This is a genomic window from Streptomyces sp. NBC_01381 (assembly GCF_026340305.1).
Classification (GTDB): Bacteria; Actinomycetota; Actinomycetes; order Streptomycetales; family Streptomycetaceae; genus Streptomyces.
In genome coordinates this window covers 1,192,464-1,250,134 of the sequence record NZ_JAPEPI010000002.1, presented here as the reverse complement: position 1 = coordinate 1,250,134, position 57,671 = coordinate 1,192,464, and the positions used below count along the sequence as shown (strand labels likewise).

The following is a 57,671-nucleotide window of genomic DNA, read 5'->3' as shown; positions in this document are numbered from 1 at the left end:
CGCGAGGGCGTAGGCCAGGACGGCGGCCATGCCGGGGGCGGCCAGGCCCTTGCCGCGGTACTCGGGGGCGACCCAGACGCCCTGCACCTGGCAGGCGTGCGCCGTGGCGGCGCCGATCTCGGCCTTGAAGACGACCTTGCCGTCGCCGTCGAGGCGGGCGAACGAGCGCCCCGCGCCGACCAGTTCGGCGACCCTCGCCTGGTAGAGCAGGCCGCCGTCGCCGGCGAGCGGCGAGATGCCGACCTCCTCGGTGAACATCGCCACGCACGCCGGCATGATCGTCTCCATCTCGTCCTTGCGTACGCGACGGACGTACGGGTCGGGCGTGATGTTCTGCGGGAGCCGGTCGGTGACCATCAGCGGCTGCTGGGCGCGGACCTCGCGGGCGGGGCCCCAGGACGGTTCGAGCAGGCGCCACAGCTGGGCCGTGGGCTCGGCGGGGCCGACGATGGAGGAGCAGCGGCGGCCGGCCCTGCGGGCGCGGTCGGCGAAGGCGCGTACGGCGCGGGGGGTGGCGCAGATGGGGACGAGGTTGGCGCCCGCGTAGCAGAGCGACTCAAGGATTCCGTCCTCGTACCAGCCCCACATCTCGCCGCCGAGACGCCACGGGTCGAGGCCCGCGACGCGGACCCGCGAGGTCACGAAGGCGTTGGCCACCGGCTCGCGGTCGAGCACGGCGAGCGCGGCGTCCAGGTCGCTCGGTTCGAGGACCCGGGAGGTGGTCTGAGTCAACACGTGCGGGGGCCTCACGGGGGCGGGCTGCTGATCTCCGCACTGTACCTGGCGGGGGCGCCTTGTGCCGGGGCGTCCGCTTGGCCCCCACCGGGGCTGGCTCGTCCTCGCTCCTCACCCCGGGGCGGAGGTGGCTTCTTCGCGCCCTGTTGCCCGGGGCAGGGGTGGCTACTTCGCGCCCTGTTGCCCGGGACGGGGGTGGCTACTTCGGCGCCCGTGGCCCAGCGCGGGGGTGGCCTCTTCACCGCCCGTGGCCCAGCGCGGGGGTGGCCTCTTCACCGCTCCGCGGCGGGTTTCCCACCCGCCCGCCCGATTGCCCGGCGTTGGCCGGTGCGGTGGGTGGGGCTGTCGTCGTTCGGCCGCGGATGGCTCCCTCGCCGCTCCGCGGCGGGCTTTCCCGCCCACCCGCCCGATTGCCCGGCGGGGTGGGTGGGGCAGATCCAGGGTGATCGGGCGGGTGGGTGGGACAGATCCGGCGCGGAGCGGCGGGACAGGACGGAGACGGCCCGCAGACGACAGGACGTCAGGCGCAGCCGCCCCCGCATGCCAGGCCCAGCACCCCGACCCCGTCCGCCCCGCATGCCGGTCCGGAAGAAGCCAGCACCCCCGAACCCCGGGGTGACCGGGCGGGTGGGCGGGACAAGACGGAGACGGCCCGCAGACGGCACGACGGCAGGTGCAGCCGCCCTCGCGGGGGCGAATGCGCGTGGGGCCCCGCCACCCCCCGGTGGCAAGACCCCACGTAACGGGACAAGTGCGCAGCCGCCCTCCGCAGGGGCGAACGCACGTGGGCCCCGCCACCACACCCGGCAGCGGGGCCCACGTCACGGTTCAAGCGCGCGCAGCGGCTAGCCCGCCACCGCCACCGACGGCTCGCCCGACGGGACGCCGTCCTTCTCCATCTGCTCGGCGATCTTCAGCGCTTCCTCGATGAGGGTCTCCACGATCTTCGACTCGGGCACCGTCTTGATGACCTCGCCCTTGACGAAGATCTGCCCCTTGCCGTTGCCGGAGGCGACGCCGAGGTCGGCCTCGCGGGCCTCGCCGGGGCCGTTCACGACGCAGCCCATGACGGCGACGCGGAGGGGGACCTCCATGCCGTCGAGGCCCGCGGTGACCTCCTCGGCCAGCTTGTAGACGTCGACCTGGGCGCGGCCGCAGGAGGGGCAGGAGACGATCTCCAGGCGGCGCTGCTTGAGGTTCAGCGACTCCAGGATCTGCATGCCGACCTTGACCTCCTCCGCCGGGGGGGCGGAGAGGGAGACGCGGATCGTGTCGCCGATGCCCTCGCTCAGCAGCGCGCCGAAGGCGACCGCCGACTTGATCGTGCCCTGGAAGGCCGGACCGGCCTCCGTCACGCCGAGGTGCAGCGGGTAGTCGCACGCCGCGGCGAGCTGGCGGTAGGCGTTGACCATCACGACCGGGTCGTTGTGCTTCACCGAGATCTTGATGTCCCGGAAGCCGTGCTCCTCGAAGAGGGACGCCTCCCAGAGGGCCGACTCGACCAGGGCCTCGGGCGTCGCCTTGCCGTACTTCTTGAGAAGGCGCGCGTCCAGGGAGCCCGCGTTGACCCCGATCCGGATCGGCGTGCCCGCGTCGTTCGCGGCGCGCGCGATCTCCTTGACCTTGTCGTCGAACTGCTTGATGTTGCCCGGGTTTACACGCACCGCCGCGCAGCCCGCGTCGATCGCCGCGAACACATACTTCGGCTGGAAGTGAATGTCGGCGATCACCGGGATCTGCGACTTGCGCGCGATCGTCGACAGCGCGTCCGCGTCATCCTGCGTCGGGCACGCCACGCGGACGATCTGGCAGCCGGACGCCGTCAGCTCGGCGATCTGCTGCAGCGTCGCCCCGATGTCGGACGTACGCGTCGTCGTCATCGACTGCACCGACACCGGTGCGTCCCCGCCGACGGCGACCGTTCCGACCTGGATCTTGCGGCTGACCCTGCGGTCGGCGAGCTTGGTCGGAACGGACGGGATTCCGAGCGATACGGCAGTCATCTGGCGAGCATCCCCAAGAGTGTGGATCACAGTGTGGATCAAGGTCCCGAGATCGGCGGGCTCCAGGCTTCGAGATTACGGCACCCCACAGGGCTCGGGCACATCACGCCCCGGAGTCCACCCAATAGTGGGCGGCCGGACACATACTGTGCCCGGCCGCCGCAAACTTCGCTTAATCAGGCCCTTCTCAGGAAATCCTCACCGGGTTCACCACGTCCGCGATCAGCACCAGGATCGTGAAGCAGATGAAGATTCCCGCGACCACGTAGGCGACCGGCATCAGCTTCGCGACGTCGAAGGGGCCCGGGTCGGGCCGCTTCAGGAGCTTGGCCGCCTTCCGCCGCACCGACTCCCACAGGGCGCCCGCGATGTGCCCGCCGTCCAGCGGCAGCAGCGGGAGCATGTTGAAGAGGAACAGCGACAGGTTGAAGCCCGCCACCAGGAACAGCATCATCGCGATCTGGTTCTCCGGCGGGATGTCCAGGGTGAAGACCTCGCCGCCCACGCGGGCCGCGCCCACGACGCCCATCGGGGAGTCCTGCTTGCGGTCGCCGTCCCCGAAGGCCGCGTCCCACAGGTCGGGGACCTTGGACGGCAGGGCGACGAGCGACTCGACGCCGTTCTCCATCATGTCGCCCATGCGGTCCACGGAGTCGCCGAAGCCCTGCTGGACGATGCCGGTGGCCGGGGTGAAGCCGAGGAAGCCGGCGTAGACGTACTTCCCTTCCACGTAGCCGCCGTCGCCGTCCGTCTTGCTGACCTGGTTCTTGATCAGGGTGGCGTGCAGGTCCACCCGCTTGCCGTCGCGCTCGACCGTGATGGTGGCCGGGCCGATGGTCTCGCGGATCTCCGACTGGAGCGTGGACCAGTCCTCGACGGGCTGCCCCTGGAAGCCGACGATCTTGTCGCCCAGCTTCAGGCCCGCGGCCTTGGCGGGCGAGGGCTTGTCGCCCTTCTCGCAGGTCGAGCGGTTCTCGCTCTGCTGGATGACACAGTCCGAGACCTTGCCGACCTGGTTCGTCTGGGTGCTGATGCCGAACGTCATCATCACGCCGAGGAAGATCGCCACGGCGAGGATCAGGTTCATGAAGGGGCCCGCGAACATCACGATCACGCGCTTCCAGGGCTTGCGCGTGTAGAAGAGGCGGGTTTCGTCGCCGGGCTTGAGCTCCTCGAAGGCGGCCGACCGGGCGTCCTCGATCATGCCGCGCCAGGGGGACGTCGAGCGGGCCTCGATCTTGCCGTCCGGTCCTGGCGGGAACATGCCGATCATGCGGATGTAGCCGCCCAGGGGGATGGCCTTGATGCCGTACTCGGTGTCGCCCTTCTTGCGCGAGAAGATCGTCGGGCCGAAGCCCACCATGTACTGCGGCACGCGGATGCCGAACAGCTTGGCGGTCGACAGGTGGCCCAGCTCGTGCCAGGCGATCGAGAACAGCAGTCCGACCGCGAAGACGACTATGCCGAGGATCATCATCAAGGTCGTCATGCGCGGGCCTCCGCGGTCGCCTTCGCCGTCAGTTCACGGGCCCGGGCACGCGCCCAGGTCTCCGCTTCGAGGACGTCCGCGACGGTCAGGGAAGTTCCCGACGCAGAAATGTCGGGGTCGCCGTGTTCGGCGACGACCTGTGTCACGGTCTCCATGATCCCGTTGAAGGGCAAGGCGCCGTTCAAGAACGCGTCCACGCACTCCTCGTTGGCGGCATTGAACACTGCCGGGGCCGTGCCCGCGAGCTTCCCCACATGCCGGGCGAGCCCGACCGACGGGAAAGCGTCGTTGTCGAGCGGGAAGAACTCCCAGCTCGACGCCTTCGTCCAGTCGAACGCGGGGGCCGCGTCCGGCACCCGCTCCGGCCAGCCGATGCCGATGGCGATGGGGCCGCGCATGTCGGGCGGCGTGGCCTGGGCCAGCGTCGAGCCGTCGGTGAACTCGACCATGGAGTGCACGTAGGACTGCGGGTGGACGACGACCTCGATGCGCTCGAACGGGATGTCGTAGAGGAGGTGCGCCTCGATGACCTCCAGGCCCTTGTTGACGAGCGTCGCCGAGTTGACGGTGATGACCGGGCCCATGGCCCAGGTGGGGTGCGCGAGCGCGTCGTCCGGGGTGACGTTCGCCAGCTCGGCCTTCGTACGTCCCCGGAACGGGCCACCGGAAGCGGTGACGACCAGTTTGCGTACGTCGGCGCGGGTGCCGGCGGCGAGCGACTGGAAGAGGGCGGCGTGCTCGGAGTCGACGGGGATGATCTGGCCCGGCTTGGCGAGGGCCTTCACCAGGGGGCCGCCGACGATCAGCGACTCCTTGTTGGCGAGCGCGAGCGTGCGGCCCGCTTCGAGGGCGGCGAGGGTGGGCGCGAGGCCGATGGAGCCGGTGATGCCGTTCAGGACCGTGTGGCACTCGGACGCGGCGAGCTGGGTGGCCGCGTCGGGCCCGGCGAGGATCTCGGGGAGCGGCTCCCCGTCGCCGTACTGCCCCTTGAGGGCCTCGCGCAGCGCCGGTACGACGTCCTCGCGGGCCACCGCGACGGTCCGCACGCGCAGCTGCCGCGCCTGCTCGGCGAGCAGCCCGACGCGGCCGCCCGCGGCGGAGAGCGCGGTGACGCGGAAGCGGCCGGGGTTGCGCAGGACGAGGTCGATGGCCTGGGTGCCGATCGACCCCGTCGAGCCGAGGATGACGATGTCCCGCGGGCCGTCCGTGACCACGGGGTCGAAGACGAGATGCGGGTCCGCGAGGGGGGCAGGGCTGTCGCTCATGCCCCCATTCTTGCGTGGGCGGCTGTGTGCGGGTGCACTGCGCCCCGATCCGGTCACTCGGTCTCGTGTTCCGGGGCGTGGCTGTCCGGTCGTGCGGCGTAGCGGAGGGGCGGGACTTGGGGGCTGGCGCCGTGCCAAGCGCGTGGGTCCGTGCCCTGGTGGGGATCCGCCAGCGCTTCCCTCAGGAAGGGCACGATGCCGCGTTCCAGGAGTGCGTGACGCCAGGCTTCCCTGGCTCGGGCGATCTCGTCCTCCCGGTCGGTCTGCAGCCCCGCCGCGGTGGAGCGATGGCGCAGTGCGGTGACCACCAGGCCGACCGCGGCGAACAGCAGCCCCGCGGCGGTGACGGCACCGAAGAACCACCCGGCACCGATCATGGCGTCGGCAAAGCCGGGCTCGGGGGTGAGCATCTTCAGGACGTACCCGATGAGCAGGAAGATCACGGCCGCCGTCCCGGCGAGTACGGGTACGAGCACGGCGAGGACCGCCGAGAGACCGCCGCCGGTCTCGTCGCGGACCTCTCCCCTTGCCGCGACACCGGTCGGCGCGGCCGATGCGCGCAACTCGTCGCGCACCTTCACGTAGTGGAGGTACTCCGCCGCGGCGGCAGAGGTGATGAGTGCGGACGCGTTCGTGGCCATGGTGCGCAGCTGCTCGGTGTTGACGCGCTGCCCCACCGAGGCGAGTTCGGGCCACTCATGGGTGGTGCGCAGCACCCCGTCGAGCAGCGACTCGAATGCCGCGCGGTCCTCGGGGAGCAGGTACGGCGCGGTGCGGGACGAAGGGGGACGCGGAGGGCGCTGCGAAGTCGCGGGCTCGGACCGCGGCGGTTCCGGCGCGGGCTGCTCGGGTGCCGGAGAGAGAGCCGGGGTCGGTGCCGGAGAGGGGGCCGGAGTCGGGGCAGCGCCCTGCGGCGCCGCGCTCACGCGGATGCCGAGGAGCGCGGCGAGCACCCGGCGGCCGAGCGGGAGTTCGGCCCTGCGGGGGGCGCCCGCCGGCCGGGCGGAGGTGCGGCCGACGCCGAGCACCGCCGAGCCGATCCTGCGGTTCATGGAGGGGCGGGTCACAGCGCCGTCCCCTCTTCCCCGGCGGAGGATCCATGGATGCGGCGGGGCTGCGGGCGGGGCTCGGCCTGCGGTTCCTGGGCCTGAGCGGGCGGAGGCACCACGGTGGGCCGGACGCGCGGCCCGAGCGGCTCGGTCTGCTGCGCCCCGGCCGCCTCGGGAGCCGGCGCGGGCGCGGGCGCCGTCGGCGCACCGGTGACGGCGTCGCTCACCGCCTGGATGCGCCCGAGCTGGGTCAGGATCACCGGGGCCGACACTCCGACGACGAACGCCGCGTACGCGCCGCTGATCTGGCCGGTGGTGCCGAAGAGCACGGCGGCACCGGCGCCCATCCCGCTGTGGATGACGGCTGCAGCGGTATCGGCCACGGGGTCGAAGTAGTCCCGGAACAGCGGCAGTTGGGACTCCTGCCCGGCGGCAGGCGCCTGCCGGTGTTCGCGTCGCGCCGCCTGCCAGTCGAGTACGCAGTTGTAGGCGTCGAGCACGCCGCGCAGCACACCCCCCGCCGCCCCCAGCAGGATGAGCATCGGCACGTCCACGGCATCCCCCGGCGGTACGACGGCGGGACTCCGGTTCCAGGAGTCCCGCCGCCTGAGCGTAGGGCCGGGGCTGCCGCAGAGGAAGGGCCGCAGAGCGCTCCGCGATCAACGGATGGGGCGATGGACGTTCTCCCGTTTCGTCGGGCCCGGGGTCGCGGCCGCGATCCAGGGTCCTTCGCCGCTGGGGTCGACGACGCCGGACTCCAGCCAGGTGTACGTACCGGAGAGGACGCCCTTGACGACCTTGCGGTCGATGTCGTCGGTGTTGGTCCACAGGCGGTCGAAGAGCTCGTCGACGCGGATGCGGGACTGGCGGCAGAAGGTGTCGGCCAGCTGGTAGGCCTCGCGGCCGTGCTCCTCCGTGGTGCGCAGGAGCTCGGCGCGCACGCAGGCCGCGCTCATCGCGAAGAGCTCGGCGCCGATGTCGACCACGCGGCCCAGGAAGCCCTGCTTGGTCTCCATCTTTCCCTGCCAGCGCGACATCGCGTAGAAGGTCGAGCGGGCCAGCTTGCGGGCATTGCGTTCTACGTAGCGCAGGTGCGGGGAGAGGTCCGCGTGCCCGCTGGGGTGGAACTCGGCGTACGAGCGCGGGAGTTGGCCCGCCCCTGTGACCAGCTTCGGGAGCCAGCGGGCGTAGAAGCCGCCCGCCTTCGCGCCCGCCTTCGCCTTGTCGGACAGGGACTTGTCCGGGTCGATCAGGTCGCCCGCCACCTTCAGGTGCGCGTCCACGGCCTCGCGGGCGATCAGCAGGTGCATGATCTCCGTCGAGCCCTCGAAGATGCGGTTGATGCGCAGGTCGCGCAGGACCTGTTCGGCGGGGACGGCGCGCTCGCCGCGGGCCGCGAGCGACTCGGCGGTCTCGAAGCCGCGGCCGCCGCGGATCTGGACGAGTTCGTCCGCCATCAGACAGCCCATCTCCGAGCCGTACAGCTTGGCGAGGGCGGCCTCGATGCGGATGTCGTTGCGGTCCTCGTCGGCCATCTGCGAGGAGAGGTCGAGTACGGCTTCGAGGGCGAAGGTCGTCGCCGCGATGAAGGAGATCTTCGCGCCGACCGCCTCGTGGAACGCGACCGGCTTGCCCCACTGCTCGCGCGCCCCCGCCCACTCGCGGGCGATCTTCAGACACCACTTGCCGGCGCCCACGCACATCGCGGGCAGTGAGAGGCGTCCGGTGTTGAGGGTGGTGAGAGCGATCTTGAGCCCCGCGCCCTCGGGGCCGATGCGGTGCGTCGCCGGGACGCGGACCTGGTGGAAGCGGGTGACGCCGTTCTCAAGCCCTCGCAGCCCCATGAAGGCGTTGCGGTTCTCGACGGTGATGCCGTCCGACGCGGCCTCGACGACGAAGGCGGTGATGCCGCCCTTGTGGCCCTCGGACTTCGGCACCCGCGCCATGACCACGAGCAGATCGGCGACGACACCGTTGGTGGTCCACAGCTTCACGCCGTCCAGGACGTAGTCGTCACCGTCCGGCACGGCCGTCATCGCCATGCGCGCCGGGTCGGAGCCGACGTCCGGCTCGGTGAGCAGGAACGCGCTGATGTCCGTGCGGGCACAGCGCGGCAGGAACTCGTCCTTCTGCTCCTGGGTGCCGAACTGCTTCAGCGGCTGCGGTACGCCGATCGACTGATGGGCGGAGAGCAGCGCGCCGATCGCCGGGTTCGCGGAGCCGACGAGGGCGAGGGCCTTGTTGTAGTACACCTGGGTGAGGCCGAGCCCGCCGTACTTCGTGTCGATCTTCATGCCGAGGGCGCCGAGCTCCTTGAGCCCGTTGATCACCTCGTCGGGGATCTGCGCCTCGCGCTCGATGCGCGCCGAATCGATCTTCGTCTCGCAGAAGTCGCGGAGCTTGGCCAGGAACTCCTCGCCGCGCTGGGCGTCCTCGTCCGCGGGCAGCGGGTGCGGATGGATCAGGTCGAGCCGGAAGCGGCCCAGGAAGAGTTCCTTGGCGAAGCTGGGCTTGCGCCAGTCCTGCTCACGAGCGGCCTCGGCGACCTGCCGGGCCTCGCGCTCGCTGACGGACGGTTTGGGGGTTGGTGCGGACATGAGGAGCTCACCTCGCCGCGGAGTGGGGCCGGTCGGTGCCGATGGAACCGATTGCGACCCGGTCGGTTACTGACTGGTGCTACTCGATCGTATGGATCGTATGTACCCGATCCACCCGAACCCCACCAGTCCTCGCGCAGCGTTTGGCCGCACCGCGTCCGCCCCGCGGGCCCGGACACGAGAACGGCCGGAGCCCCCGCACAGTGGGCTCCGGCCGTTCGGTTCGTGAAGTGTCTTGCGGGTGCCTCGCAGGTGTCCTACAGGGCGAGGCCCGTCAGGACCATGACCCGCTCGTACGTGTAGTCGTCCATCGCGAACGCCACGCCCTCGCGGCCCACGCCGGACTGCTTGACGCCGCCGTACGGCATCTGGTCGGCGCGGTAGGACGGGGCGTCGCCGATGACCACGCCGCCGACCTCGAGGTCGCGGTGGGCGCGGAAGGCGGTCTGCAGGTCGTGCGTGAAGACGCCCGCCTGGAGGCCGTACTTGGAGTCGTTGACGGCGGCGAACGCCTCCGCCTCGCCGTCCACCTTCTTGAGCGTGAGGACCGGTCCGAAGACCTCCTCGCAGGCGATGGTCACATCGGCCGGTACGTCGGCGAGCACGGTCGGCGCGTACGCGGCGCCGTCCCGCTTGCCGCCGGCGAGGAGCTTCGCGCCCGCGTTGACGGCCTCGTCGACCCAGGACTCCACGCGCTTGGCGGCGTCCTCGTTGACGAGCGGGCCGACCTCGGTGGCAGGGTCGGACGGGTCGCCGGTGACCTGGGCCTCGACGGCCTTGACGACGCGCGGCACGAGGCGGTCGTAGACGGACGCGTCGGCGATGACCCGCTGCACCGAGATGCAGGACTGGCCGCCCTGGTAGTTGGAGAAGGTCGCGATGCGCGAGGCGGCCCAGTCGAGGTCCTCGTCGGAGGAGAAGTCGTCCAGGACGACGGCCGCGCCGTTGCCGCCGAGCTCCAGGGTGCAGTGCTTGCGCGGCACCGAGTCCATGATCGCGTAGCCGACCTTGTCGGAGCCGGTGAAGGAGATGACCGGCATGCGCTCGTCCTGGACCAGGGCGGGCATCTTGTCGTTGGCGACGGGGAGCACGGACCAGGAACCGGCCGGGAGCTCGGTCTCGGCGAGGAGCTCGCCGATGAGGAGGCCGGACAGCGGGGTCGCGGGCGCCGGCTTCAGGATGATCGGCGCGCCGACGGCGATCGCCGGGGCGATCTTGTGGGCGCAGAGGTTCAGCGGGAAGTTGAACGGCGCGATGCCGAGGACGACGCCCTTGGGGAAGCGGCGGGTCAGGGCGAGGCGGCCCTGGCCGCCGGCGTCGGTGTCCAGACGCTGGGCCTCGCCGCCGTTGAAGCGGCGGGCCTCCTCCGCGGCGAACCGGAACACGGAGACCGCGCGGCCGACCTCGCCGCGGGCCCACTTGATCGGCTTGCCGTTCTCCGCGGAGATCAGCTGGGCGATCTCCTCCGTGCGCTCGACCAGGCGGTTCGACACGTGGGAGAGGGCCGCGGCACGGACGTGGGCCGGCGTCGCGGCGAACTCGTCGCGCACGGCGTACGCGGCGGCGACGGCCTCCTCGACCTGGGCGTCGGTCGGGACGGCCGCCTTGCCGACGAGCCGCCCGTCCCAGGGCGAAGTGACGTCGAGAGTGGTCTCACCGGTGGTCTGGCGACCGGCGAGCCAGAAGGCGTGGATGGAAGTCATGTCGATTCCCGGCCCTTCCGCGAAAGGTGTGTCTTGGGGGGTACGTTCCCCACCGTAGGGGCGGTAAGGGTGCGGGGCGTTTGTCCGACGCGGTGCGTTGGACACTGGGTCTGCGCCGCTTTGGCAGGGGCGGGAGGCTTGCGCACCGCCGATGGCCCGCCGATGGCCCGCCGAGGGCCCGCCGATGACCCGGCGGCGCCTACTCCGTGCCGCTCGACGTCGCCTTCAAGGAGAGCCACAGCTCCATGCGGACGTCCGGATCGTCCAGGCTGCGGCCGAGGATCTCCTCGACCCTCCGCATGCGGTAGCGCAGCGTGTGCCGGTGGACGCCGAGGTCCGCCGCCGCCGCGTCCCACTGGCCGTGCCGGGACAGCCAGGCCCGCAGCGAGGCGATCAGATCGCCCCGGCCGGTGGCGTCGTGCTCGTACAGCGCACGCAGGAGCCCGTCGGCGAACGCCCGCACCGCGTCGTCGGCGAGGAGGGGAAGGACGGAGCCCGCCGCCAGCTCCTCGTGCTCGACCAGCGTGCGGCCCCGCCGCCGGGCCACGGACAGGGCCTGGTCGGCCTGCTTGTATGCCGTGGCGGCCGCGATCGGCCCGGCCGGCGCGGAGAGCCCCATCAGGAGCGATGCGTCGTCGCCCGCGCCCTGCTCGCGCACCTCCGAGCGGCCGGACTCCAGCTGTTCCGCGTGGGCGACGCAGGCCGCGGCCCCCGCCCCGCCGTCCACGACGAGCAGCACGAGCCGCTCGCCGTACGGCACGACGAGGAGCGCCTCGCCGGCGCGCGCGGCGGCCGACTCGACGGCGTCGGTGAGCCCGGCGAGCGGGTCGCCGCCCTCGGGGGCGGAGGCCGGCACTTCGGCCACCACGAGGCGGAACGGGGCGTCGAGGAGCCCTCCGTACAGCTCTCCCGCCACGGTCCGCGCGTGATCCGGCTCCCCCGCGAGCAGCATCCGAAGCACCGCGGCCCCGATCCGCGCCTCGGCGGCGTGCAGCGAGCGGTTGCGCTCCGTGGTGAGGGTGAGGAGCGCTATGGCGGAGTGCAGCGCGTACCGCTCGGCCGTGCCGAGGGTGGACGCCGTGCCGACGGCGAGCGCGGCGCGTGGCCGCCGCCCGGTGCCGATCGAGTGCAGCTCCACGCGGTCCTCGGCGCCGGCGACGACCGCGCTCGCGGGGGCCGTCCGGTCCCGCAGCCGCTCGACGTCGGAGGTGAGGCGGGCGGCCCTGCGGGACGCCCACTCGGGTGCCGTGGCGACGACGGCGCCCGAGGCGTCGTACAGCGCCGCCCAGCCGTCCACCTGCCCGGCCAGCGCGGCGAGCAGCCCCTCGGGGCCGTCGCTCAGCGCCTGCTTGGTCAGCTCGCGCTGGGCGGCGAAGCCCGCCGTCACCGCGCGGTACTGGTCGGCGGCGATCGCGGCCGACACGGCCTTGCTGATGGCGAGGAACGGCGTGCGCCGTGGCACCTCCAGGAGCGGGAGCCCCTCGCCCTCGGCGGCCTCGAGCAGCGCCTGCGGAATGTCGTCGTAGTGCACGCCGACCGCGAAGCCGAGCCCGACGACGCCGGCCGCCGCGAGCCGCTTCACATAGCGGCGCATCCCGTCGGGATCCTCCGCGTCCAGCTTGAGCGCGGTGATCAGGAGGAGCTCGCCGCCCTCCATGTAGGGCACGGGGTCGGTGAGCTCACTGGCATGCGCCCAGCGCACAGGCGCGTCCAGATGCTCCTCACCGGCGCGCACCGTCAGCTTGAGCGCGGAGTGGTGGACGAGGGAGGCGAGCGTGGGCGGCATGGGACCTTCAGGTCGGGTCAGTGGCAGGTCTGGGAGTCGACGGCGTCGGGTGAGACGGCACCCGTCCGGCCCGTACATCGAATCGCGGACGAGATGTGGATCTTTTGGCCGCTACGTATGAACGACCTGTGTCGATTCTGCCTCACCGTACGGTACGTACGAGACCGATTACCCCGTACGTACATCCCTACCTATGCCCTGGCGACTAACCCCGGAGATCCACGAGCAGCGGCGGCGCGTGCTCGCCCCTCACATCCGTCAGCGAGAGCACCGCATGCCCCGCGGGCACCGCGTGCGCCAGCTCGGACGCGGACCACCGCTCGCGCTCGACCTGGCGGACGGTTACGGCGTCCCGCGTCACGGCCTTGCCCGTGACGAATTTGCGAAAGGCGTGCAGGGCGCGCGTCATCGGCTGATCGGCGAAGATGGCGTGCTGGGCGACCTCACGGGTCTCGATCCACGACGTTCCCCACGCCTCCGCGAAGCGTCTGCCGTCCCATGTGGTGACCCCGGAGAACGCCATACGGCAGCCTACGGTCGCGTACAACGGCCCCTGCAGTGCCTCGGGTACGTCACTGACGGTACGCAGGGCCAATACCACCCCGGCGTTCACGGATCGGAGGCGCTGGATGCCCTGGACCGTCTCGTCGGTCACCACGCGGGTGGCGTCGTCGAGGACCAGGCAGACGAAGTGCTCACGGTCGCCGCGAGTGTGCACCATGGAGATGAACTGAGCCAGGAGGAGACGCGTGATCAGCCGCGAAGCCTCCCCGTGCCCGCGTTCGGGCAGATCGATGCGCACGCGCATGGGGTGATGCATCACCGCACGCAGGGAGAACGGGCTGTCGCTCCCCGAGTCGAAGAACTCGGCGAAGGCGGGGCGGTCGAGGAGTGCGAGCCTGTCGGCGAGCGCCGGTCCCGGATCGGCTGCACTGCCCTGCTGCCGGACGCGGGCGTCAAGTTCGCGCCGCATCACGGCGTGGTCGTCGGACCGGAGGGCGTCGCGCAGATCCGACAGGGCCGAGGGCACGCCTTCGAGCAGTTCACGCAGGACGGGCACCGAGGGGAAACGGCCGTACGCCGCCCAATAGGGGCCGAGCACCTGGGCCAACGTCGTCGCCGCGCGGCGGCTGTCGACGGCGGCGAGGTCGCCGACAAGCCCCTCGGCCAGGAAGGACGCGGCCTCGTCGGGATCCGATGTGCCCGCGTAGAGGTCGAGGTCGTGCACGGACGTGGGGTCGCCGAGCTTGACGACGACGTCGTATCCGTCGTCACCGCCGAGTGGTGTACCGGCCGCGCAGACCGCGATGACCGCGCACTGGCCGGTGAGCGCCTGTAGGGAGAGGGACTCCACAACCGGGCGAACGAGCCGCTCGGTCTTGCCGGCCCCGGAAGGACCGACCGCCAGGAGCGAGGTGCCGAGGACGGCGGTCTCCAGGGCGATGCCCGCGCCGCGACTGCCGGCGGGGTTGCGGTCCTCGGGCACGCACCGTCCGATGCGGACCTGCCCGACCAGAAGGTCGTGGGTCGCCGTGCGGGAGGGAAGATCGCGCGCTCCGGAGGGGTGCGTCCAGGCTGCCCCGCCCTGCTGCAGCACCGTGTCGTCGAACGCGTCGCGCAGCGCGGGGTCCCCACCCGCCGTGCTCCACATCCGGCGCACCCGCACACAGTCGACGTCGTTCATCTGACCGCTCAGCACCGCGGCGGACAGCACATCCGCCGCCTTGTCCCGGCCCTCTCCCCTGAGCTCCGGCCACTGGGCCCGCGATGCCACGGACGCGGGCCGCTGGGGAGGTGATGGCACCAGGCCGTTCTTGACCGGCCGCGGGCGGGCGAGCCACGTGCGCAGCAAACCCACCCAGTCACCCAGTTTCGCGAACGGCCAGAGCACCGCCGCGGTGATCAGTACATACACCCCGTACGTGATGATCTCGTTCTCGAAGATCTCGAAACCGCCCGAGAACAGCGCGATCAGCGCCATCACGCCGGTGAAGATCGGCAGAGGATCCCAGGCGACCCCGGGAAAGGCCTCAGGCCAGACGAACATCAGCACGATCAGCGCGCCCGCCGCAGCACGAAGCGCCCGGCCGGGCTGATCCCTGCGGCTGATGAGATGCCGGAGCACCTCGCCCCAGTTTCCGATGCGGCCGACTCCGTAGACGAGCAACCCGAGGAACACGCCGCTGGCGGCCACCCTGGCTTCGTAGCCCTGCCACATATTTTCCCTCGGAGCGAGGGTCCCCGGATAGAACCACTCCGCCCGGACGAAAAGCCTGATGACCGCCCCCTGATAGGGAATGGCGGCCTCACGCCACATCGACCAGAGGAACAGCCCGATCACCAGGGAGATCACGACCCCCGCCACGAGGGCGCGATCCATCCGCTGCTTGCCGTCGCCCTCCGGCGGCGGAACATGACGGAACCTCCAGATGCCGAGCCCCGCCTTGGGCCGCGGCGCCGACAGCCAGTCGCTTACCGCCGGCAGAGCACCCGGTGACTGGCGCGGCACTGGCGGCAAGCCGGAGGGCATGGGTGGCAAGGCGCGCGCGGGGCGTGGCACGGGGGTGGCGTGAGTGCCCTGCGCATCCTGCGTGCCGTCGGAATCCATGTCCATTGCCCCCTGACCTGCCGCTCTGCTGTTCCGCGGGTCAATCTAGTGCCCCCACAGGGGGAGTTCACCGGATACGCGGCCGTACGTATCCTTACGCGGCCGTCCCGCTACCGTCTCCCGATGGCCGACCACAAGGATCTCGACACAGCCGCCGTGGGAACGCCGGACCGGGGCCAGCGCCCCGCGCCGCCGCCGTCCGTGGACTCCACCGCCTGGGACGCCCCGTCGACCCGTCGGGCCTGGCGATGGCACACGGTCAGGACCGTCCTCGCCCTCGCCGCCTGGATCGGCGGCTGGTTCGTGCTGCTCGACGTCACGCAGAACACCTTCCACCTGGCCTCGCTGGTGTTCATCCCGTACACCGTCTATGCCCCGTACCGGCTCCTGATGCTTCTGGCGGGAACTCTGCCCGGCGTATTCCGGATGCGGCGCACCCTGCGCGGGCACCCCTGGCGGCTGATCGAGAGCGCCGAGCACGGGATGTCGGCGCATCCGGCGGCGGCGAGCGACAAACCCTGGATCGCCGTGCCGGATCCGGAGGCTCCCGAGGACCCGGCCGCGCGGCTTCCGCTCCTCCTCGTCGCCGAGCCCCGCGCACGCTGGTGGCTCCGGCGCGTCCGTCCCGGCGCCATACCCGAACAGCGCGCGGAGATCGGTGTGTTGTGGTGCTGCGGCGACCCGCGGGGCGATGTGGTCATCGCCGTATCCGCACGCCCGGACGGCAAGGCGGGGGCGCCCCGTCGGCTGCTCCTTCTTCAGCAGCGCGGCGCCCTGGTCGCGAGCCGTCGCCACGCTCCGCCCGCGGCGTCGGCGGATCCCGACACCGCCGACCTCACGCGGCCCGCCCTCTCCCATCCGCCGACGGCCCGCACGATGCGCGGCCGAATGCGCCGCCGCGCTCTCCTCCTGCTCGTCTGGCCCGCACTGCTCGCCGTACAGATCGCCGAGATCACCCTCGACGAGGGCCACGACAAGATCGGCCTTGTCGTGATCATCGCGATGGCTCAGCTGACCGGGCTCCCGCTACACATCGCCGTACTCCTCAGCACCCGTCGGATGACGCGCCTGCTCGCCGCCCATCCGTGGCGCCCCGTCGACTGCACGATCCGCAGCCGGGGCAAGACTCAGCTGATCACCGTTGATGGCCAGGTCCTGACGCCGAGTCCCTGGAGGGTGTACGTCGACGTCAACGTCACGCGCCTGTGGGTTGCGGGCGATCAGGGCTCGCGCTGCATGGTCTCCATGCCCGGCGGCGCCCGCCCCGTGAGCGTCGCGCCCACCCCCTGACCCCGCAGGGCGTACCGCTATGTCCACCACGGACAACCGCCACGCCCAACAACTCCCCCGTGGAGCATGACCACCCCCGGTCCGCGGCCCTAACCTGCGAAGAAAGCAACAGTGCGTCCGTAACGCCCCCACCCCCAGGAGCCCTCCATGACCGAAATTCCGCAGGAGCGCCGCGTCGTCACCGCCATTCCCGGGCCGAAGTCCCAGGAGCTGCAGGCCCGCCGGACCGCCACGGTCGCCGGTGGGGTGGGTTCCGTGCTGCCCGTGTTCGCGGCGCGTGCCGGTGGCGGCATCATCGAGGACGTCGACGGGAACCGCTTCATCGACTTCGGCTCCGGCATCGCCGTGACGTCGGTCGGTGCGAGCGCCGAGGCCGTCGTGCGCCGCGCGACCGCGCAGCTCGCCGACTTCACCCACACCTGTTTCATGGTCACGCCGTACGAGGGGTACGTCGCCGTCGCCGAGCAGCTCGCGGAGCTGACGCCGGGTGACCACGAGAAGAAGTCCGCGCTCTTCAACTCCGGCGCCGAGGCCGTCGAGAACGCCGTCAAGATCGCCCGCTCCTACACCAAGCGCCAGGCCGTCGTCGTCTTCGACCACGGCTACCACGGCCGTACCAACCTGACGATGGCGCTGACCAGCAAGAACATGCCGTACAAGAACGGCTTCGGGCCGTTCGCGCCCGAGGTCTACCGCGTACCGGTGGCCTACGGCTACCGCTGGCCGACGGGCGAGGAGAACGCCGGTCCCGAGGCCGCCAAGCAGGCCATCGACCAGATCAGCAAGCAGGTCGGCGCGGACAACGTCGCCGCGATCATCATCGAGCCGGTGCTCGGCGAGGGCGGCTTCATCGAGCCGGCCAAGGGCTTCCTGCCGGCGATCGTGCAGTTCGCCAACGACAACGGAATTGTGTTCGTCGCGGACGAGATCCAGTCCGGTTTCTGCCGTACCGGTCAGTGGTTCGCGTGTGAGGACGAGGGGATCGTCCCGGACCTGATCACGACCGCCAAGGGCATTGCCGGTGGTCTGCCGCTCGCCGCCGTCACCGGTCGCGCCGAGATCATGGACTCCGCGCACGCCGGCGGCCTCGGCGGCACCTACGGCGGCAACCCGGTGGCCTGCGCCGGTGCGCTCGGCGCCATCGAGACGATGAAGGAGCTCGACCTCAACGGCAAGGCCAAGGCGATCGAGGCGACGATGAAGTCGCGCCTCTCCGCCATCGCGGAGAAGTACGACATCGTCGGCGACATCCGCGGCCGTGGCGCCATGATCGCCATCGAGCTGGTCAAGGACCGCGCCACCAAGGAGCCGAACCCGGAGGCGACCGGCGCCCTGGCCAAGGCCTGCCACGCGGAGGGCCTGCTCGTCCTCACCTGTGGCACGTACGGCAACGTGCTGCGCTTCCTGCCGCCGCTGGTGATCGGCGACGACCTCCTCAACGAGGGCCTGGACATCATCGAGGCGGCCTTCGCCCGCATCTGACGCCGTCGGCGGCGGCCGAACCACGGCGGGCGCCGCCGATAGCGGTCAACGGAGCCGGGATCATCCCATAGCGGGAAGATCCCGGCTCCGTATGTATCCGCACATGCCCTGACGTGTGTGTACCTCACGCGGTGAGAGAGCCGTGACCTGGGGTGACGGGCAGGGCGTGTGAAGAACGTGTGCGGGCCCGATGACGGGTTGCCGTTCCGCCTGTCGGCCCGTCACCACCTGACGTACGGTTTCTGCAGATGAGAGAAACACCCCGCCCACAGGGGACTGTGGGCGACACCGGGACGGAGCCTCCCCAGCCCCGTCTTGGTCGTGCCCTCGCGCACACACCCGGAGCTTCTGGCTCCGGAACTCCTCACCGATCGGATGGCCGCACGCCCCAAACCCCCCGGGGCGCGCGGTTCGCCGATCAGCCCGGCCACTTCGGAACTACCCCCCCTGTTCCGAGGTGGCCGGCCCTTTTTATGTCCCTGTGCGCGCTGCTCTTCGCGATCGTCACCTGGCAGGTGATCGCCGAAGGCCCCCTCCGCGACGCGGACGAGCGGCTCGGCCCCTGGATCACCGGGAGCCGGCTCCCTGACGGCGCCGCCGAGTTCCTCGCCGACCTCGGCGGAGTCGCCGTCGCCGCACCCGTGCTCGCGGCCGTCGCCGCCTGGACCGCCTGGCGGGGCCGGCTCGACGGTGTGTTCCGCTGGTGGCTCGCCCCGGTGACCGCCGTCGTGGCGATGGCGGCGGTCCCGGCTCTGGTGATCCCGCTCAAGGTCCTCGTCGACCGCACAGGACCGGCCGGCATGGACGGCAGCGGCTACTACCCGTCGGGCCACACCGCCACCGCCATGGTCGCCTACGGCGGGGCGGCGCTGCTCCTGCTCCCGCATCTGCGCGGCACGTACGCCCGACGCGAACTGGTCATCGCCTGCGCCCTGTTGAACTTCGGGGTCGGGCTCGGTCTGGTGCGGCGCGGATATCACTGGCCGCTGGACGTGGTGGCCGGCTGGCTGCTGTTCGGGATGGTGCTGCAGGTGATGGTGATCGTGATCGCGCGGTACGGTCGCGGGTCGGCCGAGGAGTGTGGACCGGCCCAGGAATAGGGCGAGACCGCGACCTGCGTGCTCCTTCACCCGGGCGGGGCGGCGGCGCCTCGGGCGAGCGTCGCGGTGCGGCGCTGGGGCGGGGCACCTCGGCGCGGGTGCGGTCGGTGCCGGTCGATCTGCCGTCGCTGCTCGGCCCGTTGGGCGGCCCCGGGTGGCGCGAGGCGCTGGTGCGGCTGTGGGGTCAGGTGCTCGCCTGACCCCGCGCCGGTCCGGCCGGGGTGTCGCGTCAGCCGAAGTACGCGTCGAAGTTCTTCGAGAACTCCCAGTTGTTGAAGCGGTCCCAGTTGATCGACCAGGTCATCAGGCCGCGCAGGTCCGGCCAGGTGCCGTGCGTCTGGTACGAGCCGCAGTCGGTGCCCTTGGTCAGGCAGTCCAGGGCCTTGTTGACCTCGCCCGTCGACACATGGCCGTTGCCCGCGTTGGTGGAGGCGGGCATGCCGATGGCCACCTTCTCCGGGGGCAGGGCGGGGAAGACGTTGTTCGTGTCGCCCGCCACCGGGAAGCCGGTCAGCAGCATGTCCGTCATCGCGATGTGGAAGTCCGCGCCGCCCATGGAGTGGTACTGGTTGTCCAGGCCCATGATCGGCCCCGAGTTGTAGTCGTGGACGTGCAGCAGGGTGAGGTCGTCGCGCAGGGCGTGGATGACCGGCAGGTACGCGCCGGCGCGCGGGTCCTGGCCGCCCCATTTGCCGGTGCCGTAGTACTGGTAGCCGAGCTGGACGAAGAAGGTCTCCGGCGCCATCGTGAGCGTGAAGCCGCTGCCGTACTTGGACTTGAGGGTCTTCACCGCGGAGATCAGGTTCACGATCGACGGGGTCTTGGGGTTCTTGAAGTCCGTGTCATCGGCGTTCAGGGAGAGGGAGTGGCCCTCGAAGTCGATGTCCAGGCCGTCGAGTCCGTACTCGTCGATGATCGCGGAGACGGACGACACGAAGGTGTCGCGGGCCTGTGTGGTGGTGAGCTGTACCTGGCCGTTCTGGCCGCCGATGGAGATCAGGACCTTCTTGCCCGCCGCCTGCTTGGCCTTGATCGCGGCCTTGAAGTCTTCCTTCGACTCGACGTTCGGGCACTCGGTCTGGGGGCAGAGGCTGAAGCGGATGTCGCCCGATGTGGCGGACGTCGGCTCGCCGAAGGCGAGGTCGATGATGTCCCAGCTGTCGGGGGTGTCCGCGAGCCGGGTGTAGCCGGAGCCGTTGGCGAAGCTGGTGTGCAGATAGCCGACGAGGGCGTGGTCGGCGGCGGCCTTCGGTTGTGCGGTGTCCGCCTCGGCGGTCGTGGCCGGAAGGCCGGACGCGGCGAGCGCGCAGGCGGCGGCCGTGGCCACGGAGAGACGTCTGAGAGAGCGCGACAAGGAACGATCCACAACTACCTCCGGGCATGGGGGGATTGGAGGGCGGGTCGCGCTTAATTTGGTCCAGACCAATGCGTCTGTCAAGACCTCAACAACTCCCGTGCCCCCGGGCTCCCATGCCCCGGCTACTCCCCCGACTCCGTCCCCTCCCGCGCGAGTCCCGCCGCCGCCTCGTGCATCGCGAGTTCGAGCAGGGCCGGATCGGTCAGCGTGCCCGAACCGTCGGGCGGGATCAGCCAGCGCGCCGCGCCACTGGCCCGCCCGGGATAGGGCACGACGATCCAGGTGCCGCGCCCCGCACCGCGGATGCCCGTACCGATCCAGCGGGCGACCGTGCCCGCCGGGACGAAGAACCCCATGCGGGCGTCGCCGAAGTCGGCGAGCACGGGCCCTGGGCGGTCGATGCAGCGGGTGAGCACGTCAAGGGTGGGGTAGCCGAGTTCGCCGGGCAGGATGAGTACGTCCCAGAGCCTGCCCGCCGGCAACAGCGCGACCCCGAGGGGATTTCGCTCCCACTCCCAGCGGCAGGCCTCCGGATCCGGAGCCACCGACACCAGCCATTCGACCGCCGACTTCGTCCTTGAGGCATTCATCGAGGGACCTCCTCTTTTCCTGTGCGCCAGCTGTGCCTGTCACAGGTGAGAGGAGGTCGGGGGCGGAGCATTACGCGGGTTTCGGCCACCAGTTGGCAGTGCAAAGGGGCGGGTGTGTCCGACCGGCGTACGCCGGTCGGACACACCCGCCCCGTGGGCGCCTCAGCTGTCGAAGCCGAGGCCCAGCTTGTCCATCGTCTTCAGCCACAGGTTGCGCCTGCCGCCGTTCTCGTCGGCTCGCGCCAGGGACCACTTGGTCAGCGCGACGCCCGTCCACGCGAACGGCTCGGGCGGGAACGGCAGCGGCTTCGTGCGGACCATCTCCAGGGAGGTGCGTTCCGTGCGCTCGCCCGAGAGCAGGTCCAGCATGACGTCGGCACCGAAGCGGGTGGCCCCGACACCGAGCCCGGTGTAGCCCGCCGCGTATGCGACGCGTCCCGCGTGGGCCGTGCCGAAGAACGCCGAGAAGCGCGAGCAGGTGTCGATCGCGCCGCCCCACGCGTGCGTGAAGCGCAGGCCCTCCAGCTGCGGGAAGCAGGTGAAAAAGTGGCCCGCCAGCTTCGCGTACGTCTCGGGGCGGTCGTCGTGCTCGGCGCGCAGCTTGCCGCCGAAGGGGTAGATCGCGTCGTAGCCGCCCCACAGGATGCGGTTGTCGGCGGAGAGCCGGAAGTAGTGGAACTGGTTGGCGCTGTCGCCCAGGCCCTGGCGGTTCTTCCAGCCGATGGCCGCCAGCTGCTCCTCGCTCAGCGGCTCGGTCATCAGCGCGTAGTCGTAGACCGGGACCGTGTACGGCCGCAGGCGCTTGACCAGGGACGGGAAGATGTTCGTGGCGAGCGCGACCTGGCGGGCGCGGACCCGGCCGTAGGGGGTGCGGACGGCCATCCCGGCGCCGGACGAGGCGAGTTGGAGCGCGGGCGTGTGCTCGTAGATGCGTACGCCCTTCTCCAGGCAGGCCCGCTTGAGGCCCCAGGCCAGCTTCGCCGGGTGGAGCATCGCGACGCCCTCGCGGTCCCAGAGGCCGCCGAGGAAGGTGGGTGAGTCGACGTGCTCGCGCACCGCGTCCGCGTCCAGGAGTTCGGACCCGTCCGCGAGGCCGTGCTCCGCCATCTCGCCGTACATCTCATGGAGTTCGGCGAGCTGGTGCGGCTGGGTCGCCACGTCGATCTCACCGGTGCGTTCGAAGTCGCAGTCGATGGAGTAGCGCTTGACGGCCGCCTCGATCTCGTCGAGGTTGCGGGCGCCGAGCTCCTCCAGCTTCGCGATCTCGCCGGGCCAGCGGGACAGGCCGTTGGAGATGCCGTGCGTGAGAGAGGCGGCGCAGAAGCCGCCGTTGCGGCCGGAGGCGGCCCAGCCCGCCTCGCGGCCTTCGACGAGGACCACCTCGCGGTGCGGGTCGCGCTCCTTGGCGATGAGCGCGGTCCACAGTCCGCTGTAGCCACCGCCGACGACGAGCAGGTCGCACTGTTCGTCGGCGGTGAGGGCGGGCTCGGCGTGCGGCTTGCCCGGGTCGTCCAGCCAGTAGGACACCGGCTGGGCGTCGGAGAGAGACTTGGTCCAACGGGTCATGGCGCTTGGGGCCATGATTTCCAACTCCTTCAGGAATTCACTTACTTGGCGGTTCTGTTGCGACGCTTGCCGAGCAGCATTCCGGCGAGCACCAGAAGCACGGCGACGAGGAACATCGCCGTACCGATCACATTGATCTGAACGGGCGTGCCCCGCTGCGCCGATCCCCAGACGAACATGGGGAAAGTCACGGTGGAGCCCGCGTTGAAGTTCGTGATGATGAAGTCGTCGAAGGAGAGCGCGAAGGCGAGCAGCGCGCCGGCCGCGATGCCCGGCGCGGCGATCGGGAGCGTCACCCTCAGAAACGTCTGCACGGGACCCGCGTAAAGGTCCTGCGCGGCCTGTTCCAGGCGCGGGTCCATCGACATGACGCGCGCCTTGACGGCGGTCACCACGAAGCTGAGGCAGAACATGATGTGGGCGATCAGGACCGTCCAGAAGCCCAGCTGCGCGCCCATGTTGAGGAAGAGCGTGAGCAGCGAGGCGGCCATGACGACCTCGGGCATCGCCATCGGCAGGAAGATCAGCGAGTTCACCGCGCCGCGCGCCCGGAAGCGGTAGCGGACGAGAGCGAAGGCGATCATCGTGCCGAGCAGCGTCGCGCCGATCGTCGCCCAGGTGGCGATCTGCAGGCTCAGCGAGAGCGAGCCGCACATGTCGGCGACACCGCACGGGTCTTTCCAGGCGTCGAGCGAGAACTCCTGCCAGGAGTAATTGAAGCGCCCGGTCGGATTGTTGAAGGAGAACACCGTCACGACGACGTTCGGGAGCAGCAGATACGCGAGCGTGAGCAGACCCGCGATGACGACGAATTTGCCGCGGAGCCAGCGGAAGAAGGCAGCCATCAGACGAGATCCTCCGTCCCGGACTTACGGATGTAGACGGTGACCATGACCAGGATCGCCGCCATGAGGATGAAGGAGAGTGCCGCGGCCGTCGGGTAATCCAGGATGCGCAGGAATTGCGTCTGGATGACGTTTCCGACCATGCGGGTGTCGGTGGAGCCGAGCAGATCCGCGTTGACGTAGTCGCCGGCCGCCGGAATGAACGTGAGCAGCGTTCCGGAGACGACACCCGGCATGGAGAGCGGGAAGGTCACCTTGCGGAAGGTGGTGGACGGCTTGGCGTAGAGGTCGCCCGCCGCCTCGTGCAGGCGCCCGTCGATGCGTTCGAGGGACGTATAGAGCGGCAGGATCATGAACGGCAGGAAGTTGTACGTGAGTCCGCAGATCACCGCGAGGGGTGTGGCGAGGACCCGGTCGCCCTCCGTGACGCCCAGCCAGCTGGTGACGTCCAGGACGTGCAGCGAGTTGAGGGCGCCCACCACGGGCCCGCCGTCCGCGAGGATCGTCTTCCAGGCCAGCGTACGGATGAGGAAGCTGGTGAAGAACGGCGCGATGACGAGTACGAGGATGAGGTTGCGCCAGCGGCCCGCGCGGAACGCGATCAGATACGCGAGCGGATAGCCGAGCAGCAGGCACAGGATCGTGGCGGCGCCCGCGTACATCACCGAGCGCAGGAACTGCGGCCAGTAGTCGTTCAGGGCGTCCCAGTAGGTGGCGAAGTGCCAGGTGACCTTGAAGCCGTCTTCGAGGGAGCCGGTCTGGACCGAGGTCGATGCCTGGTAGACCAGCGGCAGCGCGAAGAAGACGACGAGCCAGAGGATGCCGGGGAGCAGCAGCCAGTAGGGGACGAGGCGGCCGCGTTTGCGGATCTTGCGGGGCGCCGCCTCGGGCTCTTGCTCCGGGGGCGCTTCGGTGAGGGTCGTCGTCATGCGGAGGCGTCCTCCTCGACCTTCTCGACGCCCGCCTCGACGTCCTGCGCGGCGTCCAGGCCGAAGGTGTGCGCCGGGTTCCAGTGCAGGACGACGTCGGTGCCGGGCACCAGGCGGGTGTCGCGCTCGATGTTCTGCGCGTACACCTCGAAGGAGTCGCAGAGCGGGCTGTCGACGACGTACTGCGTGGAGACGCCGATGAAGCTGCTGTCGGCGATGCGGCCCGTGATGCGGTTGCGCCCCTCGGGGATCTCCCCCGCCGCGTCGGCGTGCGTGAGGGAGATCTTCTCCGGGCGTACGCCGAGCAGGACCTTGCCGCCCGTGGCGGTGGAGGCCGAACATCGCGCGGCCGGCAGCGTGAGCTTGCCGTCGCCCGCCTTCAGGGTGAGGTCGTCGCCGCTGCGTCCGGCGATCTCGGCCTCTATGAAGTTCGACGTGCCGAGGAAGTTGGCGACGAAGGTGGTGCCCGGGTTCTCGTAGAGGTCGGCGGGGGCGCCCAGCTGTTCGACGCGGCCCGCGTTCATCACCGCGACCTGGTCGGCCATCGTCATGGCCTCCTCCTGGTCGTGCGTGACGTGCACGAAGGTGATGCCCACCTCGGTCTGGATGCGCTTGAGTTCGAGCTGCATCTGGCGGCGCAGCTTCAGGTCGAGCGCGCCGAGCGGCTCGTCGAGGAGCAGCACCTTGGGGTGGTTGATCAGGGCGCGGGCGACGGCGACGCGCTGCTGCTGGCCGCCGGAGAGCTGGTGCGGCTTCTTGCGGGCCTGCTCGCCGAGCTGGACCAGGTCGAGAATCTCGCCGACCTGCTTCTTCACGGACTTGATGCCGCGGCGGCGCAGGCCGAAGGCGACGTTCTCGAAGATGTCGAGGTGCGGGAAGAGCGCGTACGACTGGAAGACGGTGTTGACGGGCCGCTTGTAGGGCGGCAGTGCCGTGACGTCCTGGTCGCCGAGGTGGACGGTGCCCGATGTGGGCTCCTCGAGTCCCGCGATCATGCGGAGCGTCGTGGTCTTGCCACAGCCGGATGCGCCGAGCAGCGCGAAGAAGGAGCCCTGCGGCACGGTCAGGTCCAGCGGCTGTACGGCGGTGAAGGAGCCATACGTCTTGCTGATCCCGGTCAGGCGGACGTCGCCGCCGTGTTCTTGAGCAGAGGTCATGGTGTGTCCAGGAGAAGTAGAGGGGGTCAGGACTGCCCCGTCAGGGGCGCGGGGAACTGCGCGACCAGCCACGAAGGACCCGCACACGCAAACCGGCAATGCGAAGGCGCCTACGCCCCCGTGAGCTTCGCGAACTTCTCCTCGTACGCCGTCTCTTCCTTCGGCGTGAGCGAGCGGAAGCCGCGGGACTTCGCCGCCATCTCCTTGTCCGGGAGGATCAGCGTGTTGTTCGCCGCGTCCTTGTCGAGCTTCGCGAGCTCGGGGCGTACACCGTCGACGGGGCAGACGTAGTTGATGTACGCGGCGAGGCGGGCGGCGGGCTCGGGCTCGTAGTAGTAGTCGATGAGCCGTTCCGCGTTGCGCTTGTGGCGCGCCTTGCTCGGGACGAGGAGGTTGTCCGTGGACGTGATGTAGCCGGCGTCCGGGATGTGGAAGTCGATCTCCGGGTTGTCGGCCTTCAGCTGGACGACGTCACCGGCCCAGGCCAGACACGCGGCGAGGTCGCCCTTGGCGAGGTCCGACGTGTAGTCGTTGCCGGTGAAGCGGCGGATCTGACCCTTGTCGACGGCCTTCTGGAGACGGGCGATCGCCGCGTCGAAGTCGTCGTCGGTGAACTTCCCCGGGTCCTTGCCCATGTCGATGAGCGTCATGCCGACGGAGTCACGCATCTCGGAGAGGAAGCCGACGCGGCCCTTGAGCTTCGGGTTGTCCAGGAGCTGCGACACCGAGGTGATCTTTTCGCCGTCGGTCGCCTTCTTGTTGTACGCGATGACGGTGGAGATGCCGGTCCAGGGGTACGAGTACGCGCGCCCCGGGTCCCAGTCCGGGTTGCGGAACTGGGAGGCCAGGTTGGCGTACGCGTGGGGCAGGTTGGCCGGGTCCAGTTTCTGGACCCACCCGAAGCGGATGAGCCGGGCCGCGAGCCAGTCCGTGACGCAGATGAGGTCGCGCCCGGTTTCCTGGCCCGCCGCGAGCTGCGGCTTGATCTTCCCGAAGAACTCGACGTTGTCGTTGATGTCCTCGGTGTACTTGACCTTGATCCCGGTGCGCTTGGTGAACGCGTCCAGGGTGGGGCGGTTCTTCTTGTCGTCGACGTCCATGTACTCGGTCCAGTTGGAGAAGAAGATCTGCTTCTCCTTGGCCGAGTGGTCATCGGACGAGACTTCACCCTGGCTCTTGCGCGCCGCCGGGATCCCGCAGGCACTGAGTGCCCCGAGCCCGCCGATGGCGAACGCGCCGCCGGTGCCGGCGCGCAGCAGGGAACGACGGGTGAGGGAGGCCCTGCCGTTCCTGAAGCTGCGCTGCATGGCGGCCAGTTGGGGCGGGGACAGGCGGTCGGGCTCGTACTGCTCCATGCGCTTGGTTGCCCTTTCGGGAGGAGGGCCGCTGGTCGGGCGGCCTACTGGCTATCGGTCCCCGAAGATCGTGCGGTGCCAGTCCTTGCGGACCACCGCGGTGTTGTCGAACATGACGTGCTTGACCTGCGTGTACTCCTCGAAGGAGTAGGCGGACATGTCCTTTCCGTAGCCCGATGCCTTGTATCCGCCGTGCGGCATCTCGCTGAGGATCGGGATGTGGTCGTTGACCCAGACGCAGCCCGCCTTGATCTCGCGGGTCGCGCGGTTGGCGCGGAAGACGTCGCGGCTCCAGGCGGAGGCGGCGAGGCCGTACGGCGTGTCGTTCGCGAGCCTGATCCCTTCCTCATCGGAGTCGAAGGGCAGCACCACGAGGACGGGCCCGAAGATCTCGGACTGCACGATCTCGCTGTCCTGCGCTGCGTCGGCGATGAGGGTGGGCTTGTAGAAGGCGCCGGGGTGGGCGAGCGGCTCGCCACCGGTGACCACGCGCGCGTAGGAGCGGGCCCGGTCGACGAAACCGGCGACGCGGTCGCGGTGGACGTGCGAGATGAGCGGCCCGAGGTCGGTGCTCGGGTCGAACGGGTCGCCGAGCCGCACGCTCTCCATGAGCTCGGCGACGCCCTCTACGAAGGCGTCGTACAACGGGCGCTGTACGTACGCGCGCGTGGCGGCCGTGCAGTCCTGCCCGGTGTTGATGAGCGCGCCGGCGACCGCGCCGTGCACGGCGGCCTCCAGATCGGCGTCGTCGAAGACGACGAAGGGCGCCTTGCCGCCGAGCTCCAGGTGCAGCCGCTTCACCGTGGCGGTGGCGATCTCGGCGACGCGCTTGCCGACGCCGGTGGACCCGGTGAAGGAGGTCATGGCGACGTCGGGGTGGCCGACGAGCCGCTCTCCGGCGTCCCGCCCGGCGCCGCTGACGATGTTGACGACACCGTCGGGGATGCCCGCCTCGGTGGCGGCCTGCGCGAAGAGGAGCGAGGTGAAGGGGGTCAGCTCGGCGGGCTTGAGGACGATGGTGTTGCCGGCCGCGATGGCCGGAAGGACCTTCCAGGCGGCCATCTGGAGGGGGTAGTTCCAGGGCGCGATGGAGCCGACGACGCCGATGGGCTCACGGCGGATGTACGAGGTGTGGTCACCGGAGTACTCACCGGCCGACTGGCCCTGCAGATGGCGGGCGGCTCCCGCGAAGAAGGCGGCGTTGTCGACGGTCCCGGGGACGTCGAACTCCCGGCTCAGCTTGATCGGCTTGCCGCACTGGAGCGACTCGGCCTGGGCGAACTCCTCGGCGCGGTCGGCCAGGACGGCGGCGAAGCGGTGCAGGGCGTCGGAGCGCTCGCCGGGCGTGGCGCCCGCCCACTCGGGGAAGGCGTGCGCGGCTGCGGCGACCGCGGCGTCGACGTCCTTCTCGCCCGCGAGTTCGTATGTGTGGACCGTGTCGCCCGTGGCCGGGTCGACGACCGCCTGGGTTCTCCCCGACGTGCCTTCGGTCAGCCGTCCGGCGATGTACTGCGCGCCTTCCGCGAAATGGTCCTGCGCCTGGAAGTTGTGCATGACGCTCTCCTCCGCCGTCGCCCCCGTCCCGCAGGGGTCGGCGTAGCTCCAGATCGATTTGAGTGCCGATCCTGACAGAGCACTGGTGCTCCAACAAGTGATTCCGTTGTTGCCTTTTGGTTACGCGACGGAATCTGTCGACCAGGTGTCGAGTCGCCCCGGAAAACCCAGGACGGAGTGTCAGTGGTGCGTGCCAGACTCGCATGCATGACGAAGATCGACTCGGTGGAGGCGCTGGTCGCGGCGTTACGGAAGGGCGACGGAGGGCGGCTGAAGTACCTCCATTTCTGGGGCCACACCCCGCGCAGGGACGGCACGCTCGGCTCCAGCTGCCTGAGCCAGTGGTGGCTCGCGCCGTTCACCGTGGACGGTGTGGAGTACGGGACGGCCGAGCACTGGATGATGGCGGCCAAGGCCCGGCTTTTCGAGGACGCGGAGGCGGAGCGCGCGGTCCTCGCCTCACGGACGCCCGCCGAGGCGAAGAAGGCGGGGCGCCTGGTGCGGGGCTTCGACGAGGCGATATGGGAGCGGGAGCGCTTCGGGATCGTGGTCGAGGGCAGCGTCCACAAGTTCTCGTCGACGGACGAGCTCCGCGGGTTCCTCGTGGGTACGGGTTCGCGGGTCCTTGTGGAGGCGAGCCCCATGGACCGCATCTGGGGCGTGGGCCTGGCGGCCGACGACCCCCGGATCGAGGATCCGGAGAAGTGGCGGGGGCCGAATCTGCTGGGCTTCGCCTTGATGGCGGCCAGGGACCGGCTCAGCTAGGCGTTCGGCTCAGGGGCCGGCGGCCGCGGTCACCGCGTGGCCGCCGTCCCCCGAGGCCCCGTCCTCGAACGCGTCGTCCGGGATGACGATCAGCGCCACCAGGAGCCCCACACCCAGCACGACCCCGGCGATCCCGCAGATGAGCCCCGCCAGCGCCTGCCCGGGATTCGTCGCCTCGCCGCGCCGCGCCCTGCCGCGCCCGATCGCCCCGAAGATGATCGCGAGGACGCCGAGGACGATCGCCAGGGGCCACAGGCAGAAGACGGCGGCCGCGATGATCCCCAGGACGAGCGAGGTCACGCCCATCCCGTTGGCGGGAGCCATCGGCATGGCGGGCCAGCCGTACCCGGGCGGGCCCTGCCCCTGGTAGCCCGGATACCCGGGGTAGCCGGGATATCCCTGCGGACTCGGGTACCCCGGGTGCCCCGGACCCCCCGGGTACCCGTACGGCACCTGCCCCGGCCCCTCGGGCCCGATCGGAGGCGGCGGCACCGGCTCACCCGCCCCGGCGGCCGGCGGCGGAGGCGGCGCGAAGGGACCGGCCGCGGCGATCGTCGACTGATCGTGCGCGGAGGGAGCCGACCATCCCGAAGCCCGCCCCGCACCCGGCGGCACCTCCTCGGGCGGCGCCCACGGATCCCGCTTCTCCAACGGAACCGGCGCTCCCGGAGCTCCCGGTGACCCCACAGCCCCCCGCGGCGCGTCCTCCGGCGGCGGTGCCCACGGATCCCGCTCAGGCTCAGCGCCGGCGTCCGGCGCCGGCCCCTCGGCCTTGGACATGGCGAGTCACCTCTTTCATACGTTCCGTCATGCTACGGCCCCGGCGCCGCCCGGCAGCCGCCCGCCCGCCACGGGAATCCCGCCGCCTACGATGTTCCGCGACCCACCGATCAGCCGATCAAGCCCGTTCCTGGGGAGGAAACCGTGACCGACCACCGCACCGCAGAGCAGCAGCGTGACCCACATGCCTTCATCGCCGGCCTGCCCAAGGCGGAACTGCATGTGCACCACGTCGGCTCGGCGTCCCCCCGTATCGTCTCCGCGCTCTCCGCCCGCCACCCCGACTCCAAGGTGCCGACGGACGTGGAGGCCCTCGCGGACTACTTCACGTTCACGGACTTCGCGCACTTCATCCAGGTCTACCTCTCGGTCGTGGACCTGGTCCGCACCCCCGACGACGTACGCCTGCTCACGTACGAAGTCGCCCGCGACATGGCCCGGCAGAACATCCGCTACGCCGAGCTGACCGTCACCCCCTTCAGCTCCGTGCGCCGCGGCATCGACGACCGCGCCTTCATGGACGCCATCGAGGACGCCCGCAAGGCGGCGGAGGACGAGCTCGGCGTCGTACTGCGCTGGTGCTTCGACATCCCCGGCGAGGCGGGCCTGGAGTCCGCCGAGGAGACGCTGCGGCTCGCGACCACGGACAAGCTGCGCCCCGAAGGCCTGGTCTCGTTCGGGCTCGGCGGCCCCGAGATCGGCGTACCGAGGCCGCAGTTCAAGCCGTACTTCGACCGTGCGATCGCGGCCGGCCTGCACTCCGTGCCGCACGCCGGTGAGACGACGGGCCCGCAGACGATCTGGGACGCCCTGACCGACCTGGGCGCCGAGCGCATCGGCCACGGCACCAGCGCCGCCCAGGACCCGAAGCTGCTCGCGCACCTCGCCGAGCAGCGCATTCCGCTCGAGGTCTGCCCGACGTCGAACATCGCGACCCGCGCCGTCACCACCATCGACGAGCACCCCATCAAGGAGTTCGTCGCGGCCGGCGTCCCGGTCACCATCAACTCCGACGACCCGCCCATGTTCGGCACCGACCTGAACAGCGAGTACGCGGTCGCGGCCCGCCTCCTCGGCCTCGACGAACGGGGCATCGCGGCCCTGGCCAAGAACGCCGTCGAGGCGTCGTTCCTCGACCCGGCGGGCAAGGCGAGGATCGCCGCGGAGATCGACACGTACACGGACACCTGGCTCGCTCCGTAGGACGGAACCGCAGGACGGCACCACAATGGGCTCATGCGCACCGTGACAGCCGTGGCCCACCGAGGCGATCCCTACCGCGTCCGCGAGAACACCCTCCCGTCCCTGCGCTCCGCGCTCGAACGGGGCGCGGACGCGGTGGAGATCGACGTCCGCGTCAGCCGTGACGGTGTCCCCGTCCTGCTGCACGACGCGACGCTCAAGCGCCTTTGGGACCACGAGCGCCCGCTGTCCGCGCTCTCCGTCGACGAGGTGCGCGGCCTCACCGGGTACGGCGTACCCACCCTCGAAGAGGCCATCGAGGCGACCGAAGGACACCGGCTCATGGTGGATCTGCCGGGCGCGACGCCCGAGTCCGTACGCACGGTCGTCGGCACGATCGCCGACTGCGGGGCGGCGGAGCGCGCGTACTACTGCGCGGGCGCGCAGACGATGCTCGCGGTGCGCGCCGCCGATCCCGCCGCCGAGATCGCCCTGACCTGGACGAGCATCGCCCCGCCGCGCCGCGCCGTGCTCGACGCGATCAAGCCGCGCTGGCTCAACTACCGCTTCACGCTGCTCGACCGCGACCTGACCGTCGAGCTGCAGCGCGAGGGATTCCTCGTCTCGGCCTGGACCCCGGACACGAAACGCTCGATGCGCCGCCTGGTCGACATCGGCGTCGACTCGATCACCACGAACCGCGTCGACGTGCTCCACAGGGTCCTCGCGGCGAACGCCTGACGGCAAAGGGCCCGCGTCACCGCCCGCCCGTGGCGTACGCGAGCGGCGGCGCGATCGCCTGCGCGTCCACGCCCTCCCCCACCCACAGCCCGATCAGGAGCGCGGCCGTCGCCTCCACAAGCCCTGCCCGGTCGAGCCCACCGGCGGCGAAGGGCTCACAGCCGATGTCCTTCACCAGTTCCCGTACGACATCCAGCGCCCCCTGGTCGTCCCCGCACACCGGGACCGCGAGCGCCCTGCCGTCGAAGACCGGCGGCTCCATCCGCCACACGCCCTCATGGCAGAGGTTGAACGCCTTGACGACATGGGCCCCTGGCACCGCGTCGGCAAGCCGCCGGGCGGCCCCCGGACCACCCTCGGTGAGCAGAACGAACCCCGGGCCCACCGCATTGGAGCAGTCGATCAACACCCGCCCGAGCAGCTCCTCTTGCAACCCTCCAACGATTCCGCCCCCCGCCTCATAGGGCACGGCGAGCAGCACCGCGTCCCCGAACTCGGCGGCCGTGCGGGGCGTCCCGTGCCCCGCCGCCCCGATCCGCTCGGCGAGCGCCGCCGCCCGCCCCTCATCGCGCCCGCCGATCACCACGTCGTGCCCCGCCCGAACCCACTGAGCACCGAGCGCGTCCGCCATGTTGCCCGTACCGATGATGCCTATCCGCATGCCGATCCCCTCTCCTGGAGCCCCGAACTTCGGGGCACAGAACGACAGTAGGAAGCCGCTCAGGCACCATTCGGTACGTGACGAACGACGATCTGCTCGCCGACTGCCGCGCCCGGCTCGCCTTCGATCTGCTCTCCAACACCTGGAACGCCGTGGTCCTGTGGGCCCTGCGGCACGGCCCGCGCCGCCCCGGCGACCTGCGCGCGCACATCGGCGGCATCAGCCCCAAGATCCTCACCGAGACCCTGCGCCGCCTGGAGTACAACGGCCTGGTCTCCCGCACGTCGTACGCGGAGTCCCCGCCCCGCGTCGAGTACGAACTCACCGCCCTGGGCCACACGTTGCTCACCCCCGTCGAGGCCTTCGGCGCATGGGCCTTCGACCACGGCGACGAGGTGATGGCGGCACAGGAACGCGCCGACCGGGCGTCCGGCGAGCCTGCGTAGACAACACGCCACGGCGCGCCTGCCGTCCGGAGGGCCGCCCCCGCGCTGACCTGGGCCGCAGCAACGGGACGGCCATGGAACCGTCGGCTTTCCGCCGGACGTCCTGACCTTGTACGTTCATGTGTGCACAGGGGAGATCCGCTTCACCTGGGACTGGGAGCCGGGCACCCACCGTGCGGCGGCCCAGATGCGCAGCCGGTGGCGCACCGCGGACCCGGACGAGGTCAGCAGGCAGTTCTACGCGATCGTCACCGACCTGGTCGGCACCCCCAGCGAACTCGTCGGCGACGACGGCGCGATCGCCTGGCGCTCCGCCACCAGCCTGTGGGGCAGGCCCCTGGCCGGCACCGACGACGGCCTGTGCCCGCTGTCCTTCCCCGGCCAGTACCGCGACCCGGCAACAGGCCTGCACTACAACCTGTCCCGCTACTACGACCCGGACACCGCGAGCTACCTCTCCCCCGACCCACTGGGCCTCACCCCCGCCCCGAACCACCACGCGTACGTCGACAACCCGCTGCGCTGGAGCGACCCGCTCGGCCTTGAGGGCGACGAGCCGATCCTCATCTATGACGACTCGTCGTACGACAAGCACGGTTCGGGCAGCCAGTCGTCGGCCAAGGGCGAGATCGGCCGCGCCCCCGCGAACGGCCAGGCCGCGCTTGACCGGTCCATCGTCCGCGGCGAGGGCAACAACCCGGACGACTTCCGGCGCGTCGGCGTGGACCACGTGAACAACGAGATCGTGGTTCTCGACCGGCACGAGTACAAGACCGACAAGAACGGCAAGATCGTCAAGGAGAACACTCTGACCAAGCTGGTGAGGGCCAAAATGATCAACAACAAGAAGAAGCAGAAGGTGCTCCCGCCGCCGAAGTGCGACGGGTGACGTACGCAGGAAGCAGGAAGTACCGGTCATGGCGTCCGAATGGAACTGGCAGAGCGGCGAAGGCCTGCTGGGCATCGACGACCCCGCCGAGTGGGACGCGGCCTACGAGCGCGGCGAGGAGCGCCTCGGCACGGCGGTGATCGGACTGGCCTTCAACTGTCCCCTGGAGGAGGCCTCACCACGCATCCTCAAGGCGATGCGGTTGCCGGACCCCCATCAGCGGGGGTTCGCGTACACCGCAGCGGGCACCGCGGCGCGGATCAATGGCGAGCTGACACCAGAGCTCTACGCCGCGCTGCGCACGGAGGGTCCCGGCGGTTTCGCCGAGCACGCCATCAGGGACACCCTGACCTTTGTGCCGTTCCGGCAACTGCCGCCGTGGTTCAAGCGCCGGAAAATCATGACAAGGGTGCGGAACAAGGTGGAGGGCTGGCGGCTGCGATCCGAGGACGCAGTCACTGACGCCTGGAAGGCGCTGCGTCGACGACGCTGACGGAAGGGATCGTCTGTGGCGTCCGTGTGGGACTGGCAGGGCGACGTAAGCCTGTTGCTTTTCGATGACCCCGCCGAGTGGGACGCGGCGTACGAACGCTGCGAGAGCGGTCTCGGTACGGCAGCCATCGGACTGGCCTTCAACTGCCCGCTGGCCGAGGCCTCACCACGCATCCTCAAGGCGATGCGGCTGCCGGACCGCGGTCAGCGAGGATTCGCGTACACCGCGGCCGGCACGGCGGCCCGGGTCAACGGCGAACTCACCCCAGAGCTGTACGCCGCGCTGCGCGCGGAGGGTCACGGCGGCCTCGCCGAGACCGCGGTCGACGACACCCTCGACTACGTACCGTTCCGGGACCTGCCGCCGTGGTTCAAGTGGCGCAAGGTCGCATCGAAGGTGCAGGACAAACTGGCGACCTGGCGGCTGAACATCACGTACGCGGCCGAGGACGCTCGCAAGGCCCTGAGCCGACGCCGCTGACGCAAGGAGGACTGCACCGCGAGAACACCTTCCCAGGCCCTAGGCGACATCCGTCATGCTCGCGAACACCGTGACATTGTTCGGGTAGTAGTTCCGGTCCGCGTCGAACTCACCGCCGCAGGTGATCAGGCGGAGCCCCGCGTGGTCGATGTTCTTGTACACGTCCAGGGTGGGGAATTCCTTCTTCGGGTACTCCTCGACACGGTCCACCGTGAAGGTGGCCGTCTTCCCGTCCTGGCGTGTCACCTCGACGGTGTCTCCGGCTCTCATCGTCTTCAGCTTCTTGAAGACCGCGTCCGCACCGTTCCAGGTCACGTGTCCGGCGATCACCGCCGGGCCCCGGGAGCCGGGGGTGGGGCCCGGTTCGTACCAGCCCGCCAGATCTGGGTTCTTCGGTGTCGTCATCGCCCCTTTCCCGTTCTGCCCCAGCGTCTCCAGCTCGCTGGACACGCCCAGGGAGGGGATGGCGACCCTCTGTGGCACCGACCGGTCCAGGGCCGTGGTCGCCCGGCCGCCCGACTCCGACTCCGACCCCGTCGCCGGTGTCCGGCTCTCCGCCGTGCCGCCCCGCTCCGCGCTCCGGGCCGGCGGCGGCGCCTGCGAGGCAGCCGTGTCCTGGCCCGCGCATGCGGTGAGCACCAGGGCCGCCGCGACGGCGGCGACCGCGGCGGCGGAGGCATGCCGGACACTGGCCCACACCCTGCGGACCGGGCGCCTCACGCGGCATCCCCGGTCTTCACGACCGCCGGGGCAACGGCCGTCATCCGCCGCCACGCGAGAACGAGCGCCCCTGCGGCCGTCACCGCCGCCGCGCCCGCGGTACCGATCACGGCACCCGGGGACACGCCTCCCTCCGCGCCGCCCCCGGTCTCGACCCCGCCGACGGGTACAGATCCGACTGCCGCGCCCTCGACCACACCGCAGTTGGTCGGAGCGGTGGCCTCCTGCGGAAGCTTCGGGTCCAGTTCGCTCTTGCCCGCGCCCTCGAAGTCGTACTTGCCGTTGTCGTTGCGGTCGACGCCGTGCTGCACGATGTGCAGGTCCTTGATGTGGTCCACCACGTCCTGCCCGACGGTGATGGTCCGCTTGTAGCGGACCTTGCCCTCCGCGTCGGCCACCGGCATCCGGTCCACGGCGAGGCCGCTGCCGGCGTCGGTGCCCCCGGAGAGGGTCAGCGAGATGTTGATGTCGCCGTAGTGGACGGTGGCCTCCGTGTTGTCGAGGATGCCGTCGCCGTTGGTGTCGTCGCCGTCGTCCGGGCACTGGAAGTCGTGCCCGTCGGTGGATCCGTGCAGGTGCTGTGCCGAGGGCTGGCCGGGCACCATGCCCTCGGACTTGATCCACACGGTCAGCTCATTGCCGCGCAGGCTCAGGAGGGCCGTTCCCTTGGAGCCGGAGCCGTTCAGCTGCTCCAGGTCGAGCTGGTAGGCCGGGGTGTCCGCCGCGAACACCGGGGACGAGACGGCCACGGTGAGGAGGGCGACGGGCAGAGCGGCGAGCGCCGCGAGAAGACCGGTCCGCTTGGGCATCACGTTCGTTCCATTTCCGCGGCCCCCGAGAGGAAGGGAAGGCCGCATGTCGTACGGAATTCCTGGCGATGCCCGAGCGAGCCACCGAACGCCACATGGGCATCAACTGCCCCTTGACTGCGAGGCAGTTACCCATGAAACGGAACGAGGCTCTCGAGTGTTCAAAGGGAGCTAAAGACCGGCGATCGCGTTCCACCGCTTTGCGAACTCCGTCCGCTCCTCCGACGTGATGTCCCGCGCGATCGCGAGCCGCTTGCGCATCGCGTCGTCCGGGAAGATCAGCGGGTCCTCGGCGAGGGCCGCCACTTCCTTGTCCTTGGACGAGGCGAGGATGTCGCGCGCGGCCGGGACCGGGCAGACGTAGTTGACCCAGGCAGCCAGCTCCGCCGCCACCTCTGGGTCGTAGTAGTAGTCGACGAGCCGCTCCGCGTTCCGCTTGTGGCTCGCCAGGTTGGGGATCATCAGGGACTCCGCCCACAGCTCCGCGCCCTCCTCGGGGACGACGAACTCGATGTCCGGGTCGTCCGCCTGGAGCTGGATCACGTCGCCGCTGTAGGCCTGGCAGGCCAGGACGTCGCCGCTGGAGAGGTCCTTGATGTAGTCGTTGCCGGTGAACCGGCGGATGTGCTTCGCCGCCACCAGCTTCTCCACCTTGTCGCACACGCGGTGGAAGTCGTCGGCCTGCCACTTCGTGATGTCGACGCCGTCGCCCTGCATCAGGAGCGCGAACGACTCGTCGAGCCCGGAGAGCAGCGTGACCTTGCCCTTGAGGTCGTCGGCCCACAGGTCGGAGACATGCTTGATCTCGCGGCCGACCTTGCGCTTGTTGTACGCGATGCCGGTGATGCCGGACTGCCAGGGCACCGTGTGCTTGCGGCCCGGGTCGAAGCTGGGTGAACGCAGCAGCGGGTCAAGGTACTTGGTGACGTTCGGCTGCTTGCTCCGGTCCATCGCCTGGACCCATCCCAGGCGCACGAAACGGGCGCACATCCAGTCGCTGATGACGATGAGATCCCGGCCCGTTTCCTGATGGTTCATCAGGGACGGGCTGATCTTGCCGAAGAACTCGTCGTTGTCGTTGATCTCCTCCGTGTAGCGGACGTCGATGCCGGTCCGCTTCTCGAAGGCGTCGAGCGTGGGCCGCTTCGCCGCGTCATCGTCGTCGGTGTCGATGTAGAGCGGCCAGTTGGCGAAGGACAGCTTCATGTCCTGCCGCGACCGGTCGGGCGCTCCCCGCTCACCGGGGCCGATGTACGCGGCCGGCACACCGCACCCCGCGAGCGCACCGATCGCGGCACCACCGCCAAGGGCGCGCAGCAGGGACCGGCGGGAGACTGAGGAAGCTACGGGGTTCGCTCGCACCTCGGCAGCATGCGCCTGCGTGCCTCGTACAAGCAATGGACGCTGCGTCGACCCGAGCGGTCGGGAAGCGACACCCTGTCGATCACTGGGCGTGCTCCAGCCACCGATCAGGCGGGCTCCAGCCACCCTGCCAGGTCCCCCGCCGTGATCCGCTCCAGCGGCGCGGCGTCGACCGGCCCCGGGTAGAGGCGGTACACCGTGCCGGACGCGGCGTCCTCCGCGCCCGCCAACTCACCGTGCAGAAGCGCGAGAAGGGCACGGCGGCCGGTCAGCTCCGGCTCGGCACACAGCGCGTCCGGCTCCCAGCCGTCGCGGATGCGCAGCGCGAAGTCGGCGCGCGGCTCGTCATCGGCGCGGCGGTAGCCCCACAGGACGTGACCGCGGCCGCGTACGTACACGTCGCCGTCGGTGCGCGCTGCCGCCGTCCAGCAGGCCAGGTCCCACAGGGTGGCCCGGCCCCGCGGCTTGAACGTATCGAGCAGGTCGTTGCCGATGCGCCCGAGCTGCCGCTTGTACCGCCACACGTCGTGGTTGCCGCCGGTGGTGGCGAGGGTGACGTCGGCCCACCACGCGTGCCGCGTCCGCAGGTCGACGATCATCGGCACCCGCAGCGTCGCGTCGCCCGCGAGGTCGAAGCGCTGGCGGACGGTGCGCGGGTCATAGAGGGCCCGTCCCTTGGCCCCCACACCCCCGGCGCCCTCCACCGCCATGAACCCCGCGAAGGCGTCCGGGAGTTCGTCGAAGGGCACGTCGTTGTACGAGAGGACCGCGGGCACCACGAACCGCACCCCCGTGCCCGCCAACCGCGGCAGATCCAGGTCCAGGTACTCGGTGGCGCCGTGCGGGGCCGGCGCCGAGGTCAGGTCCCCGGAGTGCCGGGCGGCGCCGCCCGCGTACTCCAGCTGCGTGTAGTCGCAGAGACCGACGAAGCGCCACAGGTCGTCGTAGAGCGCGACGGACAGGTCGAGGTCGACGCGCAGCCCCTTGGGCTGCAGCCAGTGCAGGAAGAGCCGCACGGTCTCGCTGTCCTTCGGCATGGGCAGCGAGCTGCCGCGTGGCACCGCGACCAGCGAGGCAGCGGAGGCGCGCTCGGCGAACGGCACCGGCAGGTCGGCGAGCGAGGCGTCCAGGACGGCCACGTCGTACCGCTCCCCCTCGCGCACCGTCAGCCGCCGCACAGCCTCCGCCTCGATCAGCTCACCGGCCCGGCCCGCCACCCGGGCGGGCAGCGGCGGCCGGTGGTCCTCGACCGCGTACGCCTTGGTGATCCGCCCGCGCGGGAAGAAGACGCGGCGGTGCCCCGGCACGGAACGGACCTTCATCCGCCCGTACGCGCCGAGCAGCGGCCCGGGAGCCGTGCGCGGCAGGGCATCGGCGAGCGCCTCGCCCACCGCGTCCGGAAGCGTCGCCGAGCCCGACCGGGCCAGCAACAGGTCGAGGCGGCGCAGGAGTTCACCCGGGCGCTCACGAAGGAGTCCGGCGGCGGCCTCGGTGTCCCAGCGGCCGAGCGCCTCCTCGACGCGCCCCTGCCAGGTGACGACGCGCAGCCGGTCGCCTTCGAGCCGGACGTCCTCGTGCCGGGCGGCCTCGGCGAGCAGTGTCTCGCCGAGCGCGCCGTCGCCGATGCGGGTCCCGCGCAGGACCGCGAAGGCGAGCGCCACGCGCGCGTGCCGGTGGGCCTGCTCGAAGGGGTGCAGGATTTCACCGACCCGCTTCCAGGCCTGCGGATTGCGGGCCATGTCCTCGGCCAGGCGCCGGAAGTCGAACCGGTCGAGCAGGGCGAGGAGTTCACGTCGTACGGGCCGCGAAAGCCCCCGCAGACGCGGCAGTTCGAGCAGGTCGGGGTCGCCTCCGGAACGTACGACGAGTACGCGCAGCACATCGGTGGCGGTGTCGGCGTACCGCGCCACCAGCGGCCGCACATCGGGGAGGTCGAGCAGCGGCGCGAGGGCGAGTGCCTTGCTCTCGCGCAGCGGGATGGCGGCCGGGAGCCAGTCGGCTGCGTCGGCCGGGTCCAGGTGTCCGAGGAGCAGGACCAGGTGTCCGAGGAGCAGGACCAGGTCGTCGTGGTCCTGGGGGTCGAGGGGCGTACGGCGGGCGAGCAGCGCGGCGAGCTCGGCGGCGGCGTCGCCCGGCGCACCAAGACGCAACGCGCGCAGGATCTCGCCACCGTCGCCGCCAAGCTCTGCCCCGGTGTCGATCCAGGGATCGGTGGGCCCGTCCGTCTCGTAACGCTGCTCGCAGATCGGGCAGCCGTACCAGACGCAGCACTCCTCGCAGCAGCCCCAGTCCACCATCTTCGGGTGGCAGTCGTCGCACAGCAGATGCGCGCAGGGCGCGAGCGCGCGCACCCGGGCCTTGGTGCCCGCGCAGTTCATGCAGGGCTGGTGCGGCTGGGCCGCGAGATGCGCGAGGACGGTCGCGGTGAAGCGGTCGTACGCGTGCTGGTAGGGGATCTCGTCGGGGAACCGCCGCAGCAGCGGGGCATGGTGGCGGTCGGAGCCCATCAGCGCGTCGACATCGGCGAGCAGCCCCCGCCCGGTGGCCGCGAGGTCGCCGGCGGACAGCGCGGTCAGCGCGCGGCGCAGCGGGGCGGTCAACAGGTGCCCGCGGTCGGCGAGTTCGGCTTCGAGGACGACGACAGCGGCGTCGGTCACGGCGGACCGTCCGGCGCCTTCGGGAACGTACACACTCCGCCGACGGCGCAGCAGCAGTCCCGCGAGATCGTCGGTCGTTGTCGCCGTCATCAGGTCACACCCCCGTAGTACATGAAGAGCGGGGGCGGAGAGTGCGTGCGCTACGGATCTTTTTGCAGAAGAGGAAAAGAAGGAAGCACACAACGGAGCCGCCCCCGCGTACGTGACGGTACGCGGGGGCGGCGGGGCCGGGCATCTCCATTAGGGCGACGAGCAACCCGGCGGACGCGACTAGCCCTCGATCGACGTCATGACGTGCTTGATGCGCGTGTAGTCGTCGAAGCCGTACGCCGAAAGGTCCTTGCCGTAGCCGGACTTCTTGAAGCCGCCGTGCGGCATCTCCGCGACCAGCGGGATGTGCGTGTTGATCCAGACGCAGCCGAAGTCGAGGACCTTGGACATGCGCATGGCGCGCGCGTGGTTCTGCGTCCAGACCGAGGACGCCAGGGCGTAGTCCACGCCGTTCGCGTACGACACGGCCTGCGCCTCGTCCGTGAAGGACTGGACGGTGATGACCGGGCCGAAGACCTCGTTCTGGATGATCTCGTCGTCCTGCTTGAGGCCCGAGACGACGGTCGGGGCGTAGAAGTAGCCCTTCTCGCCGACCCGCCGGCCGCCCGCCTCGACCTTGGCGTGCGCCGGAAGGCGGTCGATGAAGCCGGAGACCTGCTTCAGCTGGTTGGCGTTGTTGAGCGGGCCGAAGAGCACGTCCTCGTCGTCCGGCTGGCCGGTCTTCGTGTCGGCGGCGGCCTTGGCGAGCGCCGTCACGAACTCGTCGTGGATGGACTCGTGGACGAGCACGCGCGTGGCGGCCGTACAGTCCTGGCCCGCGTTGAAGAAGCCCGCCACCGAGATGTCCTCGACGGCCTTGGCGATGTCGGCGTCCTCGAAGACGACGACCGGCGCCTTGCCGCCCAGCTCCAGGTGGACCCGCTTGAGGTCCTTGGATGCGGACTCGGCGACCTGCATGCCGGCGCGCACGGAGCCGGTGATGGAGGCCATCGCCGGGGTGTGGTGCTCGACCATCGCGCGGCCCGTGTCACGGTCGCCGCAGACGACGTTGAAGACGCCCTTGGGGACGATCGAGCCGATGATCTCGGCCATCAGGACGGTCGACGCGGGGGTCGTGTCCGAGGGCTTGAGGACGACGGTGTTGCCCGCGGCGAGCGCCGGGGCGAACTTCCATACACCCATCATCATCGGGTAGTTCCAGGGCGCGACCTGCGCGCAGACGCCGATCGGCTCGCGGCGGATGATGGAGGTCAGACCCTCCATGTACTCGCCGGCCGCGCGGCCTTCGAGCATCCGGGCCGCACCCGCGAAGAAGCGGATCTGGTCGACCATGGGCGGGATCTCCTCGGACCGCGTGAGTCCGATCGGCTTGCCCGTGTTCTCGACCTCGGCCGCGATGAGCTCCTCGGCGCGCTCCTCGAACGCGTCGGCGATCTTCAGCAGGGCCTTCTGGCGCTCGGCGGGCGTCAGGTCACGCCAGGCGGGGAACGCGGCCGCGGCCGCCTCCATGGCGGCGTCGACGTCGCTCTGTCCCGACAGCGGCGCGGTGGCGTAGGACTCGCCGGTGGCGGGGTTGACCACCTCGGTGGTCCGGCCGTCGGCGGCATCCCGGAATTCGCCGTTGATGTAGTTACGCAGACGGCGCAGCTCGGTGGTCACGTCCTGCCCTCCTGATGTCCAGTGGATGAGACATCCACCCTAGTCGTTCTACAGACGCTTTCAACATACCTGCAGGCCCAGAACTGCGAAATCCGTGACGTTCGAAGCTCCAAACAACGAATTTCATCGATCTGGCCTTGCGGAACTGTCGAGTCCCGTGCACCATGGGGTCGTGGCCAGTCGCAGCGCAGATTCCAGCAGTTCCCGACACGGGAACGGTTCTTCGTCCATCGACGCCGTCTCCCTGGCGATCATCGAACAGCTTCAGGAGGACGGACGCCGTCCGTACGCCGCCATCGGCAAGGCCGTGGGCCTGTCCGAGGCAGCCGTACGGCAGCGCGTCCAGAAGCTGCTCGACCAGGGCGTGATGCAGATCGTCGCCGTCACGGACCCGCTCACCGTGGGATTCCGACGGCAGGCGATGGTCGGCATCAATGTCGAGGGCGATCTGGATCCTGTCGCTGAGGCGCTGACAGTCATGGCCGAGTGTGAGTACGTGGTGATGACCGCGGGCTCCTTCGACCTGATGGTGGAGGTCGTCTGCGAGGACGACGACCACCTTCTCGAAGTGATCAACAAGCGCATCCGCGCCCTCCCCGGCGTGCGCTCCACCGAGAGCTTCGTCTACCTGAAGCTCAAGAAGCAGACCTATATGTGGGGAACCCGATAGCCGTGAGCAAGGACCTCAGCCAGACCGCGTACGACCACCTGTGGATGCACTTCACCCGCATGTCGTCGTACGAGAACGCGCCCGTTCCCACCATCGTGCGTGGCGAGGGCACCTACATCTTCGACGACAAGGGCAAGAAGTACCTCGACGGCCTCTCCGGCCTGTTCGTCGTCAACGCCGGCCACGGTCGTCACGAGCTCGCAGAGACCGCGTACAAGCAGGCTCAGGAGCTGGCCTTCTTCCCGGTGTGGAGCTACGCCCACCCGAAGGCCGTCGAGCTCGCCGAGCGCCTCGCGGACTACGCTCCGGGCGACCTGAACAAGGTCTTCTTCACCACCGGTGGCGGCGAGGCCGTCGAGACCGCGTGGAAGCTCGCGAAGCAGTACCACAAGCTCACCGGCAACCACACGAAGTACAAGGTCATCTCCCGCGCGGTCGCCTACCACGGCACCCCGCAGGGCGCCCTGTCCATCACCGGTCTGCCCGCCCTGAAGGCCCCCTTCGAGCCGCTCGTCCCGGGCGCGCACAAGGTGCCGAACACGAACATTTACCGCGCCCCGATCCACGGTGACGACCCGGAGGCCTTCGGCCGCTGGGCTGCCGACCAGATCGAGCAGGAGATCCTCTTCGAGGGCCCCGAGACCGTCGCGGCCGTGTTCCTCGAGCCCGTGCAGAACGCCGGTGGCTGCTTCCCGCCGCCGCCCGGCTACTTCCAGCGCGTGCGCGAGATCTGCGACAAGTACGACGTGCTGCTCGTCTCCGACGAGGTCATCTGCGCCTTCGGCCGTCTCGGCACGATGTTCGCCTGTGACAAGTTCGGCTACGTCCCGGACATGATCACCTGCGCCAAGGGCATGACCTCGGGCTACTCCCCGATCGGTGCCTGCATCGTCTCGGACAAGGTCGCCGAGCCGTTCTACAAGGGTGACAACACCTTCCTGCACGGCTACACCTTCGGCGGCCACCCGGTCTCGGCCGCGGTCGGCCTCGCCAACCTCGACATCTTCGAGAAGGAGGGTCTGAACCAGCACGTGCTCGACAACGAGGGCGCGTTCCACCAGACCCTGCAGAAGCTGCACGACCTGCCGATCGTCGGCGACGTCCGAGGCAACGGCTTCTTCTACGGCATCGAGCTGGTGAAGGACAAGGCCACCAAGGAGACGTTCAACGACGAGGAGACGGAGCGCGTGCTCTACGGCTTCCTCTCCAAGGCGCTCTACGACAACGGCCTGTACTGCCGCGCCGACGACCGTGGCGACCCGGTCGTCCAGCTGGCCCCGCCGCTGATCTCCAACCAGGACACCTTCGACGAGATCGAGGGCATCCTGCGGCAGGTCCTCACGGAGGCCTGGACGAAGCTGTAGTCCGTACAGACGGATCAACACCGGCCCCGGGGGCGCCCGTTCGAGTGAGAACGGGCGCCCCCGGGCCGCGTCGTTTCCAGGCAGCGCGGCCTGGATCCCTAGCGTGCCCAGTGACCGATCGGCCCCGCCTTCGTTCCCCCGTACGGGGGAGGCAAACTGATCTGAACCGAGGTGTACGTGATGGTGGCCCCGCCGGACAACGACGTGCTGTGGGCACGCGCTCTACACGTCACACACAACGGCTCGCCCGCGCTCACCGGCGTATCGATCGGTGTCCGCGAGGGCGAGATCCTCGCCGTCAGCGGCCCGCGCGGCAGCGGCAAGACGACTCTCCTGCGCTGCCTCTCCGGCCAGCTCCTGCCCGAGCGGGGCGAGGTCTGGTTCAACAGCACGCCGGTGCACACGATGGGCCTCGCGGTCCGCGAGCGACTGCGCCGCGACCGCTTCGGCTGGATCGACCCGGAGCCGCACCTGGTGCCCGAGCTCACCGCCTGGGAGAACGTCGCGCTGCCGCTGATGCTGCGCGGCACGTCGAACCGCGGCTCCCGGACCGTCGCCCAGGAGTGGATGGAGCGCCTCGACATCGGCGACTGCGCCCGCAAGCGTCCGCACGCCCTGCTCCAGGCCCAGCGCCAGCGCGTCGTCATCGCCCGCGCCCTGGTCACCATGCCGCCGGTGATCTTCGCCGACGAGCCGACCGCGCCCCTGCACCGCGCCGACCGCGCACACGTCCTTCGTACGCTGACGACCGCGGCCCGCTCGCACGGCATCACGGTGGTCCTTGCCACGCACGACGCCGAGGTCGCGGCCCTCGCCGACCGCACGGTCCCGCTGCTGGACGGGCGGCGCGTGAACACGGTGCATCTGCCGGAGGCGGCGGGTGATGCCGCCCCGGCCACCAGGGCGGACGCGGACGCCGGCGAGGGCTCGGGTGAGGGCTCCGTCGCGGGCGACGCCGACGCGGAAGGCCGGGCCGCGTGCTCGCTCTCCGTCTAGCCCGCGGCGCCCGTCCCCTGGTCCAGCTGCGCCGCCTGCTCGTCGCCGCCGCTTCGGCGGGCACCGGCTTCCTGCTGCTGTGCACGCTGGGGTACGCGATGGGCCACCCGGAAGCGTCCGGCGGGGCCGCCCTTCGGCTCGCCTGGTGCGTGGCGCCGATCGCCGCCACCGTGTACTTCGCCGTCACCGTCGCCCGTACCGATCCGGCGACGCGGCCGCGCTCCGGACTCTCCGCCGTGGGGCTCGGCCCGGCCCGGCTCACGGTGCTCGCCGCGATCTCCACGGCCGTGGCCTGCTCGCTCGGCTCGATGGTGGCGCTGCTGTTCTTCCTGCACCTGCGGGGCGATCTGACAGGGCTCCCGTTCGACGGTGCGGCGGCCGAACTGCTCGCCGCCGACACGCCGTTGCCGCTCGCCGCCGCGCTGACCCTGCTCACCCTGGTGCCGCTGACCGCCTCGGTGGCCAGCGCCCTCGTGCTCCGGCCGCGCCCCGCGAAGCGCGGCACCCAGCAGGAGCAGGACGACCCGGAGCGGCCGGACGCCCCCGCTGCCGCCCCGAGCGGGCTGCCCTGGGGTGTCGCGCTGCTCGCCGCGGGTCTCGCCGTCGAGACGTACGCGAGCCGGGCGGGCGGGGCCGCCGGGGAGTCAGCCCTCGCCATGCCGGGCGGCCTCAACGGCGGCTCCGGGGGTGTGCTCGCCGGATGGGGGCTCACGGCGCTCGGCCTTGCGGTCGCGGGGCCCGGCCTCACCTACCTCTGCGGACGAATCCTGCAGTCGGTACGGCCCGGCGCGATGCGGCTGCTCGCGGGGCGCGCGCTCCAGGAGGAGGCGCGGCGGATCGGCCGGCCGCTCGGGGTGCTGTGCGCGGTGGCGTCGGGCGGGTACGCGGCGCTGTCGCTGTACTCCGGCAGCCGCCCCGACATCGGTCCGCTGACCACGCTCGGCTCGCTGCTCGTCGTGGGCTGCGCGGTCCTCACCCTGGCCACGGCCGCGATCGAGGCGAAGAACGCGCGCTCGGACACGACGGCCGCGCTGCTGCAGCTGGGGGCGCCGATGACGATGCTGCGCGGCTCGGCGGCGCTGCGTGCGGGCGCGCTCGCGGCCTTGTTCGGCCCGCTGACGTGGTTGGTGGCGGAGCTGGCGGCACTGCCTCTCGTGTGAGGCTGCCGCTCGTCCGAGGCTGCCTGTCGTCCGAGGCTGCCTGTCGTCCGAGCCGGAGAAAAAAGTTCGCGTCCTCCGATGAGTTCCGCGTCGAACGGACGTCTACCCCTCCGTACGGCACACGACGCACCAACCACACAGAGCTCAACGGGAGAGACACTCATGTACCAGCAGATGATCTTCGTCAACCTCGCCGTGAACGACGTCGACAGCACGAAGAAGTTCTTCACGGAGCTCGGCTACACGATCAACCCGCAGTTCACCACGGACGACTGCGCCTGCGTCGTGATCAGCGACACCATCGTCGCGATGATGCTCGGCAAGAAGCGCTACCAGGACTTCACGACGAAGCAGATCGCGGACTCGACCACGACCAGCGAGGCGCTGCTCTGTCTGAGCGCCGAGAGCCGCGAGAAGGTCGACGAGCTGGTCGACAAGGCCGTGGCGGCCGGCGCCACCGAGGGCCGTACGCAGGACTACGGCATGATGTACGGCCGCAGCTTCGACGACCTGGACGGCCACACGTGGGAGATCATGTGGATGGACCCGACCGCCGTCGAGGGCTGAGCACGACGGCCCGGCGGTGCCTGCTTAGCATGGGCGGATGCAGTCGACTCCCGAACCCGCATCCGCCCACGCGTCATCGCCCGCCCAACTCCCGGGCGGCGACCGTGAGATCGAGACCCTCGCCGAGTTCGACGAGGTCGCCGCGCGGGGCTCGCTGGCGGGAGTCCGCGTCCAGGGCATAGATCTGACGGAGCGTACGCAGGTGCTGCGGTCCTGCGCCGCCAAGGGCGCCGTCTTCCTCGGCTGTCTGATGGAAGAGGGCGCGGCCGACGCGATGCGGGCCGCGGGGGCGCTGGTGTTCCCGCCGGTGCCGGGTCTGCCGTTCGACCCGTACCGAGGCCTTCTCTACACACCCGACGAGTTGTTCGCCGGGCTCGCCGAAGGCGGGTACGACGCGACGCCGGACGCCCGCGCGTACGCCTGGTTCCAGGAGACCAAGGCGGACGGGGACATCTTCTCCTCGATGCTCCGCGCGATCCACGACGACGCGATCTCCGACGCCCTCGACGAACTGCTCGTCGGCGCACGGGTGGTGGGCGTCATGGGCGGCCACGCGATGGCCCGTGGCTCGGAAGCGTACGAGGGTGCGGCGCGGCTCGGCCGTTCGCTCGCCCGCGCGGGTTTCGTGGTCGCGACGGGCGGCGGCCCCGGCGCCATGGAGGCCGCGAACCTGGGCGCGTACGCGTCAGTCTTCCGCGACGAGATGCTGGACGAGGCACTGGAACTCCTCTCCAAGGCCCCTTCCTTCACCCCGTCGATCACCGAGTGGGCGCGGGCGGCCTTCGACGTCCGTGAGCGCTGGCCGGACGGCGGCGCGTCGGTGGGCATCCCCACCTGGTTCTACGGCCACGAGCCGCCGAACGCCTTCGCCACCCACCTGGCCAAGTACTTCGCCAACGCCACCCGGGAGGACGGCCTGCTCGCCCGCTCGAACGCGGGCGTCGTCTTCCTGCCCGGCGCGGCGGGCACGGTCCAGGAGATCTTCGACGCGGCGACCCCCAACTACTACGAGTCCCGGGGCGAACCGGCGCCAATGGTCCTGGTCAACCGCACGCACTGGACACAGAAGCTCCCGGCCTGGCCCCTGCTGCAGGCGCTGGCGCGGGACCGCTCGATGGAGCCGACGATCGCCTTGGTGGAGAGGGTGGAGGAGGTCCCGAACGCACTGGCATCCCTCCCGCCGGGCGGGGCGAGCACGACGACCTCGTGACGTCGGGCGGTGGCCACCCGGCCTTCCAACCCGCCCGACGAACCTTCCAACCCGCCCCGCGAACCTTCCAACCCGCCCCGCGAACCTTCCAACCCGCCCGGCGAACCCTCCAGCCCATCCGGCGAACCCTCTAGCCCGCCCGGCGAACCATCCAGCCCATCCGGCGAGCCTTCCAGCCCGCCCGGCGAACCTTCCAGCCCGTCCGGCGTTTGAGGACGAACTCGGCGAAGCCGGTGATGACGGCACACAAGGCCCCCGCGCAGCGGGTTTTCGGGAAGGGGCGGGGTTGGGGAAAGAGAATCACCCGAACGAGGCCCGCTCCAGCCAGAACTCCAGCAACTCCCGCTCCCCCAGCACCTCCACAGTGCCGCCATCCAGAGACCGCCGCCGATAGAAGGCCAACAACACCTCAGTAAGCGGCCCCCGCAGAGCAACGGTCGCCTTCTCATGCCCCCGCCGCCAACTGAACCCATCCTCACCGAACTCGATGACCCACTCGGCATTCAGCCCCGCCGGCGCATCAGTCGCGTGCAGATGGATGCTGCGCCCCGCACCCCGCAGCTCAGCAGCACTGTCATCCGGCTGGGACCGCTGCACGTACCGCACGATCTCCAGCCACTCATCGATCGCATCGGCAGCGACATCAGCCGCGACCTCATACGGAACCCCCGCGGCAATCGCCGCGTCCGCCCGGTGAATGGCCACCTCATGCGTCATACGCCGCGCCCAGAACCCGGCGTTCTGCGGCTCGGCCCAGGTCCACACCGGGGTATCGGCGCTCACGGCGGGCAGCGTCTTCAAGGCCAGCTCAGCGGTCTCGGCCAACCAGGCGTCGAGCGCGGCGGGGTCGTCGCCCTCGGGACCACGGATGCCCGGGACGTTCTCCTCCGGGATGTCGTCCGTGGCCCGGGTGGCGACCAGCCGCTCGGCCCAGCGCACGGCACCGCCGATGTGGCGGGCGAGGTACCCCAGGGACCACTCCGGGCAGGTCGGCACCGTGGCCGAAAGGTCGGCTCCGGCCAGGGTGGCCCGCAACTGGCCCAGCTGACCTGCGATTTCGGCGCAGTGGCGGTCGTAATCCAAAGACGTCATGAGGCGCACCCTAGATCGACCGCGCCGCCCGGGCACCCGAGTTTCGCCCCCACTCCCCCACTCCCCCAGGCCACCTCAGCCCAGAACCACGACATCCCCCACGTCAAAGGCGACCCCCACCGTCTCCCCCACCCCAGGCGCATCCCGCAGCGCACAAGCCGCCTCAAGCCTCGGCCCCGCCCCGGGCTCCAGGTGTACGGCGACATGCGTGCCCCGGAAGGTCCGCGCCGCCACCATGCAGGGCATCCCCTCGTCGGCGGGCACAAGCCGCACCCCGGCGGGCCGCACCAGGAGCCGGCACCGGCCGTCCCGTACACCCGAAGGCACCGGGATCTTCCCCCAGGCGGTGTCCGCCACGTCACCGACCACCGTCGCGTCGACCACGTTGTCGAAGCCGAGGAACCGCGCGACGAACTCGTCCGCCGGGTTCCGCCACACCTCAAGTGGCGTACCGGACTGGGCGATCCGCCCATCCCGCATCACGACAACCCGGTCCGCGAGCGCGAACGCCTCGCCCTGGTCGTGCGTGACCGCGAGCACCGTCGTACCCAACTCGTCGAAGAGCTCGCGGAGTTCGACGACCAACCGCTCCCGCAGCGACCGGTCGAGCTGCCCGAGCGGCTCATCGAGCATGAGAAGCCGAGGCCTAGGAGCGAGCGCACGCGCAAGCGCGACCCGCTGCTGCTCGCCGCCGGAGAGCGAGGCGACGGCCCGCCGCTGGGCACCCGGAAGCCCCACGAGGTCGAGCAACTCGGCCACCCGGTGGGCCTGTTCGCCCCGCGCCACGCCGTGCATCCGCAGCCCGAAGGCGACATTGCCCGCCACGTCGCGCTGCGGAAAGAGCTGATGGTCCTGGAACATCAGGCCGACGCCCCGCTTGTGCGCGGGCACCCCCCGCTGGTCCCGTCCGTCGAGCAGCACCTGCCCGCCGTCCAGCTCCTGCAGCCCCGCGACCGCCCGCAGCAGCGTCGACTTGCCGCTGCCGCTCGGCCCGAGGACGCACACGATCTCGTGCTCGGCGACCTCGAGGTCGACGCGGTCGAGCACGGCCCGCGCCCCGAACCGCACCGTCGCATCCGCCAGCGTCAGCAGCCCCACACCGGCACCCGCACCCGCTCCCGTGGCCACACCCATCAGAACTCCCCAGTCGTGCGGTCGGTACGGAGCCGTTCGAGCAGCAGCAGCGACACCGCGCACACCACCATCAAGATCGTCGAAAGGGCCATCGCCTGCCCGTAGTTGAGCTCCCCGGCCCGCCCGAGGAGCCGGGCCACGGCGACCGGCAGCGTCGGATTGTCCGGCCGCGCGATGAATACGGTCGCGCCGAACTCACCCAGGGACACCGCGAAGGCGAACCCGGCCGCGATCAGCAGCGCCCGCCGCACCATCGGCAGGTCGACCTCGCGCCACGCCCGCAGCGGCGACGCCCCGAGCACGGCCGCCGCCTCGCGCAGCCGTCCGTCGACCGCGCGCAGGACGGGAAGCATGGTGCGTACGACGAAGGGCACGCCGACCAGTGCCTGCGCAAGGGGCACCAGGATCCAGGTGGAGCGCAGGTCGAGCGGCGGCTCGTCCAGCGTGATCAGGAACCCGAAGCCGACCGTCACCGCGGACACCCCGAGCGGCAGCATGAGCAGCGCGTCGAAGCCGCGCACCAGGCGACCGGCCTTCCGGGTGAGCGCCGCCGCGGCGAGACCGCCGATCACCAGGGCGATGGCGGTGGCGGCGAGCGCGTACTGGAGGGAATTCCAGACCGCGTCGATCGGCGGGACCAGGAAGGCGCCGCCCTCCGCCGATGTCAGCTCCTGGTAGTAGGTGAAGCCATAGCCGTCGGGGCCGCTCAGCGACCGCTCGATCAGCACGCCGAGCGGCAGCAGGATCAGCACGGCGATCGTCAGCATGACCCCGCCGAGCAACGCCCACTGCCCCACGCCGCGCGGCCGCCGGGCGACCGTGGAGGCGTCGACCAACTGCAGGACGGTCTCCCGCCTGCGTACGGTCCACGCGTGCACGGCGAGGATCAGGCCGACCGCCACGAACTGCACGATCGTCAGGACGGCGGCCGTCGACAGGTCGAGGAGCTGGGCGGTCTGCCGGTAGATCTCGACTTCGAGCGTCGAGTACGCGGGGCCGCCGAGGATCTGTACGACGCCGAAGGAAGTGAAGGTGAACAGGAAGACCATCAGCGCGGCCGCCGCGACCGCGGGGCCGAGCGCGGGCAGCGTCACCGTCCGCCAGGCCCTCCAGCGCGAGGCGCCGAGCATCCGCGCGGCCTCCTCCTGGCGCGGATCGAGCTGCGACCAGAGCCCGCCGACGGTCCGTACGACGACGGCGTAATTGAAGAAGACGTGCGCGAGCAGAATCGCCCACACCGTCGTGTCGAGCCGCAGGCCCCACATCTCGTCGAACAGCCCCCCGCGCCCGACAAGGGCGAGGAACGCGGTCCCGACGACGACCGTCGGCAGCACGAACGGCACCGTGACGGCGGCCCGCAGCACCTGCTTGCCCCTGAACTCGAAGCGCGCAAAGACATACGCGCCGGGGAGCGCGATGAGCAGCGTGAGCGCGGTCGACGCGAGCGCCTGCCAGGTGGTGAACCACAGCACGTGCCGCACGTCGGACTGCCCGATGACCTCCGCGATCCGCCCGAACTGCCACTCCCCGTCCACCTTCAGGCCGCGCGCGACGATCGCGGCGACCGGATAGGCGAAGAAGACCGCGAAGAACGCGACGGGCACGGCCATGAGACCGAGCCGAGCCGCGCTCCCGCGCGTGAACCCCTTACGAGCGGGGGCCTTTACTTCAGTACGAGCGAGGTCCACGACTTGACCCACTGATCACGGTTGTCGGCGATCTTCTTCGGGGCCATGGTCTCCGGCTCGTCGACCTTCACGCCGTGCTTGACGAACAGCTCGGGCAGCTCGACGCCCTCCCGCACCGGGTTCACGAACATGTTCAGCGGCATGTCCTGCTGGAACTCGGTGCTGATCAGGAAGTCGAGCAGCGCCTTGCCGCCCTTCTCGTTCTTGGCGTTGCCGAGCAGACCCGCGTACTCGACCTGCCGGAAGCAGGTGCCGGTCGCGACGCCGGTCGGCGCCTCCTTGGGCTGCGGCTTGGCGTAGAGCACCTCGACGGGCGGCGACGAGGCGTAGGAGACGACGAGCGGCCGGTCGCCCTTGGCCTTCTTGCCGCCGGTGGAGCCGGAGAACTCCTCGCTGTAGGCCTGCTCCCAGCCGTCGACGACCTTGACGCCGTTGGCCTTGAGCTTCTTCCAGTAGCCCTGCCAGCCGTCGTCGCCGTACTGGGCGGCGGTGCCGAGCAGGAAGCCGAGCCCGGGCGACGAGGTCGACGCGTTCTCGGTCACGAGGAGGTTCTTGTAGGCGGGCTTGACCAGATCGTCGAAGGACTTCGGCGGCGCCAGCTTCTTGTCGGCGAAGTACTTCTTGTCGTAGTTGACGCAGATGTCGCCGCTGTCGACGGGCGTCACCCGGTGCTTGTCCTGATCGACGCGGAACTGCGAGGCGATCTGGTCCGAGCCCTTGGCCTCGTACGACTGGAAGAGGTCGTTGTCGAGCGCCCGCGAGAGCAGGGTGTTGTCGACGCCGAAGAAGACATCGCCCTGCGGGTTGTCCTTGGACAGGATCGCCTTGTTCACGGCGGCGCCTGCGTCCCCGTCCTTGAGAACGCTGACCTTGTAGCCGGACCGCTTCTCGAACTCCTTCAGTACGTCCTTGGAGACGGCGAAGGAGTCATGGCTGACCAGCGTGACGTTCTTGGAGTCTGCGGCGTTGTCGCCGCTGCCGTCGGAGCTGCCGCAAGCGGAGAGCGCGACGATCCCGAGGGTCACCGCGACGGCGGTGACCGTGACCTTCTTGGTGGTGCTCACTGAATTCAATCCTCCTGGGGGTGACCAGGAAGAGACGCGGCCCTGCCCACGGACCGGAAGGGTCCGCGGGCAGGGCGCAACAGCTTGAGTGATGTCCGAACTTCCTACCCGGAATGACCCGGGCAAGGTTCAGAGGGTCTGCGGCCAACCTGTCCTTGGCTGCCGCACTCTCAGCGCTGTGGCGCTCCCCTGTCGGAATATGAAGATGTGTTTCGGCTATGAAGTTGTGTTTCGGCCAGCCTAACGCTCCGACGCGGCGAGCTGACCGCACGCCCCGTCGATCTCCTGGCCACGGGTGTCACGAACCGTGACAGGCACCCCATGAGCGGCGATGGCGTCCACGAAGGCCTTCTCGTCCTCCGGCCGCGATGCCGTCCACTTCGAGCCCGGCGTCGGGTTCAGCGGGATCAGGTTCACATGCACGGGCTTGTTCTTGAGCAGCCGCCCGAGCCGGTCACCGCGCCACGCGTGGTCGTTGATGTCCCTGATCAGCGCGTACTCGATGGAAAGCCGGCGCCCGGACTTGGCCGCGTACTCCCAGCCGGCATCCAGCACCTCCCGCACGTTCCACCGCGTATTGACGGGTACGAGGGTGTCGCGCAGCTCGTCGTCGGGCGCGTGCAGGGAGATCGCGAGGCGGCACTTGAAGCCCTCGTCGGCGAACCGGTGGATGGCGGGCACGAGCCCGACGGTCGACACGGTGATGCCGCGCTGCGAGAGCCCGACACCGTCCGGCTCGGGATCGGTCAGCCTGCGGATCGCCCCGATCACCCGGTTGTAGTTGGCGAGCGGCTCGCCCATCCCCATGAAGACGATGTTGCTCAGCCGCGCGGGCCCACCGGGGATCTCCCCGTCCCGCAGCGCACGCATCCCGTCCACGATCTGGTGCACGATCTCGGCGGTCGACAGATTCCGGTCGAGACCGGCCTGCCCCGTCGCACAGAACGGGCAGTTCATCCCGCACCCGGCCTGCGACGAGATGCACATCGTCACCCGGTCCGGATAGCGCATGAGCACGGACTCGACGAGCGTCCCGTCGAAGAGCCGCCACAGCGTCTTACGGGTGGTGTCGTCGTCACAGCTGATGTGCCGCACCACGGACATCAGCTCGGGAAGCAGCGCCTCCTGGAGCTTGCCGCGGGACCCGGCGGGAATGTCGGTCCACTGCTCCGGGTCGTGCGCGTACCGCGCGAAGTAGTGCTGCGAGAGCTGCTTGGCGCGAAACGGTTTCTCGCCGGCGGCGGCGACGGCTTCCTTGCGCTCGGCGGGCGTGAGGTCGGCGAGATGCCGCGGCGGCTTCTTGGCTCCGCGGGGCGCGACGAAGGTGAGTTCTCCGGGTACAGGCATGGTGATTCCAGTGTCGCAGACGGTTGGGGCCCGGCCAGGTCACCGCCTATCGGTGGTGGTCGTCGTTGGTCACCACTGGTCGCCGTGGGCCCCCCTTGGACGGCCCACAGACGGCCCGGCGGTCCCCCAGCTGACGTGCGAGAAGAAGCCCATGCACCCTGCCCGGACCTCATGCCGCCACGGCCCTCAGAGGTACGCCGAGAGCTGGGCCCGTATTGCTGTACGCCGCGACTCAAGTGTCTCAACGCAGGTCAGAAGGGCACTGCTAGATGACGCATCACGGCTCAGCACCTCGACGCGCAGCCCACTTGCAGAGATATTCGAACACATGACCTAATCTTTGTCATGGCGTCGGCCCCCTTCCCCAACGACCTGATCCAGCTCCAGACGGCCTGGACCTGCACGCACGAGGCGCTCGCAGATCCTCAACCGGCCCACCCCGCGATGCTGCGCCGTGTTCTACAACAGCTCTCCACTCACCTGATGTGGCACCCGTTCTGGTCCACAGAAGCAGGCAGGTCGCCAGCAGCCCGCGTCGAGCTGCGCCGCCTCGCCTCCGCACGTTCAGAGGTGCACACGTCATGAGCGAGCGCCTCACCGAACAGCAAGAGTGCATCCTGCGCTGCATCCGGGAGCGGGTCGCCGAGTACGGCGAGAGCCGCACGGTTCGGGAAATCAGCGACCGGGTCGGGCTCTCAAGCACCTCGTCCGTCGCCTATCACCTACGTCGCATGCGGGAGCGGGGCGTACAGGTCGAGACGCGTGGCCGGACGAGCAAGCGCTGCCCGCACTGCGGACTATGACCGAGAACATCGCCAGCACGGGACGATGCGAGCAGAGCCCTCACTGGAATCGAACCCTCGGCTATCGGGGGGCGGCTGGCCGTCCAACTTGCGCCGCACCACTGCCAGTCACCCAGAGGGGAGGTGGTGTGGCTGCCTCAGCGAGCCCCCCCCCCGGCCCCTCTCCTCCGCCCCAGGAAGAGCCAAGTAGGCACGACCTGAGCTAAGGACCACTAGTTTTGATCTGCAAGGGCATTCGCTCTTCAAACCAATAGCAGATGTGCAAAAGCGCGTGATCAAGCAAGGCGATCAGTTGATCCACCATCTCGATTAGAGATGTCGGACGCTTACTGCGCCCAACATCCACTGGATCCGCCTCCCAATGCGCAACATCGTTGCGTTTATCCTTGATTTCCCTCAGAAGAAAAACGTCATTCGGGGAATTTCGCCAGTCCCCTGGCAGATCCAGCAAGGCCCACAACACCTCAAAGTTCTTCTGACCGACCGTTGAGCCATCAGCGAGCCGTAGCGAATCACTGAAATCCTCAACGAGCCGCACATCCGTAGAATGCGCAACCGCCCCCTGAAGAATTGAAGTGCGGGCGAGCAGAGCACCTATCGTACCTTCACCACATTTACGGAAGGCTGGCGCCTCCAATGCGGCAATCAGACCCAAGGGAAGGCTATTTCGCGGGATTCTCAACGCAGCAACATCGGTAGCCAAGGCCCTCGGAAGGTCCCGCATAAAGCACTCAAGCACTCCGCCCATGACGACATATGATAGCGCCCTCCCCATAGCCAAGAACCCGTCTCGATCAAAAGCCTGTGGCTCGATTTGGGTAGATAGATGATGCAGGCGCCGCCGTTCACGGGAGAGTCGCTCCACGGCTTCCGAGAAAATGTTCTCGACTGCACCGTACGACGTCACGTCATCAACTCTTCAGCACGACTAATTCTATTAACAAGCATTGTGCGAGTATTCGTGGCGCCGGTACTAAAATCGACAAGCTTCTCGTCATTTAGCCATCCCGCAGGAGGTTCGACCGGTTCAATCCCCTTACGGAAGAGGCTGCCTACTCCCACCAATACAGCTTCAAATTGATTCAGTGGCGTAATCGAAAGCTTTCCCCTCAAAAATGGCCCGTTAATAATGGAGGATAGAAAGTCTACCGATTTTTCAAAAATTTCCCGATCTGCCGCCAGGTCAGTATCTGAAGCTCTATCGCGCATATAGCCGTTAAGGAAGTTTGTGACCTTTCCATCGAATACAGAGGAACGGTCTAGGTATGCGAAGAATTTGAGCACCAACTCTTCTGCAGTGCCGTTCGTTTGGTTCAATTTTTGCAGCTTCAGAAGGGACTTGAATTGCCTACTCTGCGACAGGTCTTCGAGAAGCTCATGAAATGGACCTCGGAAAATACAGCTACGAATCTCTTGAGGCGTAAGTGCCACTGCTCCAGCGTTAAGCCGCCGAAAAAGCTCAAAACGAACTTCGGGTTCAGATTTATCACTCAACACCTGAACCCGCAAAAATCTCCGATCAAGAGTCATCCGAATTGGCCTAGGAAGCTCCTCGTAGGTCAAATCACCGAAACCGGCTAGCGTCTTGAGCGACTTCAAGCGTAGAGGCGCAGCGCTGAACCGAAAATTTTCGGATTCAGGCGCGTCCACACCCATAAATCGGAGAATCGTACAGATGCGCTGAAGGCCATCTACGACATCCCAAGTAGCATCGCGATTGGTCGCAACGAAAATCGCCGGAACGGGCAGCCCTAGAAGGAAAGATTCAATTAGTGCAGATTGCGTTTCGTCATCCCACCGAAATTGGCGTTGATACGCGGGAGCGATCTTGATCTCCTGCTCAGAAACCATCCGCACCAGCTCGCGCAAGGAGAGGTCAAAGTAGTCCGTGTCAACAGAACGCCTGTGACGGTCAAGTTCATCGAGCAGTCCCGCTTCATCCAGCAGCATGTTGTCGTTGTATCAGACAGCTGCAGAGCTTCGCAGCGCATCAGAAGCGCGTGTGCTGCAGGCAGTTGAGGGGTGCGCTGAGTCCCCCTTCCATCCGGCGATACCGGCTTCCCTCGGCACCGCCGCGGCGGTGCTCGCCCAGGCTCCGGCCAACTAGCTGGTCAGGGGCTGTCTGCACGGTAGGGGCGGAGTTTGAAGCCGTCCAAACCCGCGCCACGACGATTCCCAAGAGCGTCCCGCTCTCAACCTCTGCACCCGGTTGAGCTGCTGGAAGCCCTACAAGTCCGACGGACGCATGGTCATCGGCCGCGACCGCCTCACCCGCGCCCTCAAGAACCGTGACGGCGAGGGTTCCGCTTCCACCGCCGGATAGAGGGAGGCGCGCCCCCGGCGGTCAGGGAGGCAGGGAGAACTCCCTGACCGCCTCCCTGGCCCTGACCTGCACGAATGATCACTCAGGGAGGCGGGGAG

General features: G+C 69.8%; 49 protein-coding genes, 1 pseudogene and 1 riboswitch (1 of these 51 only partly in view). Of the genes and pseudogenes, 18 read left to right on the top strand and 32 right to left on the bottom strand.

Annotated features, from left to right (window positions below):
• The 10 genes from OG453_RS27445 to OG453_RS27400 form a co-directional block, all read right to left on the bottom strand.
• Positions 1–735, bottom strand: the 5' portion of a protein-coding gene (locus OG453_RS27445; RefSeq protein ID WP_266871185.1) for a GNAT family N-acetyltransferase. Its footprint begins 114 nt before the window's first position; only the first 735 of its 849 coding nucleotides appear in the window; it begins with the start codon at positions 733–735; its stop codon lies beyond the left edge, outside the window.
• 845 nt (positions 736–1,580) lie between these two features.
• Positions 1,581–2,738, bottom strand: a complete 1,158-nt coding sequence (ispG, locus tag OG453_RS27440) for a flavodoxin-dependent (E)-4-hydroxy-3-methylbut-2-enyl-diphosphate synthase (protein ID WP_266871184.1) — start codon at positions 2,736–2,738, stop codon at positions 1,581–1,583.
• A 187-nt stretch (positions 2,739–2,925) separates the two neighbouring features.
• Positions 2,926–4,227, bottom strand: coding sequence for an RIP metalloprotease (locus OG453_RS27435; RefSeq protein WP_266871182.1), 1,302 nt, complete (start codon positions 4,225–4,227; stop codon positions 2,926–2,928).
• A complete protein-coding gene (dxr, locus tag OG453_RS27430) occupies positions 4,224–5,492 on the bottom strand; it encodes a 1-deoxy-D-xylulose-5-phosphate reductoisomerase (RefSeq protein WP_266871181.1) in 1,269 nt (422 codons plus the stop codon). The genes OG453_RS27435 and dxr overlap by 4 nt, the downstream gene beginning before the upstream one ends.
• 53 nt (positions 5,493–5,545) lie before the next feature.
• Complete coding sequence (locus OG453_RS27425; protein WP_266871180.1) at positions 5,546–6,559, bottom strand: hypothetical protein; 1,014 nt, start codon at positions 6,557–6,559, stop codon at positions 5,546–5,548.
• Positions 6,556–7,083 carry a hypothetical protein gene (locus OG453_RS27420; RefSeq protein ID WP_266873148.1) on the bottom strand — a complete coding sequence of 176 codons (528 nt, stop codon included), beginning with the start codon at positions 7,081–7,083 and terminating at the stop codon, positions 6,556–6,558. The genes OG453_RS27425 and OG453_RS27420 overlap by 4 nt, the downstream gene beginning before the upstream one ends.
• A gap of 117 nt (positions 7,084–7,200) precedes the next feature.
• Positions 7,201–9,138 carry an acyl-CoA dehydrogenase family protein gene (locus OG453_RS27415; RefSeq protein ID WP_266871179.1) on the bottom strand — a complete coding sequence of 646 codons (1,938 nt, stop codon included), beginning with the start codon at positions 9,136–9,138 and terminating at the stop codon, positions 7,201–7,203.
• Positions 9,139–9,395: 257 nt separating this feature from the next.
• Entirely contained in the window at positions 9,396–10,841 is a 1,446-nt protein-coding gene (locus OG453_RS27410) for an aldehyde dehydrogenase family protein (protein WP_266871178.1), read from the bottom strand.
• A 199-nt stretch (positions 10,842–11,040) separates the two neighbouring features.
• On the bottom strand, positions 11,041–12,627 hold the full coding sequence (locus OG453_RS27405; RefSeq protein ID WP_266871177.1) for a PucR family transcriptional regulator: 1,587 nt from the start codon (positions 12,625–12,627) through the stop codon (positions 11,041–11,043).
• A gap of 205 nt (positions 12,628–12,832) precedes the next feature.
• Positions 12,833–15,235, bottom strand: a complete 2,403-nt coding sequence (locus OG453_RS27400; RefSeq protein ID WP_266873147.1) for an ATP/GTP-binding protein — start codon at positions 15,233–15,235, stop codon at positions 12,833–12,835.
• 123 nt (positions 15,236–15,358) lie between these two features.
• Here OG453_RS27400 and OG453_RS27395 point away from each other — a divergent pair, with 123 nt between their 5' ends.
• The 3 genes from OG453_RS27395 (at position 15,359) to OG453_RS27385 (ending at position 19,107) form a co-directional block, all read left to right on the top strand.
• Entirely contained in the window at positions 15,359–16,525 is a 1,167-nt protein-coding gene (locus tag OG453_RS27395) for a hypothetical protein (RefSeq protein WP_266871176.1), read from the top strand.
• 147 nt (positions 16,526–16,672) lie between these two features.
• Positions 16,673–18,007, top strand: coding sequence for a 4-aminobutyrate--2-oxoglutarate transaminase (gene gabT, locus OG453_RS27390; RefSeq protein WP_266871174.1), 1,335 nt, complete (start codon positions 16,673–16,675; stop codon positions 18,005–18,007).
• A gap of 473 nt (positions 18,008–18,480) precedes the next feature.
• Positions 18,481–19,107, top strand: a complete 627-nt coding sequence (locus tag OG453_RS27385) for a phosphatase PAP2 family protein (protein WP_323178672.1) — start codon at positions 18,481–18,483, stop codon at positions 19,105–19,107.
• Positions 19,108–19,336: 229 nt separating this feature from the next.
• Here OG453_RS27385 and OG453_RS27380 read toward each other — a convergent pair.
• The 8 genes and pseudogenes from OG453_RS27380 to OG453_RS27345 form a co-directional block, all read right to left on the bottom strand.
• Positions 19,337–20,341, bottom strand: a pseudogene (locus OG453_RS27380) (chitinase); the annotation flags it as partial.
• A 245-nt stretch (positions 20,342–20,586) separates the two neighbouring features.
• Positions 20,587–21,054: a hypothetical protein gene (locus tag OG453_RS27375; RefSeq protein WP_266871172.1), complete on the bottom strand. Its 468-nt coding sequence runs from the start codon at positions 21,052–21,054 to the stop codon at positions 20,587–20,589.
• A 162-nt stretch (positions 21,055–21,216) separates the two neighbouring features.
• Entirely contained in the window at positions 21,217–22,635 is a 1,419-nt protein-coding gene (locus OG453_RS27370) for an FAD-binding oxidoreductase (protein WP_266871171.1), read from the bottom strand.
• 26 nt (positions 22,636–22,661) lie between these two features.
• Positions 22,662–23,465, bottom strand: a complete 804-nt coding sequence (locus OG453_RS27365; RefSeq protein ID WP_266871170.1) for an ABC transporter permease — start codon at positions 23,463–23,465, stop codon at positions 22,662–22,664.
• On the bottom strand, positions 23,465–24,394 hold the full coding sequence (locus OG453_RS27360; RefSeq protein WP_266871169.1) for an ABC transporter permease: 930 nt from the start codon (positions 24,392–24,394) through the stop codon (positions 23,465–23,467). Before OG453_RS27360 ends, OG453_RS27365 begins: the two co-directional genes overlap by 1 nt.
• Positions 24,391–25,551 carry an ABC transporter ATP-binding protein gene (locus tag OG453_RS27355; RefSeq protein ID WP_266871168.1) on the bottom strand — a complete coding sequence of 387 codons (1,161 nt, stop codon included), beginning with the start codon at positions 25,549–25,551 and terminating at the stop codon, positions 24,391–24,393. Before OG453_RS27355 ends, OG453_RS27360 begins: the two co-directional genes overlap by 4 nt.
• A 110-nt stretch (positions 25,552–25,661) precedes the next feature.
• Complete coding sequence (locus OG453_RS27350) at positions 25,662–26,906, bottom strand: PotD/PotF family extracellular solute-binding protein (protein WP_266871167.1); 1,245 nt, start codon at positions 26,904–26,906, stop codon at positions 25,662–25,664.
• Positions 26,907–26,957: 51 nt separating this feature from the next.
• Positions 26,958–28,460, bottom strand: a complete 1,503-nt coding sequence (locus tag OG453_RS27345) for a gamma-aminobutyraldehyde dehydrogenase (RefSeq protein ID WP_266871166.1) — start codon at positions 28,458–28,460, stop codon at positions 26,958–26,960.
• 207 nt (positions 28,461–28,667) lie between these two features.
• On the opposite strand from OG453_RS27345, the gene OG453_RS27340 reads away from it, so the two are divergent.
• Positions 28,668–29,225, top strand: coding sequence for an NADAR family protein (locus OG453_RS27340; protein ID WP_266871165.1), 558 nt, complete (start codon positions 28,668–28,670; stop codon positions 29,223–29,225).
• 9 nt (positions 29,226–29,234) lie between these two features.
• On the opposite strand, the gene OG453_RS27335 is transcribed toward OG453_RS27340, so the two are convergent.
• Positions 29,235–29,876 carry a DUF4190 domain-containing protein gene (locus OG453_RS27335; protein ID WP_266871164.1) on the bottom strand — a complete coding sequence of 214 codons (642 nt, stop codon included), beginning with the start codon at positions 29,874–29,876 and terminating at the stop codon, positions 29,235–29,237.
• Positions 29,877–30,122: 246 nt separating this feature from the next.
• On the opposite strand from OG453_RS27335, the gene OG453_RS27330 reads away from it, so the two are divergent.
• Entirely contained in the window at positions 30,123–31,208 is a 1,086-nt protein-coding gene (locus tag OG453_RS27330; protein ID WP_266873146.1) for an adenosine deaminase, read from the top strand.
• A gap of 33 nt (positions 31,209–31,241) precedes the next feature.
• The gene (locus OG453_RS27325; RefSeq protein ID WP_266871163.1) at positions 31,242–31,928 is read left to right on the top strand and encodes a glycerophosphodiester phosphodiesterase; all 687 of its coding nucleotides are present in this window, start codon (positions 31,242–31,244) and stop codon (positions 31,926–31,928) included.
• A gap of 16 nt (positions 31,929–31,944) precedes the next feature.
• On the opposite strand, the gene OG453_RS27320 is transcribed toward OG453_RS27325, so the two are convergent.
• Positions 31,945–32,589 carry an NADPH-dependent F420 reductase gene (locus OG453_RS27320; RefSeq protein WP_266871162.1) on the bottom strand — a complete coding sequence of 215 codons (645 nt, stop codon included), beginning with the start codon at positions 32,587–32,589 and terminating at the stop codon, positions 31,945–31,947.
• A 77-nt stretch (positions 32,590–32,666) separates the two neighbouring features.
• Here OG453_RS27320 and OG453_RS27315 point away from each other — a divergent pair, with 77 nt between their 5' ends.
• The 4 genes from OG453_RS27315 (at position 32,667) to OG453_RS27300 (ending at position 34,897) form a co-directional block, all read left to right on the top strand.
• Positions 32,667–33,035: a helix-turn-helix domain-containing protein gene (locus OG453_RS27315; RefSeq protein ID WP_266871161.1), complete on the top strand. Its 369-nt coding sequence runs from the start codon at positions 32,667–32,669 to the stop codon at positions 33,033–33,035.
• Positions 33,036–33,156: 121 nt separating this feature from the next.
• Positions 33,157–33,924: an RHS repeat-associated core domain-containing protein gene (locus tag OG453_RS45175; protein WP_323178671.1), complete on the top strand. Its 768-nt coding sequence runs from the start codon at positions 33,157–33,159 to the stop codon at positions 33,922–33,924.
• 28 nt (positions 33,925–33,952) lie between these two features.
• A complete protein-coding gene (locus tag OG453_RS27305) occupies positions 33,953–34,417 on the top strand; it encodes a hypothetical protein (protein WP_266871160.1) in 465 nt (154 codons plus the stop codon).
• Between the two features lie 15 nt (positions 34,418–34,432).
• Positions 34,433–34,897, top strand: a complete 465-nt coding sequence (locus OG453_RS27300) for a hypothetical protein (RefSeq protein WP_266871159.1) — start codon at positions 34,433–34,435, stop codon at positions 34,895–34,897.
• A gap of 39 nt (positions 34,898–34,936) precedes the next feature.
• On the opposite strand, the gene OG453_RS27295 is transcribed toward OG453_RS27300, so the two are convergent.
• From OG453_RS27295 to OG453_RS27275, 5 genes are all read right to left on the bottom strand, one after another.
• The gene (locus OG453_RS27295; protein WP_266871158.1) at positions 34,937–35,617 is read right to left on the bottom strand and encodes a class F sortase; all 681 of its coding nucleotides are present in this window, start codon (positions 35,615–35,617) and stop codon (positions 34,937–34,939) included.
• Positions 35,614–36,429, bottom strand: a complete 816-nt coding sequence (locus tag OG453_RS27290; protein WP_266871157.1) for a hypothetical protein — start codon at positions 36,427–36,429, stop codon at positions 35,614–35,616. The genes OG453_RS27295 and OG453_RS27290 overlap by 4 nt, the downstream gene beginning before the upstream one ends.
• A gap of 168 nt (positions 36,430–36,597) precedes the next feature.
• Complete coding sequence (locus OG453_RS27285) at positions 36,598–37,788, bottom strand: spermidine/putrescine ABC transporter substrate-binding protein (RefSeq protein WP_266871156.1); 1,191 nt, start codon at positions 37,786–37,788, stop codon at positions 36,598–36,600.
• A gap of 107 nt (positions 37,789–37,895) precedes the next feature.
• Positions 37,896–40,535, bottom strand: coding sequence for an MXAN_6230/SCO0854 family RING domain-containing protein (locus OG453_RS27280; protein WP_266871155.1), 2,640 nt, complete (start codon positions 40,533–40,535; stop codon positions 37,896–37,898).
• A 180-nt stretch (positions 40,536–40,715) separates the two neighbouring features.
• Positions 40,716–42,155 (bottom strand): gamma-aminobutyraldehyde dehydrogenase, encoded by a 1,440-nt coding sequence (locus tag OG453_RS27275; RefSeq protein ID WP_266871154.1) that lies wholly within the window; start codon positions 42,153–42,155, stop codon positions 40,716–40,718.
• A 157-nt stretch (positions 42,156–42,312) separates the two neighbouring features.
• On the opposite strand from OG453_RS27275, the gene OG453_RS27270 reads away from it, so the two are divergent.
• The 6 genes from OG453_RS27270 (at position 42,313) to OG453_RS27245 (ending at position 48,122) form a co-directional block, all read left to right on the top strand.
• Positions 42,313–42,825: an Lrp/AsnC family transcriptional regulator gene (locus OG453_RS27270; protein WP_266871153.1), complete on the top strand. Its 513-nt coding sequence runs from the start codon at positions 42,313–42,315 to the stop codon at positions 42,823–42,825.
• Positions 42,810–44,189: an aspartate aminotransferase family protein gene (locus OG453_RS27265; RefSeq protein WP_266871152.1), complete on the top strand. Its 1,380-nt coding sequence runs from the start codon at positions 42,810–42,812 to the stop codon at positions 44,187–44,189. Before OG453_RS27270 ends, OG453_RS27265 begins: the two co-directional genes overlap by 16 nt.
• 180 nt (positions 44,190–44,369) lie before the next feature.
• Positions 44,370–45,185, top strand: coding sequence for an ABC transporter ATP-binding protein (locus OG453_RS27260; RefSeq protein WP_266871151.1), 816 nt, complete (start codon positions 44,370–44,372; stop codon positions 45,183–45,185).
• A complete protein-coding gene (locus OG453_RS27255; protein WP_266871150.1) occupies positions 45,167–46,345 on the top strand; it encodes a hypothetical protein in 1,179 nt (392 codons plus the stop codon). The genes OG453_RS27260 and OG453_RS27255 overlap by 19 nt, the downstream gene beginning before the upstream one ends.
• Positions 46,346–46,507: 162 nt before the next feature.
• On the top strand, positions 46,508–46,912 hold the full coding sequence (locus OG453_RS27250; RefSeq protein ID WP_266871149.1) for a VOC family protein: 405 nt from the start codon (positions 46,508–46,510) through the stop codon (positions 46,910–46,912).
• A 37-nt stretch (positions 46,913–46,949) separates the two neighbouring features.
• Positions 46,950–48,122, top strand: a complete 1,173-nt coding sequence (locus tag OG453_RS27245) for an LOG family protein (protein WP_266871148.1) — start codon at positions 46,950–46,952, stop codon at positions 48,120–48,122.
• A 300-nt stretch (positions 48,123–48,422) separates the two neighbouring features.
• On the opposite strand, the gene OG453_RS27240 is transcribed toward OG453_RS27245, so the two are convergent.
• The 5 genes from OG453_RS27240 to rlmN form a co-directional block, all read right to left on the bottom strand.
• On the bottom strand, positions 48,423–49,214 hold the full coding sequence (locus OG453_RS27240; protein ID WP_266871147.1) for a maleylpyruvate isomerase family mycothiol-dependent enzyme: 792 nt from the start codon (positions 49,212–49,214) through the stop codon (positions 48,423–48,425).
• A 75-nt stretch (positions 49,215–49,289) separates the two neighbouring features.
• Complete coding sequence (locus OG453_RS27235) at positions 49,290–50,348, bottom strand: ABC transporter ATP-binding protein (RefSeq protein WP_266871146.1); 1,059 nt, start codon at positions 50,346–50,348, stop codon at positions 49,290–49,292.
• Positions 50,348–52,036, bottom strand: a complete 1,689-nt coding sequence (locus tag OG453_RS27230; RefSeq protein WP_266871145.1) for an iron ABC transporter permease — start codon at positions 52,034–52,036, stop codon at positions 50,348–50,350. Before OG453_RS27230 ends, OG453_RS27235 begins: the two co-directional genes overlap by 1 nt.
• On the bottom strand, positions 52,012–53,100 hold the full coding sequence (locus tag OG453_RS27225; RefSeq protein WP_266871144.1) for a thiamine ABC transporter substrate binding subunit: 1,089 nt from the start codon (positions 53,098–53,100) through the stop codon (positions 52,012–52,014). The genes OG453_RS27230 and OG453_RS27225 overlap by 25 nt, the downstream gene beginning before the upstream one ends.
• A gap of 83 nt (positions 53,101–53,183) precedes the next feature.
• Positions 53,184–53,301, bottom strand: a riboswitch (TPP riboswitch).
• Between the two features lie 39 nt (positions 53,302–53,340).
• Positions 53,341–54,447 (bottom strand): 23S rRNA (adenine(2503)-C(2))-methyltransferase RlmN, encoded by a 1,107-nt coding sequence (rlmN, locus tag OG453_RS27220; protein WP_266871143.1) that lies wholly within the window; start codon positions 54,445–54,447, stop codon positions 53,341–53,343.
• 345 nt (positions 54,448–54,792) lie between these two features.
• On the opposite strand from rlmN, the gene OG453_RS27215 reads away from it, so the two are divergent.
• On the top strand, positions 54,793–55,032 hold the full coding sequence (locus tag OG453_RS27215; protein WP_266871142.1) for a hypothetical protein: 240 nt from the start codon (positions 54,793–54,795) through the stop codon (positions 55,030–55,032).
• On the top strand, positions 55,029–55,250 hold the full coding sequence (locus OG453_RS27210) for a LexA family transcriptional regulator (protein ID WP_266871141.1): 222 nt from the start codon (positions 55,029–55,031) through the stop codon (positions 55,248–55,250). The genes OG453_RS27215 and OG453_RS27210 overlap by 4 nt, the downstream gene beginning before the upstream one ends.
• 202 nt (positions 55,251–55,452) lie before the next feature.
• Here OG453_RS27210 and OG453_RS27205 read toward each other — a convergent pair whose 3' ends face one another.
• Both OG453_RS27205 and OG453_RS27200 read right to left on the bottom strand, forming a co-directional pair.
• Positions 55,453–56,157 (bottom strand): hypothetical protein, encoded by a 705-nt coding sequence (locus tag OG453_RS27205; protein ID WP_266871140.1) that lies wholly within the window; start codon positions 56,155–56,157, stop codon positions 55,453–55,455.
• A complete protein-coding gene (locus OG453_RS27200) occupies positions 56,154–57,200 on the bottom strand; it encodes a DUF262 domain-containing protein (protein ID WP_266871139.1) in 1,047 nt (348 codons plus the stop codon). The genes OG453_RS27205 and OG453_RS27200 overlap by 4 nt, the downstream gene beginning before the upstream one ends.
• Positions 57,201–57,671: the final 471 nt, after the last annotated feature.

Excerpts from the sequence above, each read along its gene's own strand:
- ispG (WP_266871184.1), bottom strand. The coding sequence starts at position 2,738 with ATGACTGCCGTATCGCTCGGAATCCCGTCCGTTCCGACCAAGCTCGCC.
- OG453_RS27435 (WP_266871182.1), bottom strand. The coding sequence starts at position 4,227 with ATGACGACCTTGATGATGATCCTCGGCATAGTCGTCTTCGCGGTCGGA.
- dxr (WP_266871181.1), bottom strand. The coding sequence starts at position 5,492 with ATGAGCGACAGCCCTGCCCCCCTCGCGGACCCGCATCTCGTCTTCGAC.
- OG453_RS27420 (WP_266873148.1), bottom strand. The coding sequence starts at position 7,083 with ATGCTCATCCTGCTGGGGGCGGCGGGGGGTGTGCTGCGCGGCGTGCTC.
- OG453_RS27415 (WP_266871179.1), bottom strand. The coding sequence starts at position 9,138 with ATGTCCGCACCAACCCCCAAACCGTCCGTCAGCGAGCGCGAGGCCCGG.
- OG453_RS27410 (WP_266871178.1), bottom strand. The coding sequence starts at position 10,841 with ATGACTTCCATCCACGCCTTCTGGCTCGCCGGTCGCCAGACCACCGGT.
- OG453_RS27405 (WP_266871177.1), bottom strand. The coding sequence starts at position 12,627 with ATGCCGCCCACGCTCGCCTCCCTCGTCCACCACTCCGCGCTCAAGCTG.
- OG453_RS27400 (WP_266873147.1), bottom strand. The coding sequence starts at position 15,235 with ATGGATTCCGACGGCACGCAGGATGCGCAGGGCACTCACGCCACCCCC.
- OG453_RS27395 (WP_266871176.1), top strand. The coding sequence starts at position 15,359 with ATGGCCGACCACAAGGATCTCGACACAGCCGCCGTGGGAACGCCGGAC.
- gabT (WP_266871174.1), top strand. The coding sequence starts at position 16,673 with ATGACCGAAATTCCGCAGGAGCGCCGCGTCGTCACCGCCATTCCCGGG.
- OG453_RS27385 (WP_323178672.1), top strand. The coding sequence starts at position 18,481 with ATGTCCCTGTGCGCGCTGCTCTTCGCGATCGTCACCTGGCAGGTGATC.
- OG453_RS27375 (WP_266871172.1), bottom strand. The coding sequence starts at position 21,054 with ATGAATGCCTCAAGGACGAAGTCGGCGGTCGAATGGCTGGTGTCGGTG.
- OG453_RS27370 (WP_266871171.1), bottom strand. The coding sequence starts at position 22,635 with ATGGCCCCAAGCGCCATGACCCGTTGGACCAAGTCTCTCTCCGACGCC.
- OG453_RS27365 (WP_266871170.1), bottom strand. The coding sequence starts at position 23,465 with ATGGCTGCCTTCTTCCGCTGGCTCCGCGGCAAATTCGTCGTCATCGCG.
- OG453_RS27360 (WP_266871169.1), bottom strand. The coding sequence starts at position 24,394 with ATGACGACGACCCTCACCGAAGCGCCCCCGGAGCAAGAGCCCGAGGCG.
- OG453_RS27355 (WP_266871168.1), bottom strand. The coding sequence starts at position 25,551 with ATGACCTCTGCTCAAGAACACGGCGGCGACGTCCGCCTGACCGGGATC.
- OG453_RS27350 (WP_266871167.1), bottom strand. The coding sequence starts at position 26,906 with ATGGAGCAGTACGAGCCCGACCGCCTGTCCCCGCCCCAACTGGCCGCC.
- OG453_RS27345 (WP_266871166.1), bottom strand. The coding sequence starts at position 28,460 with ATGCACAACTTCCAGGCGCAGGACCATTTCGCGGAAGGCGCGCAGTAC.
- OG453_RS27340 (WP_266871165.1), top strand. The coding sequence starts at position 28,668 with ATGACGAAGATCGACTCGGTGGAGGCGCTGGTCGCGGCGTTACGGAAG.
- OG453_RS27325 (WP_266871163.1), top strand. The coding sequence starts at position 31,242 with ATGCGCACCGTGACAGCCGTGGCCCACCGAGGCGATCCCTACCGCGTC.
- OG453_RS27320 (WP_266871162.1), bottom strand. The coding sequence starts at position 32,589 with ATGCGGATAGGCATCATCGGTACGGGCAACATGGCGGACGCGCTCGGT.
- OG453_RS27305 (WP_266871160.1), top strand. The coding sequence starts at position 33,953 with ATGGCGTCCGAATGGAACTGGCAGAGCGGCGAAGGCCTGCTGGGCATC.
- OG453_RS27280 (WP_266871155.1), bottom strand. The coding sequence starts at position 40,535 with ATGACGGCGACAACGACCGACGATCTCGCGGGACTGCTGCTGCGCCGT.
- OG453_RS27260 (WP_266871151.1), top strand. The coding sequence starts at position 44,370 with ATGGTGGCCCCGCCGGACAACGACGTGCTGTGGGCACGCGCTCTACAC.
- OG453_RS27250 (WP_266871149.1), top strand. The coding sequence starts at position 46,508 with ATGTACCAGCAGATGATCTTCGTCAACCTCGCCGTGAACGACGTCGAC.
- OG453_RS27245 (WP_266871148.1), top strand. The coding sequence starts at position 46,950 with ATGCAGTCGACTCCCGAACCCGCATCCGCCCACGCGTCATCGCCCGCC.
- OG453_RS27240 (WP_266871147.1), bottom strand. The coding sequence starts at position 49,214 with ATGACGTCTTTGGATTACGACCGCCACTGCGCCGAAATCGCAGGTCAG.
- OG453_RS27235 (WP_266871146.1), bottom strand. The coding sequence starts at position 50,348 with ATGGGTGTGGCCACGGGAGCGGGTGCGGGTGCCGGTGTGGGGCTGCTG.
- rlmN (WP_266871143.1), bottom strand. The coding sequence starts at position 54,447 with ATGCCTGTACCCGGAGAACTCACCTTCGTCGCGCCCCGCGGAGCCAAG.
- OG453_RS27215 (WP_266871142.1), top strand. The coding sequence starts at position 54,793 with ATGGCGTCGGCCCCCTTCCCCAACGACCTGATCCAGCTCCAGACGGCC.
- OG453_RS27210 (WP_266871141.1), top strand. The coding sequence starts at position 55,029 with ATGAGCGAGCGCCTCACCGAACAGCAAGAGTGCATCCTGCGCTGCATC.
- OG453_RS27200 (WP_266871139.1), bottom strand. The coding sequence starts at position 57,200 with ATGCTGCTGGATGAAGCGGGACTGCTCGATGAACTTGACCGTCACAGG.